Source organism: Streptosporangium sp. NPDC000396, from assembly GCF_042898655.1.
Classification (GTDB): domain Bacteria; phylum Actinomycetota; class Actinomycetes; order Streptosporangiales; family Streptosporangiaceae; genus Streptosporangium.
On record NZ_JBIAZA010000044.1, the window covers coordinates 1 to 56866 of the forward strand.

Genomic DNA, 56866 nt, shown 5'->3' on the forward strand with positions numbered 1-56866 from the left:
CCCAGCAGAATCGGCGACATCGCCCGCGCAGCGCTTGTCCTCACCCATTTCGAGCACAACTACCTACCGGCAATTCGCTGAGATCACGTCAGTGAGCGAAGCCGGAGCGAAAGGTCGCCATCATGGAGTCGAAGCTCCTCGGAGAGGCTCGGTTATCCAGATCCTGTGAATCGGTGTCACTGGCGCGATCTGAAGTGCGCAAGTGGCTCGGCTGGGACCATCCCGCTGTCGAAGATGTGACTCTGGCGGTTTCAGAGCTGGTGACAAATGCCATTATTCACTCGGATCGGGGTCGTACGGGTGGCCTGATAGGGCTCACCCTGACCACCACGGAGAATCTCCTTCGCGTGGAGGTCTCCGACCCCGGTTCGGCTTTCACGGCTCCTCACCTCGCGGCGGAGATGAACGTCCAGCCGAGCGCGAACATGGACAGTGGTCGTGGGCTGTTCATCGTCAACGAGCTTTCCGAAGGGCGCTGGGGAACGCGCAAGCACGGCCACGGCCGGACCGTGTGGTGTGCCATCGCCGTGAGTCCGTCCACCTCCGACCCGTCATCGGCCTCCATCTCGTCCGCTCTTCCGGCACTCCACGCCTGAGGTGATGGACTCTCATCGGCGAGTGCCACCGCTCGCCGAGAACTTTCCGAAGACCGCCCCCGGCAGGGGAGTGACATGCGGAACTTCCCCGTCAGCCGCGTGTCCCCTTCCGCACCCCCAGGAAACCCCTGCCGGGGGCCGCAGCACGGTCAGACCTGTGGCCCCGGAACCGGATCGCCGGCAACGCCGGCCGCCGGTATGAGCAGCCTGGCCCGGACGATCGCGAGGTCATCACCACTGAGGCCTGCCTTACGCAGGTAGGCATCGGCGTCGAATGACTCCAGTACGGTGAGCACGGCGGCGCGGGCGGAGGTGTTCTCTCTCGCGAGGAGTCTCTGGATGGCGAGGTCTTGGTCATCCTGCCTCAACGAGGCGAACAGCGGTCGCAGGCGGCCGGTGCTCAGCTCGGTACCGGGGCTTCGGGGAGCGATACTTCCCGCATGACCAGCGTCCTTCCTTGCGGCGATGGCCGACGGAAGTGCCGGAAAGTCGGGACGACGCTGTCGCCTTATCTCCTCACGGGTTACATTTATTGCAGATAACATCGTGATGTTGGAGGTGATCATGTCTCGTACTGGAGTTCTGGCCCATGCGACCCGCGTCGAGCCGGTCAGCGCCGATCGCGAGGTGCTCGCCGAATTACAGGCCGCTGACCGTCCCCAGGTGCAGCTAGTGCTACGCGGGGCGAGTGGGCATGACATCGTGCTTCCCGAAGGACTCGCACGCTTGGTGCTGGCGGCTGCTCAGGATCTCGCGGCGGGGAATGCCGTTCTGGCTTTGCCTGTGGAGACCCGGCTGACGCCGAACGAGGTCGCGCAACTGCTGGGGGTGTCGCGGCCCTTCGTCGCCCGGCTGCTGGACGAAGGCGAGATTCCCTCTCAGCATCTGCCTGACAGCCGTCATCGTCTGGTTCGCCTTTCGGACGTCGTGGAGTTCCAGGCTCGTCGCGAGCGCCGGGCCGAAGGGCGCCGCAGGATCATGGAAGTCGCAGAAGAAGCGGATTTGCCCTACTGACCTGCGGGAGTGCTGGCCGATGGCGCGCGTCTTCGTTGACACCAACGTGTTGTTCCCGTTCTCGCTGATGGATCTGATGCTCGCCCTGACCGAGGACGCGGTGCACACCGTGGTCTGGAGCGATCATCTGCTGGTGGAGTGGGAACGGGTCATCGTACGCGAGCAGCATCGCTCCGCATCGGCGGCGGCACGTATCAGTGCGGCGATTCGAGAGTTCTTCGCCGACACCCGCGTGTCCGAGGATGACTACAAGCACCTGCTCGGGCAGTTGGACGGTCCTGATCACGATGATCGTCACCACATGGCCGCCGCCATCGCCGGTCGCGCCCAGACCGTGGTGACCTGGAACCTCGCCGACTTTCCCACCGCGACCCTGAGCCGATACGGGCTGACCGTCACCGACCCCGACACCTACCTATGCTCGCTGCTGGCGCAGAGTCCCCACGAGGTGGTCGCTGTCCTGGCCCGGATGGCAAGGGGCAAACGCCGCCCGCCCATGACCGGGTTGGACATCACCCACTCCCTGGAGCGCGCGGGGGTACCCGTCTTCGCCGGGCGGGTGCGCGACCGCCTCGCCGTACCCGATGAGCTTTGATCGGCCGTGCCTGGTCGTCTGTGTTGCTCGGGCGGAGTCGCTGGTCGTCAGGTGAGGGTGACGGGCAGGGTTTTGATGCCGTTGATGAAGTTGGAGCGGAGTCGGTGGGCGGGGCCGGCCTGGGTGAGGTTCGGCAGGCGTTCGGCCAGGACTTCGAAGAGCACGCGGAGTTCGAGCTTGGCGAGGTGGTTGCCGAGGCAGAAGTGGGCTCCGCCGCCGCGCTGGCCGACGGCGCGCATCAGGCGCTCGGCAGTGGCTCGGACGGTCAGAGTGTGCGGGCGCTGTGGTGCCAGGTGCGGCCGGTCATCACAGAGGACCGAGTGCTCTACGTCCAGGACCGTCCGCCGTTCTCTGGCTTGAGCCTGATCCGAGGCAGCGACCGCCCCGAACCTGTGCGCGCCCCGGACGGCCACGATGGATGAGGCCCTCATGCGGTTCGGCGCGTCCGACGCCCCGACCCTGAGCAGTCGCCGAAGGAGTCGCAGACGGTGCGCCGTACCCGGCGGCAGGCCGCCATGCTCGCCGTGGGCATTCACCCGCTATCTGCGGTGCTCAGCTCGATACTTCGCCCGCACGAGCAGGCCGCGCCGTACGGTGACCACCGGGCACCTGATCGTCGCTGCGGCACCTGCTCCATCCGGCGAAAGAACGCCTGGGGCTACCCGAAGTGTGTCTTCGGCGACGGTGTCCGGGCCAGCCACGGCCTCGCGACCGAGTGCCGCGCCTGGTGGCCGGCCTGCTCCAACCATGAATGGGTGAACGATGACTGATGAGCCGACCTCCTACACCGAGCTGGCCGAGGTGCTCACCGCGTTGCCGCTGCTGATGCGCGAAGCCCGCCGCGCTCGCCACCTGAGTCAGAAGCAGGCGGCCGAGCAGATCGGGGTGGCTATAGCCACAATCCGCCGGATCGAGTCCGGCGAGGGGCTTCACGTCGGAAGCGCGCTGGCCGTCCTGCGTTGGATGGACACGGGAGAAAGCGGAAGTGGCTGACACTGGCCCCGCCGCCGAGATCACAGTTCTGGTCGCCGAACTGGCTGATCTGCTGGCCCGGCTGGAGGCGCTGCTGGCCGAGCCGGTTGCCGACCCCACCACGGGCACCATGAGCCACCACAAGGTGACCGGCTCGCCCGCGCCCTGGCACGCCGAGGCCGGGCCGCTGCTTATGGACATTCACGAGGGCATCCGCCGCCTGGAGGCGTCCCTACGGCGCGAGGTCGCCGGACACCTCGGCGAGCGCCGAGGCGGGTCCGACGGCAACACTGCGGCGGCTCTGGCCTCGATCGCCCGCCTTACCCACGGCGTGCCCGAGGACAGCGCTCGGCGTACGGCCCGGATACTGTCCAGCTGGATCCGGCGGGCCTGGGAGGTCCGGGACATCGGTGAGGCGGAGAAATGGGAGCCGCTGCGTGCTCCGGCCGGGCAGCTTCCGCCAGCCTGCCCGTACTGCCGCACCTTCTCCCTGCGGGTTGGCCGCCGGGAGGGCCGGGTTCGGTGTGCGAACCGCAGATGCGTGGACGGCGACGGCAAACTGCCGGTCGCGACGATCGACAAGAACAGGCTGAACGGGGACGCCATGCTCGTCTGGGGGATGGCCGGACGATTTATTATGGGTAGACATTATAAAGTTGTTTTTGAAATCCCTCACGCTTTTGCTGTCTGTCTATTCTTCGATAAATTCGGAATCACTGACATTCCCCTGCCCGATCTAGGTTGAACATTATTTTGCCTAGACGACATGGTCGGTCACTGAGGAAGAGCCAGAATTTCATCGCGGAGACTCTCCCACTCGCTGTGAAGAGCATTGCGGGCAGAGAGCAAGGCTTCGACATTTTCCGCACCGGTGTCTAGAGAGCGCAACGCGTGGCGGATTGCGATTGCGGCCTGCCAGCGGAGCCACGCCGGCTCAGCATCCGCAGGGCTGCCGAACCAATGGTCCTGAGCAAGGTACATCGTTTCGCTGGCGAGATCGCGCCATTCGGCGGGCGTAGGACGCTGCCCGCTGCACATCTGATCAAGGACGGCTGTCACCTCTGGGATACGCAGGTCGTAACGATCAGCTAGTCGTTCGGTCAGGTGGATCAGGAATGATCGCCGGGCGGTGGGGGATGCTTGTCGAAGATGAGTCGCCAGTTTTGGTTCGGCCGACGCGAAGGCACTTGGTGGGGTGGCTCCGGCGGGTATCGGCTGGTCGACGGCGATTACCGGTCCGGGAGAATCCAGCCATTCAAGGTTCAGCCGAAATCCGCCATGCAATTCCATGATTGCCAAGGCGGCGGCCTTACTCTCGGAGAGACTGGGTTGGCGCATTATCTCCAATTCACGTTGCGCTGCGGTGATGCTGGTGCCGAAAGGCATGTGCACGTTGAAGTATTCGCCTATTCGGAAGAGGACTTCCCCGTTCTCGACGTATATTAGCTGCTCCCCTCCTTTGGTATGCCAAGAGGCAGACCAGAGGCGACGTCCCGCACTCATCCATTGGATGAATTCTGAGTAGTTGGTGTGTGGCAATCCCGGCTCGATGAGGTTGATGCGATATTCAGATTTTACAGGAATGAAGTAATTTATACTGTTGATGCGGTCGGTCGCCATCCTAGGAGTGTCTTCCCATACCTCAGGAGGGGCCCCTCCGGATAGAGAGGTTGCGATTTCATGGAGCTCGATCGGTTTATCATCCGCGATGATCACTGTCCACGCCATACCCTCTCCCATCCATGTCTGGTCGAGTAGATTCCGGTAATGCCTGATTGCTTCATCGATTTGCATCGGCAACTCCTTCGACTATTTATATGAAAAGTCTATAGGTGGAGTGCGGTGTTCGCTCACTGCCGCACCCCACCTATAAGAAGTTTCGTCCAATTACCTTATCTGTGCTAGTTATGCCCAGGAAGAGGTGTGGTACATGCTGGCGGGTTTTCTATCTCTGTCTCGAACCGAATGTAGAAAGGTTCGGCGATAAGGATTCGATCTTTCGCAAGAAAGCTACCGAACAGAGTTCCCGCCTTTCCGTTATCAGCTCCTGGTATAGGGCATAGCGAGTACCCGGCTCTGGTTAGGTTGGCTCCAAGATATGGATTATTCCACCTCTCCCACGCCTTGGCGAACGGAAATTCGTCGCACTCCCTGTGGTCGTCGGAATAGTTACCCCAGAGCCATTCACATTCAGGACGAGTTATGCTGTTTCGATTATTGTCACCCGTTGTACTATCGATTCGATGAAGGTAATTATATTTCATATTCCTTTGCGAATCGTAGCAGCCCGGTATAGACTTCTCTTTGACTGCAGGGAAGTCGCCGAGTTTCAGCAGGCGGGGATATGTGATGTTTGGCTGATAGCATGCGTTCCAATAGTGCTTATAAGCTTCATCGTACCCATGTTGGAGCTGGTGTTCCAACGAAGGAACAGCGTCGTCGAATACGCATCCGCCATTGCCTTTACCGAGGTAACTGGCAGTATCGCAGCGAACAGTGGTTCCCGGTTCGTGGTCGTTCCGGTTCGTCGTCCAATAGTACTGAAGCCCGGGGAAGTTAGGATAGCTGGCGTATAGCTTAAACCTGCCTTTGGTGACTTTCTCCGTGTTTTTGACTGAATCTGTATGCCCCTGACTCTCATTCCAAGTGTGGATGCGTTCTGCTTTTGCCTTTGTTTCCGGGCAGCGTAGACGGAATCTGTAGGAGCCGCCCGCCCACTGACTTAGCGACTGAACTATGCTATTATTATTCGAGCCGCCATTCCATTGGGTGACATGCTCGCATTCGCTTGGGTTCTCTGCCGGCATAGCGCCCACCTGAAGGTACATTCCAGCCACCTCGGGGTTGAGTATGCTGGGAGTTCCCATGTGAACATCGATGAGGATGTCGCGAGTAGTTTCTCCACGATCCGGCCTGATACTACTACTACCACTGAAGGTATATGCGATGAACATCGCCTCAACTTCAAGAAAGGTTTTGACGCCCGGAGGCCTCGCTTTTTTGACAGTGAATGTCCCTATGGTGCACCACGAGTGACGATTCATGATCCAGCCAGAGGGCCGCTTGGCCTTATTTCTGTTAGCCTCGCAATCACTCTTGGTCATACGGCGGTACTCATTGTTCGCAGGAGGAGGCGGTAATGTGGCAGTCGCAGCAGATCGCAGTGGCTGTGCCGAATTCGACGTCGCGGTGGAGGGAACGACGGACGGCTTGACTTCACCTGTGGTGGAAGTGGGCTGCGGTTCCGCCTGGGCCTGCGCCGAGACGCTGGCGGGCGTGCCGCTGCAGGCGCCCAGGTCTCGCCAATCTCCGCTGGATCCGCTTGATCCGGGTTCTGTCCCGGTCGGCCACCCAGCCGTGGCTTCCCAGGAGTGCCCCTTCCAGGTGAGTCGAGTGCCCTTCGAATAGAACTTTCCGGCAACCCATGTCGGATAGGTGCATGCAGGGGTCGGCGTTGGCGTCGGCGTGGGTGTTGGGGTCGGGGTGGTGCCTCCGCAGGCTCCGAGGTCTGTCCATCCCGAATACACCCCTGGCTCTTGGCCGGGTTCGGCCCCATCCTCGTCGATCTTCCACACGTGTCCCTTCCAGGACACCTTGCTGAGATACTCATAGCCCTGGGTCGACACCCACGTAGGTTCCGCACAAGCAGTCGGCGTGGGCGTCGGAGTGGGGGTGGGGGTCGGGACTGGATTGGAGGTGGTGAACCGCCATGTATACGCAGCCGCCATTACGTTTCCTGCGGCATCTTTGGCCCCGCTGACCTGCGCCGAGTAATAGGTCCCGGTCAAAGGCCGCGCGAGAGTGAAGGTCAGCGTCTTGTTGTCGGTGGACATCACCGTGCTGCCTGCGGCCTGTCCTTCGTTGAGGCGATCCGTCAGTGAGAGATGCGCGTCGGTGACCGGCTCGCTGAAGGTCACCTTCACCTGCGTGTCGACCGGTACGTTGGCGGCCTCGTTGGTCGGGCTGACACTCACCACTGTTGGCGCCGTCGTGTCCACCCCCGGAGTGGGCGTCGGTGTCGGAGGTTCCTCAGGCGGTGGCCCATTTAGGAGAACATCTGCGGGTGTTGTCAGCGTTTCGGTCGAGTTGATCTTCTGCTCGTAGGCGGCTTCCCAGCTAAGGGGGGCATCGGTGGTGAGCTGGGTGGAGGCGCGTGCCCGCTGTGGGTCGTTGGCTAGCGCAACAGCCTCCTCGTAGGTGTCCACCTTCGCTTCATCCCCGTAGCTCCACGAGGCAATGGTTATCTCCGGTGCTGGCTCCTCGTACTTCACGAACAGGACGGGACCGTGGCCGTTGGCGTCGGTAACGTAGTTGGCCGAGCGGAACTCGCGCCAGTTGATGACCGGACCCTCATACAGGGCGCCCACTTGCAGGCCATAGTTGGGGGCGCCGCCGGCCCAGGCCCGGACGATGTCCTCGATGGTGTAGAACACGTCCTGGGAGCCCAGGCTGCCCGAGCAGTGATCGCCCACGGCGCTGCCCTTGGTGCCCTGCCCGCTGGTGGTCACCGCCGGCTGGTTGCTCCAGCTCAGCGTGTTGACCGACCAGTCGCTGGTGATCCGGCGGACGACGATGTCGCCCTTCTGGTCCCCGCAGGCGTGCGAGCGGTAGTTCCACGGCCGCAGGTCGGCGTTGAGGATCGGCCGGCCCATGAACGGGGCGCCGGTCAGGTCGAAGCGCAGGTAGCTGCGCCAGGTGACGCTCGGGTCGTTGGTGGGGCCGTTGGCGATGGCGTTGCCGCCGACGCCGACCAGCAGCTTGTACATGTGCTGGTTGGGGCCGCCGGTGTTCCAGGTCTTGTTGTTGATGAACGTGTCATCGGGGTAGCCGGGGCCGTACCAGTCCGTACCATCCGCGGCCAGCGTCACCGGGTAGGTGACGGCCGGGTCGGCCAGGAAGCCCGCGTCCGGCGACAGCACCAGCACCGGCCCGTTCTTCTTCTGCTCCACGGCGGTCCTCGCCGCACCGACGCGGCCGGATCCGGGGGCCTCGGCCGCCGTGGCGTCCAGCATCCGCGCCGTGGCCAGCTCGGTGACCGGCTTGTCGTCGGCCAGCACGGCCGCCTTGCCCGCGGAGGTGGTGCCGTAGCGCATCCCGGACGGCAGATCGGCGGAGATCGGCAGTTTCAACTGCTTGCCGGGGCGTTCCCGGATCACGATCTCCCGGTGGAACCCGGCCGGGGTGACGGTGACGACCAGGTCGATGCCGCGGCCGTAGGCGGACTCGTACACCGCCCTGTTACCCGACAGCTTCGGGGTGGGCAGCATGCCCGGCGCGGCGATCTCCACCTTGCCAGCCGTGCCCTTCTTCACCCCGAGGGAGTCGCCCTTGGCGGTCAGCAGCGTGGTGGTGCCGCCGTTGGACAGGCTGATGTCCAGCTTGGCCACCCGGGGCTTGACGACCCCGTTCTCCACGACCAGGGTCGTGTCGACCTCTTTCCAGGCGCCGTCCTGTTGGATCCGGACGGGCTGGCTGTAGACGTAGGTGCCCACCGTCTTGCCGTCCGGATTGGCGACCGTGGTGGAGTTCTCCGTGTGCAGGCTGGCGATCTCGACCGGCTTGTTCTGTCGCTCGGCCTCCTGCTTGGCGGTTGCTACCAGGTCGGGGGCGGCGGTCGCCTTCGCTGCGGGAATAGTGGGCGTAGGTGTGGGAGTGGGATCGGCGATGGCGGGTGCCGCCATCAGGGAGGTGGATAGCCCCAGCGCGGCTATCAGGGAGGTGCGGCGGTAGCTGCGGGCTAACACGCCGGACCTCGGGGGATGTGTGTTCACTCCGGCCTTTCATGATTGATCCAATCAAGCCGGATGATCTTTGCATGAATTCAACGTAAAGACAAAGTTTTTTCTAGTGCATGAGTGGCTACTAAACGTGTTATTTGGGAGTGAGAAAGCTGTGTCTGACAAGCTTATTGAAAACTGATCGACGCATATGATCGCAGCTTCTCGGTGGCCGCAGCTGACATCGCCGACTGCTTTGGTGTGACGCCCCGCAGCGTCCATGCTTATCGGCTGTGTGGCAAGAACGGCGAACCTGACGGCCTGTCTGAGGAGGACAAAGCGCTCGGTCGGACCCCGGCGTGGAAGCCGTACCGCTCATCCTCTGGGACAAGCAGGAGCGATACGGGCAGGGTGTTGGTGGTGGTCGGTCGCGCAAGGCGTCTCGGGTTGAGAGTGACCGGCTTGGCGGAGAGGCATCGTAAACAAGGAGAAAGCCAAAATGTAGGCGCGCCTGGCTAACTGGAGTCCACCGCCGTGGATTTCGGTTCGGACATTAGTCCCTTGACTCGTTCGCGGGTGGATAGATCCGGCTTCCACTTGCGGAGTGACCTAGTCCATTCCAGTGAGGTGTGCTCAATAACTCTCAGATCCGTCGAGATCTCTGAGAGCTGCGCCTGAACCTGCCTTACTTCATCTGTAAGTTTTACAGGGTGCCGGGCGGTGGAGTTCAAGAAGTTCCTGGCCATGACAGATAAGCCGGCGTCCGCCGAACTGGATGTCCACCTGGTGTGTGACAACTATGCCACGCACAACACTCCGGAGATCAAGGCGTGGCTGAGGACCCGAGATGATCTCGTTGAGGGCGCCGGCATTTTCGCCGATCTGCCCGCCGTACCCGATGAGCCTTGATCAGTCGCTCCCGGCCGCTGTGTTTCGTCAGGTGAGGGTGATCGGCAGGGCTTTGATGCCGTTGATGAAGTTGGAGCGGAGCCGGTGGGCGGGGCCGGCCTGGGTGAGGTTCGGCAGGCGTTCGGCCAGGACTTCGAAGAGCACGCGGAGTTCGAGCTTGGCGAGGTGGTTGCCGAGGCAGAAGTGGGCTCCGCCGCCGCCGAAGCCGATGTGCGGGTTGGGGTCGCGGCCGATGTCGAAGACGTCGGGTGAGGCGAACACGTCCTTGTCCCGGTTGGCGGAGCTGTAGAACACCACGACTTTGTCGCCCTCGCGCACCTCCTGCTTTCCGATCATCGTGTCGGCGGTCGCCGTACGGCGAAAGAGGTTGACCGGGGAGACCCAGCGGACGATCTCGTCGGCCGCGGTGCGGGCGAGGGAGGGGTCGGCGACCAGCCGGGCCCATTCCGAAGGGTGCTCGAAGAAGGTGAGCATGCCGCCGGAGGCCGCGTTGCGGGTGGTCTCGTTGCCCGCGACGACCAGCAGTAGCACGAACAGGTCGAACTCGTTCTCGTCGAGGGACTCGCCGTTCTCGCCGGGCTGCAGGAGCTTGGTGATGATGTCCTCGCGTGGCTCCGCGCGCCGCTCGGCCGCCAGCGTGTTGGCGTAGGTGTAGACCTCCACGGCCGCGTTCCGCCCCTCGGCGGGATCGGCCGCGTAGTCGGGGTCCTCGGCGCCGATCATCTGGTTGGACCAGGTGAAGAGCTTGTCCCGGTCTTCGACGGGGGCGCCGAGCAGCTCGCAGATCACGTAGAGCGGCAGGGGGGCGGCGATGTCCCGGACGAAGTCGACCGAGCCGTGGCCCCGGGCCTCGTCCACCAGCTCGTGGCAGATGTCGCGGATGTGCTGTTCGAGCTGGCCGATGATCCGCGGGGTGAAGCCCCGGTTGACCAGGGAACGCCGCCGGGTGTGCTCCGGCGGGTCCTGGTTGAGCATCATCATCCGCTGCAGCTGGAGCTGCTCGTCGGACACCTCGTTGAACAGGGCGAGTCTCCTGCTGGAGGAGAACAGGTCCGAGCGTCGGGAGACACGGACGACGTCCTCATACCTGGTGACGGCCCAGAAGTCGGGCCATCCGCGATCACCTTCGTGCCGGTGGACGGGGGCGTTGGCGCGCAACCATTTCAGCTGGTCGTGCGGTACGCCGTGCCGCGCGTAGAAGTCCTGGTCGACGAGGTTGACGTGGATGGCCATGGAACACCTCGGATCAGTCGAAAAGCACCACCTGGCGGATCATGTCTCCGCCCTTGTCCAGGGAGAGGACCGCGTCGTTGAGATCCTCGAATCGGATGCGGCGGGTGACCAGGCTCTCCAGGTCGAGCCGGCCGGCGCGCCACAGGCTCACGAAGCGGTTGACGTCACGCCGCAGGTCGGAGCTGCCGTAGACCGAGCTGAGGATGCTCTTGCCCTCGAACAGCAGAGAGAAGGCGTCGACCTGGAACATGTCGTCCGCGGCGCCTGCGCCCACGACGACGACGTTCCCGCCTCGGCGGGTCGCACCCCAGGCGGTCTTGATGGTGGCGGAGCGGCCCACGGCCTCGAAGGCGTAGTCGAAGCCCCTGCCCGCCGTGAGCAGGCCCTTGACCATGTCCAGGTCGTCGGGTGTCGCGGTGTGCGTGGCGCCGAAACGCTTGGCGGTCGCGTGCTTGGCCTCCACCGGGTCGACGGCGAGGATCGTGGCGGCGCCGGCCAGTCGCAGGCCCTGGATCACCGACAGGCCGATGCCGCCGGCGCCGATGACGACGGCCGAGGCCCCCTCCTCGACGCGGGCCGTGTTGATCACGGCGCCGACGCCGGTGGCCACGGCGCAGCTCAGCAGGGCCGCCAGCTCGAAGGGAACGTCATTGTCGATCTTGACGGTCGCCGCCGCGGGCACGACCAGTTCCTCCGCCCACGCGCCCAGGCCCGCGAGCGCGAAGCAGGGGCTGCCGTCCCCAAGGCGGAAACGCGGCTTGGTGAAGGCCTCGATGGTGTACGGCAGGCACAGGTACGGCTGACCGCCCAGGCAGTCGGCGCAGGTGCCGCAGGGCGCGACGAACGACAGGACGACATGGTCGCCCGGCTGGACGGAGGTGACGAGGTCGCCGACGGCCACGACCTCGCCCGCGGCCTCGTGTCCCAGCACGGCGGGGATCGAAGCCGGAAGGATGCCTTTCAGCGCGGAGACGTCGGAGTGGCAGACGCCGGTCGCCCTGACCCGGATCTTCACCTCGCCGGGATCCGGGCCGACCGTGGTGACGTCGTCGCGCAGGTCGAGCGCGGAGTCGCCGGGGGAATGCATCAGTGCTGCTCGCACGGGTCGATACCTCCCTGGACGGCCTGAAGCGGTCCGCCCGTTGTCGGTCGTGACTTAATAGAACATGTTTCAAGCATGGAGTGCTAGGCCTTGTGAAGCTTGGGTTTTGAGATGAAATCCGTTACGGCTGATGCCGTTTGGTGGGGGTGAAGCCGACCGGTATCTCCTTCACCCCGTTGATGAAGTTGGAGCGCAGGCGGCGGACGCCGCCGGTGGGCCGGATGTCGGGCATGCGGTCGAGCAGGGTGTCGAAAAGGATGCTGAGCTCCATGCGTGCCAGGTGGGTGCCGAGGCAGAAGTGGGCTCCGCCGCCGCCGAAGCCGATGTGCGGGTTGGGGTCGCGGCCGATGTCGAAGACGTCGGGTGAGGCGAACACGTCCTCGTCCCGGTTGGCGGAGGGGTAGAAGACGACGACTTTGTCGCCCTGCTTGATCTCCTGGCCGCGGATGACGGTGTCGCGGGTGGCCGTACGGCGGAAGAGGTTGACCGGGCTGGCCCAGCGGACGATCTCGTCGGCCGCGGTGGGCAGCAGCCGGCGGTCCTGCCGGAGCCGTTGCCACTGGTCGGGGTTGTCGAAGAAGGCGAGCATGCCGCCCGAGGAGGCGTTGCGGGTGGTCTCGTTGCCCGCGATCGTGAGGAGCAGGATGAACAGGTTGAACTCGGTGTCGGAGAGGGTTCTGCCCTTCTCGTCCGGCTGGAGGAGCTTGCTCGCGATGTCGTCACGCGGGTCGGCGCGCCGCAGGTCGGCCAGCTTCTGCGCGTATTCGTAGATCTCGGCGGCGGCCCTGGTGGCGTCCTCGGGGGTCGTGGTGAACTCCGGGTCGTCGAATCCGATGAGCCGGTTCGACAGCTCGAAGACGAGCTTGCGGTCCTCGGGCGGGGCTCCCATGAGCTCGCAGATCACGTAGGCGGGCAGGGGGGCGGCGATGTCCGCCACGAAGTCGGCGCTGCCCCGGCCGGCGACCTCGTCGATGAGGTCATGGCAGATGTCGCTGATGTGCTTCTCAAGCTTCTTGACCATCCGCGGGGTGAAGGCGCGGTTGACGAGGCTGCGCAGCCGCGTGTGGTCGGGCGGGTCCATGAACAGCATCATTTCCCGCTGCATGGTCAGGTCCTCGTCGCCGTACTCCTCGAACATCGCCGTGCGTTGCCAGGAGGAGAAGAGCTCGGAGTTCCGGGAGATCTGGACGATGTCCTCGTGTCTCGTCACCGCCCAGAAGCCGGGCACGCCTTCGTGGGGGTCCGGGTGCCAGTAGACGGGCGCGTTCTCCCGTAGCCAGCGGAGTTGTTCGTGGGGGATCCCGCCCGCCTCGTAGACGTCGGGGCTGATGACATCGATCTCAGGGGGCATGGGGCTCCTCCGTGACACAAGGAATTGAAACAGGTTCTATTCCGTCTGAGTGGACACGTCAATATCTAGGTAGCCCCCGGAGAAGAATGAAGAACTTGTTCTTGCATGTCGCGCCGCTCGGGGGCTTCGCGAGGTCGCAGGTCGTCGTGCCCAGTGCTATCGTCCAAGCAAGCGTTCGGTCAACAGCTGGCATCCAGGGAATGCGGCGCGACGTTCCCCACGGCTCCGTGAGTCAGGAGAGGTGGAATGCACGTACAGGATCGGCTCTACATCGACGGCGGCTGGGTGGCGTCCCGTGGGACCGATGTCATCGAGGTGGTCTCTCCGCACACGGAGGAAGTGATCGGCCGGGTGCCCGACGGCACGCCCGCCGACATGGACGCGGCGGTGGCCGCGGCGCGCGGGGCGTTCGACACCGGGCCCTGGCCGCGGATGGAGCCTGGCGAGCGGGCGGCGCTGATGGGCCGCCTCTCCGAGCTCTACGCGGCCCGGCAGCCGGAGATGGCGGAGATCATCACCGCCGAGATGGGGTCGTCCATCACCTTCTCCCAGATCGGGCAGGTGCCGATCGCGCATGCGGTACTGGACTTCTACGCCCGCCTGGCGGACTCCGTCGCCTGGGAGACCGAACGGCCGGGCATGCTCGGGCCGGTCACCGTCAGGCGGGAGCCGGTCGGCGTGACGGCCGCGATCGTGCCCTGGAACACGCCCCAGTTCCTGATCATGACGAAGCTGGCGCCGGCGCTGCTCGCCGGATGCACGGCGGTCGTCAAGCCCGCCCCCGAGACACCCCTCGACGCGCATCTGTTCGCCCAGCTCGTGGACGAGGCGGGGTTCCCGCCCGGTGTCGTCAACATCGTGCCCGCGGGACGGGAGACCGGGGAGCATCTCGTCCGGCATCCGGACGTCGACAAGGTGGCGTTCACCGGCTCGACCGCGGTGGGCCGCCGCATCGGTGCGATCTGCGCCGAGCAGATGAAGAGGTGCAGCCTTGAGCTGGGCGGCAAGTCCGCCGCCGTCATCCTGGAGGACGCGGACCTCGACACCTACGTCGGCTGGCTGCCGATGGCGGCCTTCCTGATCAGCGGGCAGGCGTGCGGGGCGCAGACCAGGGTGCTCGCGCCCCGCGGCCGGTTCGACGAGGTGGTCGAACGCGTGGCGGCCTACGCCCGCTCCGCCAGGCTCGGCGACCCGTTCGACCCGGCCACCGAGATCGGGCCGCTGGTGACGAGCCGGCAGCGTGACCGGGTGGAGGGCTACATCCGCCTCGGCCAGGAGGAGGGAGCCAAGCTGGTCGCCGGCGGGGGCCGGGGCGGGTTCGACCGCGGCTGGTACGTCGAGCCGACCGTCTTCGCCGGTGACAACTCGATGCGGATCGCGCGCGAGGAGATCTTCGGGCCGGTCCTGGTGGTGATCCCCTACGAGGACGAGGACGAGGCGATCCGGATCGCCAACGACAGCGAGTACGGCCTGTGCGGATCGGTCTGGACAGCCGACGAGCGGCACGGGATGGAGGTCGCCCGCCGGATCAGGACCGGTGTGTGCGGCGTGAACATGTTCATACTCGACCCGGCCTCCCCGTTCGGAGGGGTCAAGGCCAGCGGCGTCGGCCGCGAGCTGGGACCCGAGGGGCTGGACGGCTACCTCGAGTACAAGTCGATCCCCCGAACCGGTTGACCGGACGGAAACACCGTAGGAAGACACGTGACCTCTGTTTGTGGTCCCGCCGACTCGGTGACGCTGAAGGCGATCGCCCAGTTCACCGAGGAACGGCGAGCCAACATGATCCTTACCAACGCGTTCATCAGCGCCGAGGGAGCGAAACTGGGCTACATGCTCAGCCGCCTCCTCGGCGGAACCGAGCGCTTCTACACCTTTTTCGCCAACTCCACCCTCGAAGGCCTGTCCGGTGCCGTCAAACTCGCCCGGCACACCTCGGTACGCAGGAAGAGGGCGGATTCGGGACGCGTCCTGCTCGTCGACCCCGAAGACCGGTACGCGCCGTTCTTCGATCCGGTCGGTGCCGGAACCGAGGGGGCGCTGGCCCCCTGCGTCCATTCCACGCCGGACATCCCGGCCGCCCTGGACCTCCTGCGTGACGGGCAGTGGTCCGCGGTCGTGCTGGTCCGGACATCCACGGGCGGACGGGAAGACGGGCGAGAACTGTTCGACCTGGCGGCCGAGCGGGGCAGCCTGCGCGTGCTCTGCAACACCGAGCTCGACCTGTGGGAGCCCGAGTTCTTCACCGGGGGCCCGGAGGCGGACGTTCACGTGTTCGGCGAGAACCTGACCGGCAGGCAGGTCCCCTTCGGATGCTTCACCATGTCCGCCGAGGCGTATTCGGTGTGGAACAACGCGCGCGACAGCCTCGCCCACACCTCCACCTTCGGCGGCAACGGCCTGTGCCTGTCACTCGTGCTGGACGCGCTCCACAGGCACGGCCACGTCAACGAGGCGGACGAGGAACGGCTGCGCCTGATCGACACCGACATGCGGGCGCGGATCGACACCTTCCGGGACCACGTGAACCCGATCACCGCCCAGGGCATGGAGATGTCCGGCTTCGCGCTGGACATCACGGAGGCGTCGGGGGCGCGGCTGCGGCTCGCCGACGGCAGCGAGGTCATCGACTGCGCGGGCTGCGGCGGCGTCAACCTCCGCGGCCACAACCCGCAGGACATCGTGGCGGAGGTGCTCGCCGAGCACGATCCGGACCACGACTACTTCGCCGACCTGGAGAGTCACCTCGGGGGTCTCACCAGATTCGAGCACGCCTTTCCGGCGGTCAGCGGAGCCACCGCCGTGGACGTCGCGGTGAGCCTCGCCCTGATGGCCGGCTCGCCCAGGACCAAGGTGCTGACGTTCGACGGCAACTTCTCCGGCAAGACGCTGATCTCGATGAACCTCAGCAAGTACGGCCAGCAGCACATCGAGTCGGATCGCGAGGCGTTCCGGCCCTACTACTTCGACCTGGTCTACGTCGACCCGTTCGCGGCCGACGCCAGGAAGCGGCTGGAGCGGGAACTCCGGAAGAACGACATCGCCCTGGTCTGGCTGGAGGTCACCCGCGGGCTGCTGTGCGAGGCGCTCCCCGAGGACCTGCTGGTCCTGATCTCCGAACTCAAGGACGAGTGCGGATACCTGATCGGGGTCGACGAGGTGGTCACCGGCGTCTGGCGGACCGGGGACGCCTTCCTGGCGCACGACCGCGTGCTGCCGAACTCCGACATCGCCACACTGGCCAAACCGCTCAGCGACACGACGCTCCCCATGGGGGCGGCGCTGGTCACGCGAGAGGTTCACGACCGGGCGCTGAAGGCGAACCCGGACCACCTTGAGCGGCTGCGGCGGCACTACCGCAACGGGCTGACGGCCCACATCGCGCTCCACGCGCTGGAACGCGTGGAGGACCCGGAGGTCCAGGCGGAGCGGGAGCGGAGCCAGGCGCTGCTCAACGAGGGGCTGGCCGAGATCGCGGCGCAGTCGAAGCTCTTCGACTTCGCCGCGGGCCGGGGCAGCCACATGCGGCTCATGCTCAGACGGCGCTGGTTTCCCTTCAACCGGCGCTCGCAGCTGGGCCAGCTGCTCGAAGCGGCCCTGTCAGCGATGATCATGAGGGACTGCGGGGTCCTGGTCCTGCAACTCAGGTTCTTCCCGCGCATCTTCTCCCGCGAAGAGGACGTCCGCGCGATCGTCGCGCGGCTCAAGAGCGGCACGCGGGGCTACACCCCGCTGAGCGTCTACCGCTTCGCGGCCTGGCAGGTTCTCACCTACGCGCTCGCTCAGATCAAGGAGGGCAGGCGTGAGAAGTCTCGACGTCGCCAGACAGGCCTGTGACCGTCACCTGCCGGGCCTGCGCGCCGCCCTCGCGGAGGTCCCGCTGCTCGACCTGGAGAGGCCGCGCAATCCCGGAATCGGGATCTTCCGTTCGCACGGTGGCCCGGGTCTGCTCGTCCCGGCCGAGCACGGCGGTGCGGGCGCGTCCCCGGTGGAGGCCATGCGAACCATCGCCGCGGTCGCGGCGGCCTCACCGTCGCTCGCCGTCGGCACCGCCATGCACCACTTCTCCGTGGCCACCCTGTACGTCGTGGTGGAGGCCAACGGTCCCGACGCGCTGGAGACCGTGCTGCTCCAGGAGGTCGCGGCCAAGGGGCTGCTGATCTCCTCGGCGGGCGCGGAGGGCCGCTCCGGGCAGAGCATCGTGAAACCCGCCATGACCGCGGTTCCGGTGGAGGGCGGCTATCTCGTCAACGGCAGCAAGAAGCCGTGCAGCCTCGCGCGCTCCATGGACCTGCTGACCGCCACGGTGGCGCTGCCGGACGGCGCCCTCGGCCTGATGTTCGCCCCCGCCGATCTCCCCGGCATATCCGTGCACGACTTCTGGGCGAGCGACATCCTGGCCGGGGCGGAGAGCGACGAGGTCCGGTTCACCGACGTGCTGGTGGGCGAGGACTTCGTCGTCCGGCCGGATCTCGACGATCCGAGCGGGGTGGACAGGCTCCAGGCGATCGGCTTCGTCTGGTTCGAGTGCATCATGGCCTCGGTCTATCTCGGGGTGGCCGCCGCCCTGGCCGAACGGGTGTTCCTCGCGGGCAGAGGGAGCGCCGCCGAGCGCGCGGCCCTCGGCGTCCGGCTGGACACGGCCACCTTTCTCGTGGAGGGGCTGGCCCGGCTGATCAGCCAGCGGGACTACGACGAGGACTCGCTGGCCAAATCCGTCATCACCCGCTTCGCCGTACAGGACGCCATCGGTGACGCGGCGCGGCAGGCGGTCGAGCTGCTCGGCGGGATGACCTTCCTGGGGTCACCGGAGATCGCCTACCTGTCGGCGGCGACCCAGCCGCTGGCCTTCCATCCGCCCTCACGCGTGAGCAGCGCGCAGGGCCTGGCGGACTACTTCGCCGGCGGATCGTTCCGCATCGCATAGAGATCGCACAGGGAGCTTTGACATGAAACAGATCACTCCGAGACGGGAGGGCGATCCACCGGTCGATCTCACCGTCGGGCTCGTCGAGCACCGCGCCATCCGGGCGGATCTGCTCCGGCTGGTCAACCTGCTCGGCGATCCGACAGCCGGTGAGATGCCCGGGCGGCGGGCGCAGGCGGTGCGCACCTACATCGATCGTCTGATCTTCGCCACGATCCGCCACCACAGCATCGAGGACAACGGGCTCTGGCCGCTGCTCGAAGCCTCCTCGAAGGAGGCGGGTGAGCCGATGGACCTCGACTCGTTCACCGAGGACCACGTCGAGCTCGACGCCCTGCTGGAGCGGACGGGGGAGGCCGCGGCGCGGTTCGCCGCCGATCCCGGGTCGGGTGCGGGGGAGCTGGCCTCGGTGGTCACGAAGCTGCGTGACCTGCTCGAAAGGCACCTGACCAGGGAAGAGGAGATCGTCTTCCCCGGGATCACCCGATACGTCTCGAACCAGGACTACCAGCGCTTCGAGCTTGACGCGCGCAAGCAGTTCTCGCCTCGGGACCTCACGTTCCTGGGGCCCTGGCTGGCACGCTACGCCACCGCAGAGGAGCGGGACCGCGTGCTCGCGCCCAACCTGTTCTACAAGATCGTCCTTTCGCTGGGCGGGCGCGGCTACCGTGCCCTCGAACGCAGGGTCTTTCAGGGATGACGGATCGTTTCCCCTTTCCAGCGGGTCCGGCGGGCAGGCCGCCGGCCGAGTTCGCCCGCAGGCAGAGTTCGTGCCCGCTTGATCACGCCGTCATGCCGAGCGGGCAGCCCGCCAGGGTCGCCGTACGGCACGCCGACGTCAAGGAGGTGCTCTCCGACCTCCGGTTCAGCCGGGAGCTGTGCTTCGAGGGCGCGCCACGGCTCGTCGACGGGGTGGACCTCGCGGGGATGGACCCGGACCTTCTGCTCAACATGGATCCGCCCCGGCACACCCGGATCCGCAGGATCGTCTCCGGCGCCTTCACCCCGCGCAGGATCGAATCCTGGCGGCCCCGCGTATGCGAGATCGCCGACCAGCTGATCGACCGGTTCCCCGAGGGGCCGGTCGACCTGGCCTCCCGCTACTCCTTCCCGCTGCCCATCCAGATCATCTGCGAGCTTCTCGGCGTGCCCGGCGCCGACCGGGAGCGATTCCGCGTCTGGTCCTCCATCGCCCTGTCCGACTCGGCGTTGAACGAGGAGGAGCGGCTCACCATGGGCGCCGAGTTCTACTCCTACATCGCGGACTTCCTCGCGGAACGGCGCCGGGAGCCGGGAGACGACCTGGTCGACGTCCTCATCGGCGCGAGGGACGAGGACGACTCGCTGAGCGAGTCGGAGCTCGCCAGGCTCACGCTCCTGCTGATCGTCGCCGGTCACGAGACCACCGCGACGGTGCTCAACAAGGGCGTCTTCATGCTGCTCACCGAGCCGGACGCCTACGCCGCCCTGGTCGCCGACCCGTCGCTGGTGCCCGTGGCGGTCGAGGAGATCCTGCGTTACTGCCAGCCGTCGGACTCCGCGTTGCTCAGGCTCGCCACGGAGGACGTCTCCCTTCCCTCGGGCCAGGTGAGGAAGGGCGAGGTCGTCCTGCCGTCGGTGGCGGCGGCGAACCTGGACCCCGAGCTCTTCTCCGATCCCGGCCGTTTCGACATCCTCAGGCAGCCCAACCCGCACATCGGCTTCGGCCACGGCCACCACTACTGCCTGGGAGCCGGGCTCGCCCGGCTGGAGCTTCAGGCCGCGATCGGAACGCTGGTCAGAAGGCTCCCCACGCTGAGGCTGGCGGGCGCCCCGGAGGATGTCCCGTGGCGCACGGCGGCCATCGTGCGCGGCCCGGCCGAGCTGATGGTGGTCACGTAGGCGCCAGCCGTCCCGCCGCGGCGTGGTCGAGATGACCCGCCGCGGCCAGCCACCGCAGGGAGTCTTCCACCGACTGGCGGACGGGGAGCAGCCCGATGCCCAGGGCCCGCAGGGTCGGCTCGTCGTCGGTGCGGACCATCGTGGTCATGATGTCCGCCGCGTCGCGGGACAGCGGGTAGTCGAAGTGGCGCACCCGCTTGGCGAGGTCCAGGAGGGAGCCGATGCCCCGGAGCGCCCAGGCGGGCACGCTGATCGCCTTGCACGGCCTTCCCGTCAGCTCGTCGCAGAGGGCCACCATCTCGGGCCAGGTGAGGAAATGGCCCCCCAGGAGGAACCTGCGGGCGCCCCGATCCGGACTCAGGGCCGCCACCAGCGCGGTCGCGACGTCACGCACGTCCACCAGGGCGACGCCGCCGCTGGACACGCCCCACCCCTGCTGGAGCCCGCTGACCAGTCCCTGCATCATGGCGTCGAGGTTCGGCTGGTGAGGGCCGATGACCCCGCCGGGGTAGAGGACGGTGATCGGGGCTCCCTCGTCCTGGAGCCGCCGCACGAGCCGCTCGGCCTGGGCCTTGGACCGGCCGTAGGCCGTCCTGGGGCTGGCCAGGGGAGCATCGGGGGTGATGACGGGGGCCGAGGGCGGGACGAACACCGCCACCGTGGAGACGTGGATCACCGGATCGAGCCCGTGGCGCACGGAGCCGCCGACGATGTTCTCCGTGCCCGTGACGTTCGCCTCGACGAGGGCCGCGCCTGATCCGGCGATCGCCGCGGCGGCGTGGATCGTGGCGTCGCACCCGGCGAGCGCCCGCTCCACGGCGTCCGCGTCGCGGATGTCTCCGACGGTGAAGTCCACCTGGGCGCTGTCGACGCCGACCGTCTCCAGGACACGGGCCGCCCTGCCGGGATCCCGGACGAGCAGCCGGGGCTTGTGGCCGGCGGCCAGGAGCTTCGCGACCGTGTGAGATCCGATGTATCCCGAGCCGCCGCTGATGAGAACCCGCACGTCATGCCTTCCCGAGATGGGCGGCCTCGGCCGCGAGCTTGAGGCGATCCAGGGTCAGGGCCATGTTGCGGCGGTTGGCGACCCGCCGGTCGCGGACGCCGGACATCAGGGGGGCCAGGACATGCTTCAGCGCGAATCCGCGCAGGTCCCAGGTGCTCTCCGTGACCGTGCAACCGCCTGGTGCGGGCGTGATGACGTATTCCCAGTAGGCGATGCCGCCGAGCACCTCCCAGGAGAACCTCCGCCCGGGGTCGGCGTGCCTGATCTCGCTGACCGTGGGCCAGACGAAGAACTTGTTCCGGTTGACGCCGAGGAACCGCACGCCCTCAGCGGGACCGGCCGCCTTGCCGAGCCAGCGGCACCGCACGCATTCCGCCGCCCATGAGGGGAGGTTGGGAACGTCGCTGACCAGGGCGTAGACGAGTTCGGGCGGAGCGGCGATCTCGATGCTCACCGACACGTCCGGCTCCCCGCGCGTGGTGATCGCGGACATCTCCAGACCTCCCTGACTTTACCAAGCGCTTGCTCAAAAGCATAGCGTGGCACATGAGCCGAAAGCCATGTCACCCGCTAAGCGAGCGGCGCGGCGGCGGCGTGGTGACGCGGCGGCGTGGTGGTGTGGTGGTGATGGCGCGGTGGCGACGTTGCGGCGGCGCGGGCCGGGTTCCACGTGACGGTGTAGGGCGGGGTTCTACCTGGCGGCGCGGGGCGGGGCCTATGTGACGGTGTGGGCCGGGTTCCACGTGACGACGTGGGCCGGGGTCTACCCGGTGGCCTCGCGTGCCGGGACGTGCGGGCCTGCCCAGCGGTGCACCCGGCCGTCTCGTTTGATCATGAAGCCGCGCTTGAGCGGGCGGAGCATCATGGTCGTCTCGACCGCCCGCACACCGGGCAGCCCGCCGATCTCGCGGAGGGATTCATACAGCTCGAACCGGCCGGGCACGGCCACGTGCGCGACGAGCTGGTGGTCACCGGCCACCGCGACGACATATCTGACCTGCGCCAGGCCGGCCAGCGCGTGTCCCGCCGCCTCCACCTCGCCCCCGGCCGCCCGGAGCCAGAGGACGGCCTCCACCGGCAGCCCGAGGTAGGCGGGCTCGATCTCGGCGCGGATGCGCAGGACGCCCTGGCGGAGCAGGGAGTCCAGGCGGCGGCGGGCCGTGGACTCGCTGATCCCGGCGGCCGCCGCGACCTCCGCGTGGGTGGCGCGGCCGTCGGTGACCACGGCCGCGATGATCCGCTCGTCCTCGGCAGAGGGCTTCCCGCCCGTGCGGTGGAACCGCTCCGGCGGTGGCGCCCACCGCTCACGCAAGCCCTCGACCTCCTGCGGGGTGAGGAGGTCGAGGTGCCACTGCTGGGGCGTCTTGAAGTAGTGCAACGCGGGATAGGCGACGCTCTCCACCACTCCGTCGATCGCCGGGACGTCCCGGAGGAGCAGGTCCGCCAGCGCGTCGTCGGCCACGGAGAGCTCCGCCGTACAGTCCGCCGAACCCGAGACCAGCGTGGCGAACCGGGTCTCCGGCAACTCGGCGAGGGCCAGGCCCACGTCGATCGCCGATCCGGGACGGCAGCGCGTCCGGAGTACGACCGAGCCCAGCCGCCGGTCGTCGACCACCCCGATCACCGAGAGCACGCCGGACTCCATCAGCCGGGTCGCCCGCCGGGCCACGTTGCGGATCGGCTCGCCCAGCGCCCGGCCGATCCTGTCCCAGGTGGCGCGCCCGTTCACCTGCAGGGCGGCCACCACCCGTAAGTCGGCTTCGCCGAGTGGCTGCATGGGGTCATCCTCGTGGTCGCAGGACCGGTCCGCCCCAAGCGTACGGCTTTGTGATCTTTCTTGACGGGCGATTGGCGGGCGATCGGGTCAGCCGAGGGCGTTGCGGAGCCACTCCTCCACGCCGGCGATGTGGACCGTCGCCCAGGCGTGGGCCACCTCGGGCTGCCGGGAGGCGATGGCGTCGCAGATCGCGATGTGCTGCTCGCGGGTCTTCTCCAGGGCGTTCTCCTGGGTGAGGCCACGCCAGATCCGGGCCCTGGTGGTGGGGCCCGACAGGCTCTCGATGAGGGAGCACAGCACCGTGTTGCCCGAGCCCGCCGCGATGCGCTGGTGGAACTCCAGGTCGTTGGCGACGAGCTGCTCGACACTCGGGTCTGCGGGCAGCTCGTCAAGGATCTTGCGCAGCTCGCCGATCTCGGCCTCGGTCATCCGCGTCGTGGCCATCGCGGTCGCGGCCGGTTCCAGGATCCGCCGGACCTGGAAGAACTGCAACACCGTGTCGTCCTGGTGGAAGTCGACCACGAACGACATCGCGTCCAGCAGGAGCCGTGGCTCCAGGCTGGTCACGTAGGTGCCGTCACCCTGGCGCACGTCCAGCACGTTGATCAGGGCCAGGGCGCGGACGGCCTCGCGCAGGGAGTTGCGCGACAGGCCGAGCCGGTCGGCCAGGTCGGCCTCCTTCGGCAGCCTGCTGCCCGGGGACAACTCGCCTGAGAGGATCATCTGCTTGATCTTGTCGATAGCGGCGTCGGTGACCGCCACGCTTCACCGTCCTCAGGTTCCCGCAGACATCGGATGTCTACGAGTGTAGGGCGAAGCGAACGGGATCCGGCCCCGCGATCCGGCGGACCACCTCCCGGACCTCCAGGGCGCGCAGGTGGGCCGCGGCCTCTCCGGCGGCCATGCCGCGCAGCATCGCCGGGAGCTCTTCCCAGGGGCGGTTCCAGGTCATCCGGCCGGCCGTCTCCCAGATGGTGAGGGGCTCGCCGGCCTCGGCCAGCAGGGCGACCAGCCGTACGAGCTTGTCCTCGTGGTGCGCGCGGATCGCCGCCGCGCGGGCCGCCGCGTCGGGGAACGTCCACTCGTGGGCGGGCAGGGCCTCCAGCTCGCCCAGGGCGACCACCTTCTCCAGAGAGTCCAGGAAGTCGCCGAGAGGGTTCACGTCGGTGCGGTCGTAGGGATAGACGCCGATGTGGGGGGTGATGCCCGGCAGCACGTGGTCGCCGGTGAACAATCGATCCGCGTCCCGCAGGTGCAGGCAGACGTGGCCCGGCGTGTGCCCGGGGGTCCAGACCGTGCGGAGCGTGCGTCCAGGCAGGTCGATCAGGTCGCCGTCGTGGAGCGTCCGGTCGGGCAGCGCGGGCGGCTGGGGCCGGTGCGCCGTCACCTCCTCCACCTCCACCGCGCCCGCCCCGGCCCGGCGCAGCATGTCGGCCTGGAAGTCGCGGTGCGCGCCGTCCTCGAAATTTCTCATGAGCCTGACCAGCGCGATGTCGGCCTCGTGCATGGCGATCCAGGCCCCGGACTCCTCCCGGACCCGCCCGGCCAGCCCGGCGTGGTCCGGATGGAAGTGGGTGACCACCACCCCCCGGACCTCGCCGATGTTCATGCCGGCCGCGGCCAGCCCGTCCCGCAACGCCAGCCAGGCCTCCGGGTGGTTCCAGCCCGCGTCGATCAGCACCGGCCCGGCGGGCGACTCGATCGCGTAGACCAGCGTGTAGCCGAGCGGGTTGCCCGGGATCGGGACAGGTACGCTCCACACCCCGCCGCCGGCGTCTGTCGTGCGCTGCTCGCTGTACGGCCTGCGGAGGGATTTCACCTGTGGTGCTCCTTACTGGCGCCTCTCAGAGGCGCTCGATGACGGTGGCGGTGGCGAGCGCTCCGCCCGCGCACATCGACACCAGCGCGGTCGACGAGTCGGACCTCTCCAGCTCGTGCAGGGCGGTGGTGATCAGCCGCGAACCGGTCGCGCCGACCGGGTGCCCGAGCGCGATGGCACCGCCGTTCCTGTTGACCCGCTCCATGTCCGGCTGGTGCACCGACGCCCAGGAGAGGACGACCGAGGCGAACGCCTCGTTTACCTCGAACAGGTCGATGTCTTCGACGGTCATGCCCGTGGCGGCCAGGACCTTGGCGGTCGCGTCCACCGGCCCGTCCAGGTGGTAGTACGGCTCGGCGCCGACGAGCGCCTGGGCGAGGATGCGGGCCCGGGGGCGCAGGCCGTACCGGGCGGCGGCCTCCTCGCTCATCAGCAGCACCGCCGCCGCGCCGTCGGAGATCTGCGACGCGGTGCCGGCGGTGTGCAGGCCCTCGTCGCCCATCACCGGCTTGAGCTTGGCCAGCCCCTCGACCGTCGTCTCGCGCAGCCCCTGGTCTCTGTCCACGGTGCGGTTCTCGCCGGTCGGCTGCCCGTCCTCGTCGAGGACCGGCGCGGTCACCTTGACGATCTCCCGGTCGAACCGGCCCTCGGCCCACGCCTCGGCGGCCAGCCGCTGGGACCGGACGCCGAACCGGTCCAGCCGCTCGCGGGTCAGCCCGCGCCGCTGCGCGATCCGCTCGGCGGCGGTGAACTGGTCGGGCAGGTCGATGGCCCAGTCGTCCGGCCGGGGCTTGGCCGGGAGCACGTTGCTGCCCAGCGGCGCGCGGCTCATCACCTCGACGCCGCAGGCGATGCCGACGTCGATGACACCCGACTGGATGAGCGCCGCGACCAGGTGCACGGCCTGCTGGGAGGAGCCGCACTGCGCGTCGATCGTGGTCACGCCCGCCTGGTACGGCAGGCCGGCGTAGAGCCAGGCGTACCGCCCGACGTGGCCACCCTGCTCGCCCGCCTGGGTGACGCATCCGGCGAAGACCTGGCCCACGATCGCCGGGTCGATCCCCGACCTGTCCACCAGGCCGGTCAGTGCCGCGGCGAGCACCGCCTGCGGCTTCAGTCCCGCCAGCCAGCCGTTACGCCTGCCGATGGGGGTTCTCACGGCTTCGACGATCACTGCACCCATACGATCTCCTCGCCTGACGGCTCGGAGCTACGGATCCGCGAGCGGCCTCGTGCTCGCCGGCCTGTTCGCGCGCGTCGCTCCAGAACGTTGCTCTAGTCACCTTTCGATTGTGACTGTAACGCGTTCTACTTTCAGGTGGAAGAAGGGATCTGGAAATCGGAGAGAAGACGGGTGGCGGCGATCTCGATTCGGCGCTGGATCTGCTCGTACGTGCGGCGGCCGCGGAGCATCTCCAGGAGCTCGTGCACCCAGACGCTCGCCAGCGAGCCGGCGAGGGCGAACTGCTCCTCGGTGGCGGTCTCCACGGTGAGGTCGTCTCCGGAGACGCGTAGCAGCAGGCCGGCCATGCGATCCCCGAACGGGGTGTCCACCTCGGCCATGATCAGCGAGCGGATGAGCGCGTCGGCGAGCTCGGGCTCGCGCATCAGGCCGCGGGTGGCGCGCATCAGGACGTCGACCGCGCGTCCGGAGGGCGTGGCGGCGCTGGGCGGGCGGCGCTCGATGCTGTTCTCAAGGAGGTCGATCTCCTCGCCGACGACCGCGACCACCAGATCCATCTTGGAGGGGAAGTAGCGGTAGAGGGTGCCGAGGGCGACCCCGGCGCGCTCGGCGACCGTGCGCATCTGCATGGCTTCGACGCCGCCGCGCGAGGCGAGGGCGGCGGCGGCCTGGACGATGCGCTTGCGCCGCTGGTGCTGGCTCCGCGTGCGGACGCCGGTGGAGGCCGATTCGCTCTGCACGCCGGGTGCCCCCTTGGTCTTGGCCGGTCCGGCCTCGCCCGGGGCGGGCCGGTTGGGGAGGCGCGAGACGACCGGCGCCTCGGCGGTCACATGCGGGGTACGCATGAGAACACGTTATCTGATTTCCGGATACTTCGATGGGTTACTCGCCGGTCACAAGGATGCCCAGCCCTTGCGCGGAATTATGTGTTACGGCGGCATGTCATGCCTTGTTGCGAATAGTTGCCTCTGGACAAATAGTAGAATCTGTTCTAGTTTGCGGACGGCTGGCCTGAGCATCATTGCTGGGAGGCGTAATGTCCGGGAAGACGCTGGCGGAGTTGCTGGAGCAGCGCGCCGGGGACGACAGGCCCGGGCTGCTCTTCGAGGACCGGGTGTGGAGCTGGCGCGAGTACGTCGAGGAATGCCGCGCCAAGGCGGCGTGGATGGACGCGCGGACGGACGTCCGGGGCCGGGCCGTGCACGTCGGGACGCTCCTCGACAACGTTCCCGAGATGGTGTTCCTGGTGGGCGGTGCGGCCCTGTCGGGCCACGTGGTCGTCGCGCTGAACACGACCAGGAGCGCCGGGGAGCTGGCCCGGGACGCGGACGCGACCGATGTGGACCTCATCGTCCACGAACCCGCCTACGCGGAGCTCGCGGAGGAGGTCGCCCGGCTCCGGAGCGGGACGCCGCCTCTCGCGCGGCCCGGCTCCGAGGGGCTCGGCTCCGCGCAGTCCGGTTCCACGTGGGAGGACTCCACGCGGGCTGGTTTCGCGCGGCCCGGTGCCGTGCGGCCCGGTTCCACCGGGGCTGACGAGGACGAACTGGTCATGCTGATCTTCACGTCGGGGACGTCGGGCCGGCCCCGGGCGGTGAGGGTCACGCAACGGAAGATCGCGGTGCCGGGGACGAACCTGGCGGCGATGCTGTCACCGCGGGACGTCGTCTACTGCTCGATGCCGCTGTTCCACTCGGGGGCGATCATGGCGGCGTACGCGCCGGCGGTGGCGTCCGGCGCCGCGCTGGTGATCCGGCGGAAGTTCTCCGCGTCGGGGCTGATGCCCGACGTCAGGCGCTACGGCGTCACGTATCTGCACTACGTCGGCAAGGCGCTCTCCTACGTCCTGGCCACCCCCGAGTCTCCCGATGACAAGGACAACACGCTCAGGATCGCCTTCGGCAACGAGGGCAGCTCCACCGCGACCGGGCGGTTCGGGGAGCGGTTCGGATGCCATGTCATCGACGCGTTCGGATCCACCGAGACCGCGATCGCGATCAGCCCCGATCCCGCGGGACCGCCGGGCTGCCTGGGCAGGCTGCCCGACGGAATCGAGATCCGCGACCCGGTCAGCGGCGAGATGTGCCCGGCCGCGGTCATCGAGGACGGGCGGCTGCTCAACGGGGACGAGGCGATCGGGGAACTGGTCAACACCCGGGGGCAGGGCCTGTTCGACGGCTACTACAACGACCCCGAGGCCGACCGGGAGCGCGTCAGGGAGGGGGCGTTCTGGTCGGGCGACCTGGCCTACGCCGACTCCCGGGGTTACGTGTTCTTCGCGGGGCGGGGCACCGAGCGGCTCCGCGTGGACGGGGAGAACCTGGCGGTCGCGCCGATCGAGACGATCGTCCGGGAGTTTCCCGGCGTGGTCGAGGCGGCCGTCTACCCGGTGCCCGACGCGGTGGCGGGGGATCAGGTCATGGCGGCCCTGGTGCTCGACGACGGCTTCGACCAGGAGGCCTTCGCGGAGTTCCTGGCCGGCAGGAAGGACGTCGGGGCGAAAGCCGTACCCCGATATATCCGCATAAGCAAGGAACTACCGCAGACCCCCTCGAACAAGGTCATCAAGCGGATCCTCGCCGAGGAGGCCTGGCACACCGGCGACCCCGTCTGGTGGCGGGCACCCGGGCAGCGGGGATGGCGACCGCTGACCCCCGGCGACATCGCCGGGATCGACGACGAGTTCACCCGGCACGGCCGGCGGCATCTCCTGGAGCGCTAGTGGATTTCAACCTTGATGAGACACAAAGTGACCTGCGTAAACTCGCCGCCGAGCTGCTCGGCCGGGAGGTGACCGCAAGCAGTCTCGACGCCCACGAGGCGAGCGGCGCGCCGTACGACGCCGGCCTCTGGGGGTGCCTCGCCCAGGCCGGGATGCTGGGGGTCTGCCTCCCCGAGGAGGCGGGCGGCGCGGGGTTCGGGCCGGTCGAGCTCGCGGTCGTCCTGCGGGAGATCGGCGGCCATGTGGCCCCGGTTCCCGTCCAGCAGAGCCTGGTCACGGCGATGACCATCGCCCGGTACGGCTCCCGCGAGCAGCGCGAGGCGCTGGCCCCGCTGGCCGAGGGCGAGCTCGTGCTGACCTCCGCGCTGCACGAGCCCGGCCGCGACCTCGGCGCCACCCCCACCACGACCGCCCGCAGGGACGCCGGCGGATGGAGGCTGGACGGGCGCAAGAGCACGGTGCTCTACGCGGCCGAGGCGTCGAAGATCCTCGTTCCCGCCGCCACGGACGACGGCGTCGGCCTGTTTCTGGTCGCCCCCGGCGCGGCGGCCCTGCGAGCGGCCTCCGTCTCCACCGGCGAGCCCGCCGCCACGCTCACGCTGGAGGACACCCCGGGCGAGCCGGTGGGCGAGCAGGACGGCGAGGCGTTCCGCGGGCTGCTGCGGCTGGCGCTGGCCGGAATGATCGCCGTCTCCTCCGGGGTGCTGGCCGGGGCGTTGGCGCTGACCACGGACTACATCAGGACCCGCAGGCAGTTCGACCGGGCGCTGGCCGAGTTCCAGGCGGTGACCATGCAGATCGCCGACGTCTACGTCGCCGGCCGGGCGCTGGACGTGGCCGTCTGGTCCGGGGCCTGGCGGCTGGCCGAGGGAGCGGTGGAGGAGGCCGAGATGGACCTGGCCATCGGGGCCTTCACCGCGACGGACTCGGCGCTCAAGGCGCTCTACACCTGCCAGCACCTGCACGGCGGGATCGGACTGGACGTGACCTACCCGCTGCACCGCTACTTCGCCTGGGGCAAGCACCACGCCCACCTGCTGGGCGGGGTGGAAGCCCGGCTCGACACGATCGGAGCGCTTGTTTGATGCTGATCGATCTGACCCCCGAACAGAAGCGGCTCCGGGATGAGCTGCGCGAATACTTCCAAGGCTGTCTGACCGAGGAAGAGCGCAAGAAGATCTCCACCGACCCGTTCGGCCACGCCTACATGGAGCACTGCCGCAGGCTCGGCCGCGACGGCAAGCTCGGGCTGGGCTGGCCGAAGGAGTACGGCGGCGGCGGATACGGCCCGCTGGAGCAGCAGATCTTCGCCAACGAGATCGCCCGCGCCGAGGTGCCCTACCCGATCATCACGCTGCAGACCGTCGGTCCCACCCTCATGCAGTACGGCACGGCGGCGCAGAAGGAGTTCTTCCTGCCGCGCATCCTCGCGGGAGAGTGCCACTTCGCGATCGGCTACAGCGAGCCCGAGGCGGGCACCGACCTGGCGTCCCTGCGCACCACCGCGGTGCGTGACGGCGACCACTACGTCGTCAACGGCCAGAAGATCTTCACCTCGGGGGCGCACTACGCCCAGTACGTCTGGCTGGCCGCCCGCACCGACCCGGACGCCAAGAAGCACCGGGGCATCACGATGATGATCGTCGACTGCGCCGACCCCGGCTTCTCGTGGACGCCCATCGTGACCATGGACGGGCGGCACCACACCAACTCCACCTACTACGCCGACGTGCGTGTGCCGGTGGACATGGTGGTGGGGGAGGAGAACAAGGGCTGGGACCTGATCGTCAACCAGCTCAACCACGAGCGGGTCACGCTCGGCCCGGCGGGCAACATCGCCCACACCTACGACCGGTTCCTGCGCTGGGCCCGCAACACCGGGCTCATCGAGGAGCCCGCCGTGCGGCGGGCGCTCGGCCAGGTCTACGCCTACTTCCGGACCAACGAGCTGCTGAACTGGCAGGTCGCGGCGAACATGGACCTGGGCTGGCTGGGCGCTCCCGACGCCTCGGCCACCAAGATCTACGGATCGGAGCGGATGCAGGACGTCGGCAGGATCGTCGGCGACGTCCTGGCCCGCTTCGGCGACCCGGCCGACCCGGAGACGGCCGACTTCCTCGACCGCCTCGACCACGGCGTCAAGGGCGCGATCGTGCTCACCTTCGGCGGTGGTGTCAACGAGGTCCAGCGCGAGCTCATCGCCATGCTCGGCCTGAACCTGCCGAGGCCGCCCCGATGACGGCGACGGCGGAGTCCACCCTTCACGGCCGACTCACGGCACTGGCCAAACGGCAGATCGAGATGGGCGAGGTCCGGGGGGTCGCCGCGGCGGACCCGGTGAACATCCCCATGATCCGGCACTGGGTCGAGGCCATGGGGGACGCCAACCCGCTCTACACAGATGCGGAGGCCGCGGCCGGCAGCGTGCACGGGGAGATCGTGGCGCCCCCGGCGATGATCCAGGTCTGGACCATGCCCGGCATGAGCAGGAACGGCAAGCAGGTGGTCACCCCGGTCGACGACGTGCTCAAGGCGCTGAACGCGGGCGGCTACACCGGTGTGGTCGCGACCAACTGCGAGCAGACCTATCACCGCTACCTGAAACTGGGCGAGCGGCCGGTTCCGGCCACCCGGCTCTCCGGGTTCTCCGGGCCGAAGCAGACGGCACTCGGCGAGGGCTACTTCGTGACCTGGAACGTCACGTGGTACTCGCGGGACGAGGCCGTGGCCGAGATGCTGTTCCGGGTATTGAAGTTTCGCCCGCGGGAGCGGAAAACCAAGCCCGAGACGCGCGAGCCGTACCCGCTGAAGCCCGCGATCAACAAGGACACCGCGTTCTTCTGGGAAGGTGTTGTCAAGGGCGAGCTCCGAATTCAGAGATGCGCCGACTGCGGCGAGCTCCGGCATCCTCCCGGACCGGTCTGCCCGTCGTGCCGTTCGGTCAACCGGACGCACGTCGTGGCGAGCGGCGAGGGCGAGGTCTACAGCTACGTCGTGCACCACAACCCCCCGGTGCCGGGACGGAAGACGCCTTTCGTGGTTGCCGTGGTGGAACTGCCGGAAGGTGTGCGGATCGTGGGGAATGTCGTGGACTGTCCACCTGAAGAAGTGGGTATCGGTATGCCGTTGCATGTGACGTATCGCCAGATGGACGACGAGCTGATCCTGCCGATGTGGGTCCCCCGGGAGTCGTGATGCGGACACTGACCGAAGACCAGATCGAGGTCGGAGCCGTCCTCCCCGACCTCAAGATCGAGCTGACTCCCACCGCGGTCGTCTCGACGGCCCTGGCGACGATGGACTTCACCCCGGTCCACCACGACGTCGAAGGAGCCAGGGCCCAGGGGTCGAAGGACATCTTTCTCAACATCCTGACCACGATGGGCCTCGTCGAACGTTACGTCACCGACTGGGCCGGCCCCGAGGCACTGATCCGCGGCATCAACGTCAAGCTCGGCGTGCCCGCCTACGCGGGCGACACGCTGATCTTCACCGGCACCGTCGTCGCGTGCGACGACGACGAGTTCACGGTCCAGGTCCGGGGTGCGGTCAGCCTCGGCGACCACGCCTCCGGCACCGTCCGCTTCGCCCTCCCCGATCGCTGACCGCGATCCCGCAGGCTCCCCGCTCGATCTCCGCAGGCAGAAAGGTCTCATCAGCGTGGTCTCCTTTTCGGGGAGTACGGCTGTCGCCGGCATCGGCGCGACCGAGTTCTCCAAGCAGTCAGGCCGGTCCGAGCTCCAGCTCGCCGCCGAGGCGGTGTTCGCGGCGCTGGACGACGCCGGTCTGAGCCCCGCGGACGTGGACGGCCTGGTGACCTACACCCAGGACACCAACCAGGAGATCGCCGTGGCCCGCGAGGTGGGCATCGGCGACCTGTCCTTCTTCTCCCGCGTGCACTACGGCGGCGGCGCGGCGTGCGGCACGGTGCTGCAGGCCGCCATGGCGGTCGCCACCGGTGTCGCCCGCACCGTGGTCTGCTACCGCGCGTTCAACGAGCGCTCGGGGCGCAGGTTCGGCCAGCCCGACGCCCGGATCGGCGGCGAACCCTCGTCCCAGGGCCTTGAGATGAGCTGGCACGTGCCGTACGGGCTGATGACCCCGGCGGCGTGGGTCGCCATGTTCGCCCGGCGATACATGCACGTCTACGGCGTGAAGTCCGAGGACTTCGGCCGGGTGGCGGTGGCCATGCGCCGGCACGCGGCCACCAACCCGGCCGCCTGGTTCCACGGGCGTCCGATCACGCTCCAGGAGCACCAGGCCTCCAAGTGGATCGCCGAGCCGCTGCACCTGCTCGACTGCTGCCAGGAGAGCGACGGCGCGGTGGCGCTGGTGATCACCTCCGCCGAGCGGGCCAGGGATCTGCGCAGGTCGCCCGCCCTGATCACCGCCGCCGCCCAAGGGGCCGGGGCCGGTCAGATGATGATGACCAGCTACTACCGCGATGACATGACCGGTCTGCCGGAGATGGGCGTGGTCGGCCGTCAGCTCTGGGAGCAGGCCGGGCTCGGCCCCGCCGACATCCAGACGGCCATCCTCTACGACCACTTCACCCCGTTCGTGCTCACCCAGCTGGAGGAGCTCGGCTTCTGCGGGCGCGGTGAGGCACGCGACTTCGTGGCCGACGGCGGCATCGAGATCGACGGCCACCTGCCGGTCAACCCGCACGGAGGGCAGCTCGGCGAGGCCTACATCCACGGAATGAACGGCATCGCCGAAGCCGTCAGGCAGATCCGGGGCACCTCGGCCAACCAGCTCGCCAACGTCGGCAACGTCCTCGTCACCGCCGGAACCGGCGTCCCGACCAGCGGGCTGATCCTGTCGGCGGACTGAGCGGACTGAGCGGATCGGCCCGGATCCGCTCGGCCCGGGTCATCGCGAACGCAGGAAGGTCAGCGCGGCCAGGACGCGGCGATGGTCCTCGGCGTCCGGCCCGAGGTTGAGCTTGGTGTAAACGCTGGTGACGTGCTTGGCGACGGCTGCCTCGGACAGGAACAGCCGCTGGGCTATCGCGCCGTTGGACCTGCCCTCCGCGACCAGGGCGAGCACCTCGCGTTCGCGGGGGGACAGCGCGTCCAGCGGATCGTGGGCGCGCTGGTGGACGAGCAACTGGTGGATCACGTCCGGATCGATGACCGTGCCCCCGTCGGCCACCCGGCGGACGTCCTCCACGAACTGCGTGACCGCGCCGATCCGGTCCTTGAGCAGATAGCCGACTCCGCGCATGCCGGCCTCCAGCAGCTCTCCTGCGGCGGCTTCCTCGACATACTGCGACAGCACGAGAATGCCGAGCTCGGGGTGGTCGCCTCGCAACCGGATGGCGGCACGCAGCCCCTCGTCGCGGAAGGACGGGGGCATGCGGACATCCACCACGACGACGTCGGGCACCTCGCGGGCGACGGCGTGCAGCAGCTCCTCCGCGCTCCCGACGGCGGCGACGACCTCGCAGCCGAACCGGGTGAAAATCCCGGACAGGCCCTCCCGCAGCAGCACCGAGTCTTCGGCGATCATCAATCGCATGGGATCTCCACCCGTATCATCGTCGGCCCTCCCGCCGGGCTGCTGAGCGACAAGACGCCGTCAAGGACGCCGATCCGGTCGGCCAGGCCGGTGATCCCGCTTCCGGCGGCGGGATCGGCGCCCCCGATTCCGTCGTCGCCGACCTCCAGGACGAGACGGCCGTCCACCCGCCGGGCTTTGAGGGTGGCATGACCTGCCCGGCTGTGCTTGACCACGTTGGTGAGGCATTCCGAGACGCAGAAGTAGGCCGCCGCCTCCACCCCGGGCGGGGGCCGCTCGGGAAGGTCGATGTCCGTTCTCACCGGGATCTGGCAGTGGCGGGCGAGCTCGGCGACGGCGACGGCCAGGCCCCGATCGGTGAGCGTGGCGGGATGGATGCCTCGGATCACCCCGCGCAGCTCGTGTACCGCCGCCTGAGCGTGATCATAGGCGGCGTCGATGGCTCTCGCCGTACGCTCGGGATCATCGTGGACGTCCAGCCGTGCGAGGCCGAGCTGCATGAGGACGGCGGTGAGCCGGAGCTGGGCGCCGTCGTGCAGATCCCGCTCGATGCGCCGCCGCTCGGCCTCGAACGCGTCGACCAGCCGCGCCCGCGACCGGGTCAGCTCGGTCATGCGCTCCTCGGGGGGCACGGTGAGCAGGCTTCGCGCGAGCGCTCCCTGGGCGGCGGCGAGGAGGGTGAGAAGGTACGCGCCACCGATGAGGCCGACCAGCAGGAGCGCGCTCGTCAACATGATCACGGACGGCGCGTCCGCGACACGGACCGTCCCGATGATTCTCAACGGCCGGTCGGCGATGAGCCACAGGATGAAGCCATAGCCGCCGGTGATGACCAGCGTCGTCGAGAACAGCACGGCGAGGAAGTCGACCACGGGCAGGACCGTGGCCCACAGCAGCGTGTACCCGGCCTCGCGCCAGGTGGCGGGCGTCGTGAGGCGAGCCTTCAGGCGGGCCCGCCGGGAGGCGTACGGCGAGGGCCGATGCGGTGAAGGGGCGGCGACCGGATCGATCAGCCGCAGCCGCCGTCGTTCGAAGAACGCGACCGGCACGCTGATCACGATGATGACGAGCACGATGATCACCCCGGTCACCAGCTCCGCGCGCTCGATCACGGTGTTGACCAACAGCACGAAGATCCCGCTGGGAAGGGTCGTCAGCAGGTAGGCGAGCGCTCGCCACGGCCATGGCGACACGAGGAACCGCAGCGGGTTCCCCGTGATCACCTGCCAGGGGGTTCGAGTGTCGGCCATCATCCCTTGATCGTCCGCGTTACCTTTCCCTTGGAGTCGAGGAACTGGATCTGGGGATCGCCGTCCTCGCCCACGCGCAGCATGATGCGCGGCGCCCCCTTGCCGTCGGCGAGCATCAGGGCGGACGCCTTCTCGAAGGTCTTGCCCAGGAAGACCCGCTGCGGGGCCGGGTACTTCTTCTCAAGTGCCGCCCTCGCCTTGTCGCGCTCCGGACCGGGCGGCATCTGCTGGACCTTCTTGAACTCCTCGAAGTAGTCCGTCATGGGCACGTCGGGCCGGTCCTGAACCCGCAGCCCCACGCCCCGCTTCCCCTGCTCCTCCACATACTGGAGCATCAGGGTCTGGTCCTGCTTGTACTGGTCGAACGAGAGGTGTCCGTACGCCAGAGACTTGCCGTCGGCGTCGGTGGTGTCGGTGGTGAGCCCTCCGGACTCGTCCCCCTCACCGTTGTAGAAGATCATCCCTGGCCGTGTCCCGGCGTTGCCCAACTCGACCCCGTTGACGACGGCGGACGGTGACTTCTTCTTGTTGGTCAGGACCATGCGCGGCTTGCCGTTCTCCTCTATCACGCTGAGCCGCTTGACCTCGATCTCGTCGAACTTGGCCGTGCCCCCGCCTTCCGCGACGGCCGCCCGGCTTCCTCCGATCGCCGCTCCGCACACCACCACCGTGGCCGCCGACACGATGAGGGTGTAAGCCCGCATCCGCCGAAGCTGCCGCTTGACATCGATCATTTCCGCTGATTCGCTCATGCCTTCCATGATCGTGACCGCTCCGATGGGGCGGCGATGGGGTTGTTGACCGGTTCGAGGTAGAAGAACTTCTACCGTTACCTGAAGTGTGATCGAATGTGAGCACACATCAGGCAGCCCGCGACTTACGCCGCGAACGTTCTCCCGGAGGGAGTTCCCGCTTCTCCGCCGACCGCCCACCATCGGCGGGTCTCACACCGGCTCCACGGGCGTTTACCGTCTCCCCGCAACTCTGGGCGACGTCGTGCTCATACCCGGCCGCCAGCGCGGCCAGGTTGCGCGCGGCGTTCTCATCCCGATCGAGGACGAGTCCGCACGCGGTACATGCGTAGGTGCGCTCCGACAGGGCGAGCTTGGCTTTCACCGCGCCACAGCCGGAACACGTCTTGCTGGAGGGGTACCAGCGGTCGGCCACAACAAGCCTGCCGCCGCGCCAGACGGTCTTGTAGGCGAGCTGCCGCCGCACCTCGGCCATGCCGGCATCGGCGACCGCGCGGGCCAGGCGGCGGTTGGCCAGCATCCCGGCCACGTCCAGGTCTTCGACCACGACCGTGCCATAGGTCGCCGCCAGGCGGGTGGTGAGCTGGTGCAGGCCGTCGCGTCGCCGGCCGGCCACCCGGGCATGGGTCTTGCCCAGGTGAACCTTGGTTTTGTGCCAGCGCTTCGACGCCTCGCGGCTGCTCCCGTCCGGGGTGCGCGGCCCGGCGCGGCGGGCGAGCTCCTTACTCAACCGGCGCAACCGGCGTAGCGCCGCGCGGTGGTGGTTGGGGTTGTCGATCGTCTCGCCGGTGGACAGCACCGCCAGTGCCTTGACGCCGAGGTCCACCCCGGCCACCGCGTCCGGGCGGGTCGGGGCGCGGTCGGTGCGGTCGATCTGGCAGGTGAACGCCACGAACCAGCGCCCCCCTCGGCGCGGATGGTGGCCGAGAGGATCCGGCCGGTGCCGCGTTCCAGGTGGCGGGCGAGCTTGCGGGTGGACTCGGCCGTGCGGATGGTGCCCAGCCGGGGCAGCGTGACGTGGCGGCGGTCGGCCTCGACCCGGATGGTGCCGGTGGTGAACCGGCACGACAGCGCGGCGCGGTGCTTGGACTTGAACCGGGGAAACCCGACCGGGTTTCCTTTCCGGTTGCCGTTGCGGGAGGCGGCCCAGTTCTTCAACGCCCGGGCCAGCCCGTCCAGGCCGGTGTTGTAGGCCTCCTTGGAGTTGTCCGCCCACCACGGCGCGATGCGGCCCTTGGTGGCGTTCCACGCCCGGCGCAGGGCGTACAGCGACCACGGCACCTCGGTCAGCAGCGCGTCCGGCACCTCGGAGGACTGCTCGGCCGCCCGTTGGTCGAGCGCGTCCTTGACCAGGGCAAGCCCCCAGTTGAACGCGAACCGCGCCGCGCCGCAGTGTGACGCCAGCGCGGCGGCCTGCGCGGGGGTGGGGTCGAGCGCGAACCGGTAGGCCTGGGCAACCTTCACGAGGGCACCCGGGCATACAGCGCGGCCCCGCGAGAGTCGGCCGGGCCGGGGTCGTCCACGATGATCGTGCCGGTGGGCAGACGGCGCGTCGGGACGGGCATCTTGCCCTCCCGGAACCATCGGTAAGCGGTTTGCGGGTGAATGCCCTGCGACCGCGCCCACTGGGCAAGCTTCACCCCCTCATCGAAACATGCGTTCACTCACGTTCGCCCGCGTTTTCTCAAACAGTTCTGAACCCCGAACCGGGAAGTCGTTCTGCGGCAACGGCTCGATCATGGCACCAGGATGAGGCCCCGCAGCGGCTCCCGCTCCATCTCGATCGGCCGCGAAGCGCAGCTCGTCGACCTGGTTTCAGGGGGTCACTATGGTCGGCACCGCGAAGAAGACGGTTATCGCGATCGCCACGCAGATGAGGAAGGCGATCAGCTCCCACACCCAGTCGTGATGGCGCTCGACGCGCTTGACCAGCTTGTTCCGGTGGCTGGTCAGCTTGTGCCTGCGACGCGCTCGCCCGCCGGTCCGCTCCGGGTGGAGGGTTTCCACCGCTTCCGGAGTTTCCTCCGCCGCAGTTTCCTCCGCCGCCTTCGGAGTTTCCGTGGTCTTCACGGTCTTCGCGGTCTCTGCGGTCTTCGCGGTCTCTGTGGTCTCTGTCTCGCCGGTCGTGGCGTGGTCCGGCGCGTTCGTCTCCGCCTCGGGGCCGTCCGGCCGCGGGCTGTCAGGCCGTACGGTCTCCGGACGCTCCGTGAGGGCGGGCCAGTTCTGGAACGCGACGGGCACCGGCTCCTCACGGGGCGCGGCGGCGACCAGCCGGTCGGTGTGGACCAGGGCCGCCCGAGCCTCGGGGGTGAGGGGGCGGAACAGGTCTTCCTCGGAGGAGAAGGGTGAGGGGAATTCGGACGTCGGGACGTCGTCGAGGATGTCGCCGGGGATCGGAGCCGGCAGGGGCTTCGCCCGGCGGGGCTTCGGCCGCTGCAACCGCAGGCGGCGAGGCGGGGCGACCCCTGGGTCCAGGGGAGCCGGGGCGGTGGTTCCCGAGTCCAGGGGAGTCAGAGAGGTGGTTCGCGAGTCCGGGGGAGTCTGGGAGTTGGTTCCCGAGTCCTGAGGAGTCAGGAGGGCGGTCGCTGGGTCCGGGGGAGTCAGAGAGGTGGTTCCCGAGTCCGGGGGAGTCAGGGGAGCGGTTCCTGCGTTCAGGGAGGTCAGAGGAGCGATTCCCGCGTCGAGGGCGGTCAGGATCGAGTCCTTGAGCTTGGGCATCGGCTCGGTGACGGCCTCGTGCGCGGAGACCACGTCGGGGTCCGGCGGGGAGAAGGGGGCCAGGAGGGACGACGGTGCCGGTGGGGAGAACAGGCTGGTGTTGGTCAGCGGGTCGGTCTCGGCCAGCGGCAGTGGCCACGCCGGAGTCGTCGGCCAGAGCTGCTTGATCTGCAGGATGGGAGAGGCCGGGGCGGGAGCCGTACCGGACGGCGACCCGAGCACGACGGTGCGCAGTGCCACGGGTGGGACGGCCCAGGGGGCGCGGACGAGCACGTCGCGGATCGGCGCGGTGGCCAGGGCGCCGAACACGTCGGTCATGTCGTCCGGCACCTTGACCGAGGCGAGGCTCAGGGTCAGCGACTGGGCGAAGCGACGGCAGGCACTGACGGTCAGCTCGTCGGCGGTGTCGGCGGCCACGTCGAGCACCCAGGCGAGTTCGGTGACGGTCATCTCGCACACGCCGGACAGGAACAGCACCTCGCGCTGGTGCGGGCGCAGGTCGCGCAGCACCCGTTCGACGAAGGCGGACGCCGGGTCGCCGTAGGCGCGGGGTGGCGTGTAGAGGACGTCCCGCCGGTAGATCTCGCGGCGGGCGAGCGCGTAGAGCGCGGCACGCGGTGGCTCCACGTCCGGGACGGCGGTGAGGACGGCCACCAGCACGTCGGCGGCGGAGCCTGGGTCGCCGAGCTGATCGTGGCAGTACGCGAACAGCCCGGCGGCGTGACGGTCGTAGAGCTCGGCGATCAGTTCGCCGCGTGAGCGCTGACCGATGAGCGGTTGTGTCACGGGACCGGTTCCTCTGAGGGTTCGGGAGGGCAGGGGACCGCGGGGCCCCTGCTGCCTGTGGTGCGAGAGGGACGATCCCCACGATATGGGTAATCATGCCGATCCGTTGAGGTTCTCCGCACTATTGAGTGCCCATTTGATAGGCAATGCGCCGTCTAGGGTGGCTTCGGATCTAGGGCAGGGAGACAGAGCGGAAAGGGTCACCGTAGGCTGTTCGGCGTTAGATCATGGGGCGGTTGTGGCAGGGGAGCTGCAACCCTGCTGAGGGCAGGAGGTTGCGCATGATCACGTTTGACCATGTCACGAAGCGATACCCCGATGGAACCGTCGCGGTCGACGAACTGAGCCTGGAGGTGCCCACGGGGGGGATAACCGTGTTCGTCGGCCCCTCGGGGTGCGGCAAGACGACGTCCCTTCGCATGATCAACAGAATGATCGACGCGACCGAAGGCCGGATCCTCCTCGACGGCGTGGACGTCAAGACCATCGACCCCCCGAAACTGCGCCGGGGCATCGGCTACGTCATCCAGCAGGCGGGGCTCTTCCCGCACCGCAAGATCATTGACAACGTGGCGACGGTTCCCTACCTGCTCGGCTGGGACAAGCGGAAGGCCCGCGAGCGGGCTTTGGAACTGCTGGAACGAGTCGGGCTGGACCTCAAGCTCGGCGACCGCTACCCCTTCCAGCTCTCCGGCGGCCAGCAGCAGCGCGTCGGGGTGGCCCGTGCGCTGGCGGCCGACCCTCCGGTGCTGCTGATGGACGAGCCCTTCAGCGCGGTGGACCCGATCGTGCGCGCGAGCCTGCAGGAGGAGCTCCTGCGGCTGCAGGCCGAGCTCAACAAGACCATCGTGTTCGTCACCCACGACATCGACGAGGCCATCAAGCTCGGCGACCGCGTGGCCGTGTTCCGCGTCGGCGGCCACCTGGCCCAGCTCGCCGACCCCTCGACGCTGCTGGCCCAGCCCGCCGACGACTTCGTCCGCGAGTTCCTCGGCCGGGACAGAGGCATCCGGCGGTTGTCGTTCGTCTCCGACGAGGGGCTGCGGCTGCGAACCGACCTGGTCGTGCCCGTCTCCGCCGATGTCTCCTCGGTGCGGGACACGGCCGAGGGCTGGCTCGTCGTGGTGGACGAGAACAACCGGCCCCTGGGGTGGGTCGCGGTCAAGGACCTGCCGGAGTCCGGCACGCCGGCGGACGTACGGCTCGCGCCGTACGGGACGTTCGTCCGGGGCCGTGACTCGCTGCGCGGCGCGCTGGACGCGGCCCTGCTGTCCCCCTCGGGGAACGCGATCGCGGTCAACGGCGAGGGACAGGTGGAGGGCGTGGCCACTCGCGAGGCGCTGGACGAGGCGCTGGGCAAGGTCGCCGGAGGCGTCGGTGCATGAGGAACCGCTGATCCGCTGGGACTGGATCGGGCGCAACTGGCCCTCCATCCAGGTCCTGCTGGGAGACCACGTGGTCATGGCGCTGGTGCCGGTCATCCTCGGGCTGCTCATCGCGCTTCCGCTCGGGCTGGCCGGTGCCCGCTGGCGCTGGCTCTACCAGCCGGCCGTCGGCGTCATGAACGTGGTCTACTCCCTGCCCTCGCTTGCCATCTTCATCGTGCTCATCCCGATGACCGGCCTCGCCACGCGGACGACCGTCATGGTTCCGCTCACGTTCTACGCCATGGCGGTGCTGCTCCCGGCGGTGGTGGACGGGCTGACCTCGGTCCCCGACCACGTGCGCCAGTCGGCGGTGGCCATGGGCTTCACCCCGCTGCGCAGGCTGCTCCAGGTGGAGCTGCCGATCGCGGTGCCGGTCGTGCTGGCCGGGCTCAGAGTGGCCGCGGTCTCCAGCATCAGCCTGGTCAGTGTGGGCGCGCTGGTGGGCAGAGGGGGGCTGGGCTACCTGTTCATCGACGGCTGGCAGCGGCAGTTCTACACCCCGATCATCGTGGGCATCGTTCTGGTCGTGATCCTGGCCGGGATCGCCGACATGCTGCTGGTGCTGGCGCAGCGCCTGCTCACCCCGTGGTCGAGGGCGAGGGGGGCGGCGTGAACTGGCTGATCGAGTTCTTCGGCAACCCGGACAACTGGTCCGGTCCGGACGGCATCCCCGTACGGCTGCTGGAGCATCTGGAGTTCTCCGCGCTCTCGCTGCTGCTGGCCATGCTGATCGCGGTGCCGCTGGGGTTGTGGATCGGTCACACTGGCAAGGGCGCGCTGCTGGCGATACTGAGCGTCAATGCGGCCCGCGCGCTTCCCACGCTGGGCCTGCTGGTGCTCATCGTGCTGCTGATGGGCGTCGGCACCATCGTGCCGGTGTTGATCCCTCTGGTGGCGCTCGCCGTGCCGCCCATCCTGGTCAACACCTACGAGGGCATCCGCGGTGTGGATCCCGAACTGCGCGACGCCGCGTACGGCATGGGCCTGCGCGGCGGCCAGGTCCTCGGCCGGGTGCTGGTGCCGGTCGCGCTGCCGCTCATCCTGCTCGGCCTGCGGATCGCCGCCATCCAGGTGGTGTCGACCGCGACCGTGGCCGCCTACGTGGGCCTGGGCGGCCTGGGCCGCTTCATCGTCGACGGCCTGGCGACCAAGGACTTCCCGCGCACGATCGGGGGAGCCGTCCTCGTGGCGCTGCTCGCTCTGGTCGTCCAGCTGGGGTTCACCCTGGTCCAGCGCGTTTCGGTCTCTCCGGGGGTGAGCGAGCGCCAGACCGTAGGATAGTCTCTTTTACCCCCCGTTTTAGAAGGGAAAGCACGATGAAGCGCCTGTTCGGCATCGCGGCGGTCGTCCTGTCCGCGGCGCTCACACTTACCGCGTGCGGCGGCGGCGGAGACCCGCTGACCAGCGCCTCCGCGAGCCCGGCGGGCTCCGGGTCCGCCGCGGCCGGAGGGAAGGTCGTCATCGGCTCGGCCAACTTCCCGGAGAACGTCCTGCTCGGCGAGATCTACGCCCAGGCACTGGAGGCCAAGGGCGTGACGGTCGAGAAGAAGCTCAACATCGGCAGCCGTGAGGTCCTCTACGACCAGATCAAGAGCGGCGGCCTGACGATCCTGCCGGAATACATCGGCTCGCTTCTCGCCTTCGTCGACAAGTCGGCCACGGCGAAGAGCAAGGACGACGTCGTCGCCGCGCTCAAGGCGAAGCTCCCGGCGGAGCTGGAGGTCCTGGAGCCCGCCGCGGCAGAGGACAACAACTCCCTGACCGTCACCAAGGCGACCGCCACGAAGGACGGCCTCACCACGATCGAGGACCTGGCCAAGGTCTCCAAGAACTACGCCGTGGGTGGCCCGCCGGAGTTCCAGTCGCGCCAGGAGAAGAACTTCAAGGACACCTACGGCCTGGAGTTCAAGGAGTGGAAGAAGACCGGTGACGCCACCGCCGACGCCATCAAGGACGGCACCGTCCAGGTCGGCAACGTCTTCACCACCGACCCCAAGATCGTGCTCAACGACCTGGTCTCGCTGAAGGACACCAAGAACGCCTTCTCCTCGGAGAACATCGCGCCCCTGGTCAACAAGGCCGGCGTGAACGACACCGTGAAGACCACGCTGAACGCGATCTCCGCCAAGCTCGACACCGCCGGCCTCGCCACGCTGATGAAGCGTGTCGCGGTCGACAAGGACGACGCCGCCACGGTCGCCAAGGACTGGCTGACCCAGAACGGCCTTGCCTAGGACTTGGACATCGCTGACCCGGTACGGCCTGGCTCGGACATCGTTGACCCAGAACGGCCTTGTCCAGGGCCTGGCACAACTGACCTGGCACAACTGACCTGGCACAGCCTGGCTTAGAGCTTGGACACCGATGACCCGGCACGGCCCGTGCGACATGTCGCACGGGCCGTGCCGCGTTCGCCGGCGATTCGCCGCCCAAGGCGCCCAGCACGGTGATCTTTCGGGAAGATGTCGGTATGAACGAGTTCATCGAGGCCATGGCGCAGGTGGCGACCGCGGTGACGGTTCTCACCGTGAAAGACGGCCGCGACGACGTGGGAGCCACGATCGGCACCTTCACCTCGATCTCGCTCGACCCGCAGCTGGTCATGGTGAGCCTGGAGAACACCGGCTACCTCAACGAGCTGCTGCTGCGCCGCGACCGCTGGGCCGTCAGCGTGCTGTCCGCCGAGCAGAAGGCGATCGCCAGCCGCTTCGCCACCTCCGGCCGCCCCGGTGCCCGCCTCCTCCTCGCCGAAACACCGCATCACCGGGGCGAGCTGAGCGACGCGCTGATCGTGGAGGGCGGTGTGGCCGCTCTGGAGGCCGAGACGACCCAGGTCGTCCCGGCCGGTGACCATACCCTCTACATCGCCCGCGTTCTGAGCGTGAACTACGTCACCTCCGGGCTTTCCCCACTCGTGCGACTCCGCGGCCGGTACCGGCCTGTCGGCTGACGGGCCGGCGTTACAGGGCTCGGCCCGTCGGCTGGTGGGTTGGTGTCACCTTCTGGGCTCAGCGGTTCCGTGGCCGGTACCGGCCTGTCGGCTGACGGATCGGCGTTACGGCGACCGGCCCCGCGCACCGGCGGAGCGGCCGTCACCGGACACCCGCCGGGTGCGGCGAGTGGCGCCAGGTGGGCTGGGCCGTACGGCGAGGCCGACCGCAGGGCCGTATGGCGAGGCCGACCGCAGGGCCCTGCGGCGAGATTGACCGCAGGGCCGTATGGCGGGGACGTATCGGGGCGGAACCTAGCGGATCGTCCACCCGCCCGGGAGCATGAGCGGGCCGTACGACGGCAGGCCCAGCTCGGCGGCGAGATGGGCGACCGGGCCCCAGGCCTCCAGGCGGACCTGGGCCAGGGCGGCGGCCTTGTCCTCGCTGGAGTCCGGCGGGCGCAGACGCTCCAGCGGGTGGAGCTTGGGATAGGCGCGCACCGGGGCGTCGACGGCGAGACCGGCCTTCTTGCGAGCCAGGGCGAGCGCGTCCTCAAGCCCGCCGAGCTCGTCGACGAGCCCGCCGGCGTGGGCGTCGGCGCCGGTCCAGACCCGGCCCCTGGCCAGCTCGTGGGCGCGTTCCCGAGACAGGCCGCGACCCTCGGCCACCTTGTTGACGAAGTCGTCGTAGACCCGGTCGAGCCAGGCGTTGACCCGCGCCCACTGAGCCTCGGAGAAAGCGTTCGTGGGGGAGAACATCCCGGCGTTGGCGCCCTCGCCGACCGTCTCGGAGGAGACGCCGATCTTCTCCAGCAGGCCGCCGATGACCGCCTTGCCGCCGAACACGCCGATGGAACCGGTGAGCGTGCCCGGCTGGGCCACGATCGCGTCCGCGGCCATGGAGACCATGTAGCCGCCGGAGGCGGCCACGTCGCCCATCGAGACCACGACCGGCTTGCCCGCCTTGCGGGTGAGCACGACCTCGCGCCAGATGGCGTCGGAGGCGACATAGGAGCCGCCGGGGCTGTCCACCCGGAAGACGACGGCCTTCACGTGGTCGTCACGGCGGGCCGCGCGCAGGGCGGCGCAGACGGTGTCGGAGCCCATCGCGCCGCCGCCGCCCAGGGGGCTGCGGCCGCTGCGCCCGAGCCGGATGGCGCCGGTGCCGTGGACCAGCGCGACGACCTGCTCGCCGGGGTGCGGGAGCTTCTTGGCGATCGGTCCCTTGGCGTAACGGGCGACGTAGAGCAGCAGCGCATCCTCGCCGACGATCCGCTTGATCTCGTCGTAGACCTCGTCGCGGTAGGCCATCTGATCGACGAGCCCCGCCTCGACGGCCTCGGCGCCGATGAACGGTCCCCGGTCGATGAGCTCGCGGACCTTGGCGGGGTCCATCCTGCGCCCGTCGGCGATGCCCGCGACGATCTGCTCGGTGACCGACTCGGTGATCCGGCTCATCGACTCGCGGTGGGCCTCGGTCATGCGGTCCTGGGTGAAGGTGTTGGCCGCGGTCTTGTACTCGTGCCGCTGGCCGACCTGGTACTCGACGCCGAGCTTGCCGAGCGCGCCGCGCAGGAAGCGCTGTTCCAGCGAGACGCCGGTCAGCCCGACGTCACCCGACGGCTGCAGATACACCCGCTCGAAGCCGGTGGACAGGTAGTAGGGCACGGTGCCGGCGCCGAACTCGCCGAACGTCTCGGCGAACACGACCGCCAGTTTGCCCGCCGCCCGGAACTGGATCACGGCCTGGCGCAGCTCCTGCACCATTGCCAGCCCCAGCGGCTGGGTGCCGACCTTGACGATCAGCGCCTTGACGCGGGAGTCCTTTCTGGCTCGCTTCAGACCGGACAGCACATCGGCCAGGCGCGTCTTGCGCATGGACAGGAGCGCACTCAGCGGGTCGGCCGGGGGACCGTCGGTCAGCCCTTCCGTGAGGTCGAGCTCAAGGACCAGCGGGGCAGTGCGCCGCTGGCGGAGCCGGTCGACGGTGTCGATGATCACCTTGGTCGCGTCCATGGCTATCACCCTAAGCGAGCTATCGCGGACTTATGCGATATAGCGTCTGTTCACGTGTTTTCTCAGCATTGAGGTCAGTGGTGAGAGGGATGTGCCTTTCATCCGCTGCTTCTCCGCCGAGGTGAGAACGGCCCTGACGGTGGTCGTCCCGTTGACCTTCGAGGTGAAACCGACCGAACCGTGCGCCCAGTTCAGCCAGGCGGCCAGCAGCTCGCTCTCAAGCTGAGCCTTCCTGGTCTTCTTCGCGGGCTTGAGCACCCGGTAGGCCGTTTCCAGCGTGGAGGCTCGCGTGATCTCGGGGAAGACCGCGCTGGCCTTGCCCGCCAGGCGCAGGTAGCAGCCGAGCGTCTCGTCCGGCAGCTCCCCCTTGCCTCTGGTGACCTCCGCGGCCCACTGGGCGGCGGTCAGCGTCTTTTTGGACGTTCCTCGGGTGCAGACCGCGGGCGCGGCGGCGGCGGGGGCGGGAGTGGCGGTCACGGTCACCGTGACGGTCACCGTCGGCAGGGGAACCGGCGTCGGGTCGGTCCGGGAATCCTCCGGATCGGGAGCCGGCGACGGGCCGGAGCTCGGATCGGGGTCCGGATCGGGATTCGGGTCCTCCGGGTCGGAGCCGTCGCCGGGAGCGGGCTCCTGAGTGGCGGGGGGTGAGGGAGCGCGGCCGGTGAGCGCGCCGTACACATCGAGACGGGGGGTGGTCACCCCGCCGTAGACGATGGGACGGCCCGCCGCCGTGAGCCGGCCGATCAGCGCGTCCGGGGTGACATCCGGTGACTTCTGGGCCAGCAGCGCCAGAGCGGCCGTGACATGCGGGGTCGACATCGAGGTCCCGCTGTAGACCGCGGTGCCGCCGCCCGGCACCGCGGAGTCGATCTCCACGCCGGGGGCGAAGAGGTCGAGCACGGAACCGTGGTTGGACCAGTAAGGAACCCGGTCGTCGTCACCCGTCGCACCCACCGTCACCGCGCTGGAGATGCATCCCGGGGCCCCGGCGCCGGTCTCTCCCTCGTTTCCGGCGGCGGCGACGGTCACTATGCCCTTGGCGCGCAGCGCTTCGATCTTCCCCTTCATCTCCTGAAGCCCGGGCTCGCCGTCGCACGCTCCCTCGAAGAGGCCGCCGCCGAGGCTGAGATTCACCGAGACGAGGCCGGGACGGGTGTCCTTCAGCTTGGCGACGTGGTCGAGAGCGCGCAGGATCGAGGACTCGTAGGCGGTCAGGCAGGCCTGCCCGTCCTCCGTGCAGTCGTCCACGCGGCTGAAGACCTGGATCGCCACGATCTCCGCGCCGGGCGCGACGGCATGGGCGATACCCGCCACGTGGGTGCCGTGGTCGCACATGTTGCCGGAGCCGCCGACGCACATGGCGGTCTTCGCGTCGGCGGAGCCCGCACCGGTCTGCTCGGTCCGGCCATTGGGGCACAGTGACTTCACGCCGTCGTCCGCCGCGGAGAAGCAGGCCTCCTCCACGACCTTGCCGTTCAGCGAGGGATGTCCACGGTCGATTCCGGTGTCGATGATCGCGATCGTCCTGCCCTCACCGGTGGTCCCCTCCGCTTGGGCCTGGTCCGCTCCGATGAGCTTCAGGCCGGAGGCCAGCGAGGTGGGGGAGTAGGCGCGGTCGCGGCGGACCGACACCACCCGAGGGTCCTTCGCCAGCGCGGCCAGGGACTCACCCGTGCCCTCGACCACGATGAACGGGGTGTCCGGCGGCTGGAGGACGACCTCGGCGCCGGGCAGCGCCCCCACCTCGCCGGCCACCGGGGCGGCCTCGGCCGGGGCGGTCAGCTCGACGATGACCCGGGCCCCGTCCTCGTCGGCGGTGAGCCCGGCTTCCAGCTTCGGCACGGACGGCGGTTCCCCGGGAACCGCCGGAACCGTGCCTTCGGCGGTCATCGGGGGCGGGGAGGGAGAACCCTCGGCGAGCGCGGGCGCGACCGGGACGATGGTGAACATGATCGCCAGGGCCGCGAGGGCTCGAAGTCGCACACGTCCTCCGGGGGGTGAAACGGGCGATTCGGAGTCTAAAGAGCGATCCCTCGTTGGTGAATACCTTCGCCCTGGATTGGGGGATCTTTGCGGGTGATGTTCACCAAGGCGGTTCGGCGACAAGGTTCGGCGACAGGGTTCGGCGACAGGGTTCACATTGGGGAGGAACGAGCCCGGGCATGGCTCGACCCCCCGCGGCGTGACGCACACGGAGGGCCGAGTACTCGAAATATTACTTGAGCCCGCTGGAGATCGCGCTAATGAGTTCGCCGTTTGCGGTGTCGCCGCTGGTCTCCCAGAAGAACGCGCCGCCAAGACCCTGGTTCTTCGCGTAGGTCATCTTGCCGGCGATGGTGGCCGGGGTGTCGTAGCTCCACCACTGGCCGCCGCAGAGGCCGTAGGCGGTCCCGGCGACGGTGCCGGTGACCGGACACCTGCTCTTGAGGACCTTGTAGTCTTCGATGCCCGCCTCGTAGGTGCCCGGCGCCGCACCGGTGGCGGTGCCGCCCGGAGCGGCTTGGGCCACGCCGGTCCAGCCGCGCCCGTAGAAGCCGATGCCGAGCAGGAGCTTGGCGGCGGGCACGCCCTTGCCCTTCAGCTTCTGGATCGCGGCGTCGGAGTAGAAACCGGCCCTCGGGAGACCGGCATAGGAGGTCAGGGGCGAGTGCGGAGCCGTCGGGCCCTGCGCGTCCCAGGCGCCGAAGTAGTCGTAGGTCATCGGCATGAGCCAGTTGAGGGAGGAGACCGCGCCGGCATAGTCGGTGACGTCGAGCTTGCCGCCGCTGGAGCCGTCGGCGGTGATCGCCGAGGTGATCAGGGCGTTGGCGCCGAACCTGGCCCGCAGCGCGGAGATCAGGTTCTTGTAGGCGTTCGGGCCGCTGGTGTCACAGGTGAGACCACAGGCGTTGGGGTATTCCCAGTCGATGTCGATGCCGTCGAAGACATCGGCCCAGCGCGGATCCTCCACCAGGTTGTAGCAGGATTCGGCGAACGCGGCCGGGTTGGCGGCGGCCTGGGTGAACCCGCCGGACCAGGTCCAGCCGCCGAACGACCAGATGACCTTGATGTGCGGGTAGGCCCTCTTCAGCTTGCGGAGCTGCCCGAAGTTGCCGCGCAGCGCGCCGGGGTCCCAGGTGTCGGCCACGCCGTCGACGCTGTCGGCCGCGGTGTAGGCCTTGTCGTAGTCGGCGTAGGAGTCGCCGATCGTGCACCTGCCTCCCGTGGTGTTGCCGAAGGCGTACAGGATGTGCGTCAACTTCGCCGCCGAGCCGCTCGTGACCAGGTTCTTCACGTGGTAGTTGCGGGCGTAGACGCCCCAGTTGGTGAAGTAGCCGACGACCTTCCTGCCCGAGGGGTCGACGGTCGGGGTGGGCGTCGGAGTGGGTGTCGGAGTGGGTGTCGGTGTCGGTGTCGGTGTCGGGCTGATCGTGGGAGTGACCGTCGGTGTCGGGGTGGGGGTAGGGGTGGGAGTGCCGCTGCCGTCACAGGCGGCCCCGTTGATCCGGCAGTTCAGCACACCGGAAACCCCGCCGGGCGAGCCGTTGAATCCGAAGCTCACGGACGCTCCCGCCGCCAGAGATCCGTTCCACGACTTGTTGACGAAGGTGTAGTGGTCGCCGTTCCTGGTCACGTCGGCGTCCCACGCCGACGGGATCGACTTGCCCGGAAGATCGAACTCGACCTTCCAGCTCGTCAGGGGACTCGTTCCGGCTCTCACGGTCACCTTGCCCTCGAAGCCCGAGCCCCAGTCGGAGACGGTGGTGTAGGCGGCGGTGGCAGGGGTGGCGGCGGTCGCGGTGCCGATCCCGAGGGGAACGAGTAGCGCCGTCGCTGCGATCAGGGAGCTGATGATGATTCGTCGCAAGGGTCGCTCCAGGTCAGAGAGTTCCTAGCCCCCGAATTCATAGGAAAGTTTCCTGTTTGTTTTCAGAGCGTAGGTTCTCCTTTCCAGACGGTCAATGCCTCGCGGCGGTCATAAGGCTGATTGAGGTTCGCCGAACGCTCAGGCGCCCGCGGGCATGAGCCGGAAGAGCCGGAAACGACACGGGCCGGCCACGCCTCGCGTGACCGGCCCGGATCCGGGTCTCAGGGGAAGAGAACTTACTTCGCCTTGTTGACGTACTTGTTCAGGTAGTTGGCGGCGCCGTTGATCTGGGCGGCGGTCGCCTTGGGGTTCAGGCGGTGCTTCTCGGCGATCGTCACGGCGGTCTTGAGCGTGGTGGTGCCGTGGACCTTGGAGGAGCCGTTGTAGGCGCCGTGGGCCCAGTTCAGCCAGGCGGCCAGCAGCTCACGGTCGAGCATGGCCTTGCCGCTCTTGCCCTTGAGGACCTTGTAGGCCTTGGCGAGCGAACCGGCGTTCGCGACCTCGGGGAAGACCTTGCTGCCGTCCTGGGTCAGGCTCAGGTAGCAGAGCAGGACCTCGTCCTTCAGGCTTCCCGTGCCGCGGGCCATCTCCTTGGCCCAACCGGCCGCGTTCATGGCCTTGCCGCCCTTGCCACGCTCGCACACGTCCGGAACCGGAATCGGATCGAGGCCGCTGCCGTCACCCGGCTGCGTGACCGTCGGGGTGGGGGTCGGGGTCGGCTTGGAAGTGGTGGTCGGCGTCGCCGTCGGAGTGGCGGTCGGGGTCGCCGTGGGCGTGGCGGTGGGGGTGGGCGTCGGGGTCGGAGAAGTCGGCTTACCGAGGGCGTCGAAGAGGTTGATCCGTGGCGTCGTGACCTCGGCTTCGCCGCTGGTGTACTCGATTGCCTTACCGGTTTCCTTCAGCCTGGCCAGAATCGCGGCGGGGGTCAGACCGGGGTTCTTCGCGTGCAGCAGCGCGAAGGCGCCGGCGACGTGCGGGGCGGCCATCGAGGTGCCGCTGTAGACGGCATAGGTGTTGTTGGGGATCGAGGACTCGATCTGCACGCCGGGCGCGAACAGGTCGAGGAGCGCGCCCCGGTTGGAGAAGGCCGCCACGGCGTCGGAGTCGTCGGTGGCGCCGACGGTCACGGTCGAGGAGACACAGGCGGGCCAGCTGACTTCGGCGCCGAAGGACTCGTTGCCCGCCGCGACCACCGTCGCCACACCCCTGTTCGCGAGCTGGTCGATGACCGGCTTGATGTATTCGCCTTCTTCGGTGGTGTCACACGCGGTGGCGTACTTCCCGCCGCCGAGGCTGAGGTTGGCTGCGGCGATCTTGTGGGTGGAAGCCAGCTTGCCCACGTGGAGGAGCGCCTCGCGGATCGCGCCTTCGAAGGCCAGGACACAGGGAGCCCGGCCTACGCCGCAGTAGTTCTCCGTGTTGGCGCGGCTGAAGACCTGGATGGCGGCGATCGTCGCATCCGGGGCCACACCGCTGCCCTTGTCATCATCGGTGCTCTTGCCTGCCGCGATGCCGGCAACGTGGGAGCCGTGGGTGCAGAGGTTCGCGGTCCCCTTCATGCAGCGGATGGTCTCGGCGTCGGCAGAGCCGGGGCCGACCTGGATCGTCTTTCCGTTCGGGCAGAGCGACTGGACGTCGTCACCCTCCGGGTTGGCGGCGGAAAAGCAGGCCTCGGCGGCGATCCGGCCCGCGAAGAACGGGTGGTCGCGGTCGATGCCGGTGTCCAGGATCGCGACGGTCTCCCCGGCGCCGGTGATGCCCGCGAGGTGGACCTTGTCGGCGCCGATCACCTTGAGGCTGCTGAGCAGCGAGGGCGGAACGGCCTTCTCCTTGCGGATGGACAGGACGTTCGTGTCGGCGGACAGCTTCTTGAGGTCGTTGCCATCGGCGTTCACGACGATGAAGGGGCTGGCCGCGGGCTTCTGGACGACCTCGGTGTCAGGAAGCTTCTCGGCCTTGGCGGCGACAGCGTTGACACTTCCCACGCTCTTGAGGTCGACGATGGCGCGGACCTCCTTGGTGGAAGCCGCCAAGGCGGGGGTGATCTTGTTGTTGACGGGGTCGGTCGCGGCGGCTGCGGGCATGGCCGCGAGCGTGACCGAGGTGGCGGCGAGCGCGATGGCTCCCGCCATGAGACGTCGAAGTCTCACAGATCCTCCGGGGGAAAGGCCGCGTCAGCGCGGCCGTTGTGCGAGATAAGCGAACCCGGCGGACATCAGCCGGGTGAGCGCAGGTCGTCGTGGTCTATGGGCATGACGGACGACAGCCACGAACCCGTTGCGAAACTCATCGCGCTACCCCGCCCCCGCCCATCGACCAGCCGACAAAGGGCATGGGTCGATGCCTGATGTGCACCCTGATGAGGGAGTGTAAAGAGATCTTAAAGAGGCCGATGGGGGTTTTAGGGGGTTTGTGATCTATCTGACACTTCCCGCCCGTCTGACGGACACGTATCAGGGCCGGTCACGTCTCGCGTGACCGGCCCTGATACGCGGTAAGGGGTCTCTTTTCCTCGTCGGTGTGATCCTCCGGGTACCTGGCGGCACCGCCGATCCGGGTGGTGGCACGACTTGTCACCCCTGTCAGGTCAAGCCGGTTTCCTCTCGGACTCCCGGGCGGCTTCCTCCAGGGATTCCCCGGCCGGTTTCTCCACGTCTTCCCCGGCGGTCTCCCCCGAGGTCTCCTCCAGGGCCTCCACCGCGGGTTCCTCGTCGCTGCTCGCACCGGCGTGGCGGAGCCAGAGGGCGCCGAGAGGCGGGACGCGCAGGCGGGCGGAGTAGGGCAGGCCGTGGTGGGGCTCCTCGAAGGCCCGCACGACGCCGAAGTTGCCCACGCCGCTGCCCGCGTAGTCGTAGGCGTCGGTGTTGAGCACCTCGTCCCACGCGCCCTTCAGAGGCAGGCCGAGACGGTAGTCGTCGTGCGGCGCGCCCGAGAAGTTGACCACGCAGGCCAGGGCCGAGCCGTCCGGGGCCCTGCGGAGGAACGAGAACACGTTGCCCACCGCGTCGTCGGCGTCGATCCAGCTGAAGCCCTCGGGGGAGACGTCAAGACGCCACAGGGCCGATGTCTCCTTGTAGATCCGGTTGAGGTCGCTGACCAGCCGCTGGACCCCCCTGTGCCCGTCGAAGTCGAGCACCCACCAGTCGAGTCCGCGCGCCTCCGACCACTCCGAGCCCTGGCCGAACTCCCCGCCCATGAACAGCAGTTGCTTGCCGGGGTGGGCCCACATGAAGGCGAACAGCGCACGCAGGTTCGCGAATCGCTGCCACTCGTCGCCGGGCATCTTGCCCAGCAGCGACCCCTTGCCGTGCACCATCTCGTCGTGCGACAGCGGCAGCACGAAGTTCTCCGAGTAGGCGTACATCAGCGAGAACGTCATCTGATGGTGGTGGTACTGCCGGAAGACCGGCTCGTGTCTGAGGTAGGCCAGGGTGTCGTGCATCCAGCCCATGTTCCACTTGAACCCGAACCCGAGCCCGCCCAGATGCACCGGCCGGGAGACTCCGGGCCAGGAGGTGGACTCCTCGGCGATGGTGACGATCCCCGGCTGGTCGCGGTAGCAGACGGCGTTCATCTCCTTGAGGAACTCCACCGCGTCGAGGTTCTCCCGCCCGCCGTATATGTTGGGCGTCCATTCGCCCTCGCGCCGCGAGTAGTCGAGATAGAGCATCGAGGCGACCGCGTCCACCCGCAACCCGTCGATGTGGAACTCGCGCAGCCAGTAGAGCGCGTTGGCGACCAGGAAGTTGCGCACCTCGCTGCGGCCGAAGTCGAAGACGTAGGTTCCCCAGTCGGGGTGCTCGCCCCGTGCCGGGTCGGCGTGTTCGTACAGCGGCGTCCCGTCGAATCTGGCCAGGGCCCAGTCGTCCATCGGGAAGTGTGCGGGCACCCAGTCGACCAGCACCCCGATGCCCGCCTCGTGCAGGCGGTCCACCAGGTGGCGGAACTCGTCGGGGGTGCCGAAGCGAGCCGTCGGCGCGTAGTAGGACGTCACCTGGTAACCCCAGGAGCCGCCGAACGGGTGCTCGGCCACCGGCATGAACTCCACGTGAGTGAACCCCATGTCCGACACGTAGGCGACCAGCTCATCGGCCAGCTCCTGGTAGGACAGCCCCGGTCGCCACGAGCCGAGATGCACCTCGTAGATGCTCATCGGTTCTTCCGTCGCGGTACGGCTCGCGCGCTTGCGCATCCACTCGCCGTCCTGCCAGGTGTACTCCGACCTGTCGATCACCGAGGCGGTCGCGGGCGGGCACTCGGTGCGCCGGGCCATCGGGTCGGCCTTGGCCCGCCAGACGCCGTCCACGCCGAGGACGCCGAACTTGTAGCGTTCGCCCTCGCGAAGTCCCGGGATGAAGAGCTCCCAGACTCCGGACCTGCCGAGCGAGCGCATGGGATAGGCGGTGCCGTCCCAGTGGTTGAAGTCGCCGATCACCCGGATCCCGCGTGCGTTCGGCGCCCACACGGCGAAGGCCGTACCCTCCTCGTCCTCGTGCCGTATGACCCGCGCGCCGAGCACCTCCCACAGCCGCTCGTGGCGCCCCTCACTGATCAGGTGCAGGTCCACCTCGCCCAACGTGGGCCAGTGCCGGTAGGGATCGGCCGTCTCGTACGGCTCGGCCCCGGCGTAGGTCACCCGGAGCCGGTAGTCGGGGACCTTGTCCAGCCCCGGGATCGTCACCGCGAACACCCCGTGGGCCACGTGCTCCATGGTGTAGGCCTGGCTGTCCGCCACGACCTCGACTTTCTCGGCGAGGGGCCGCAGCGCTCTGACGGTCAGGCCGCCAGGTCCCAGATGTGCCCCAAGGATCGAGTGCGGATCGTGGTGTGCCCCGCCCGCCAGGCGTTCCAGGTCCAAGTCCGCGTTCATGGATCACTCCCGTAGATCGGTATCCCCTAACCCTGCCCTATCCGGGCGCTCCAACCCATGCCCTTGTCCGCTATCACCATGCGTGTCGTGAAAATGTGCGGATGCACGGGCGGGGGACAATCCTGATTGTCAGCCCTTATGGCTTATGGGAATACTGTCCACCGATCTGGCTGATCACGCGTCCTCGGGAAAGGATCAGCCTGAGGAGACGCCCTCGGAGGTGGCGTCGATCCGGGCGAGCACCTGGGTCGACAGCCGCTCCAGCATGGCGACCTGGTCGCGGGTGAGTCCCTCGAAGAACAGGCGCTGGACGGTCTCCACGTGCCCGGGTGCGGCGTCGGTGATGGCCTGACGGCCGGTATCGGTGAGCACGACGAACGCTCCCCGGCCGTCGTCGGGGCACTCCTCGCGGTCGATCAGGCTGCGGCGTTGCATCCGGCTCAGGTGGTGCGACAGACGGCTCTGCTCCCACTGTATTTCCCGCTGGAGCTCGAAGGGGCGCAGGCGTCCGTCCGGGGTGTCGGTGAGCTGCACCAATACCTCGTAGTCGGCCAGGGACAGGCCGGAGTCGGCCTGCAGCTGCCGGTTGAGCCGAGCGGTCAGCTGCCCTTGGAGCCGCAGGTAGGCCCGCCAGGCCCGCTGCTCGTCGTCGTCGAGCCATCGAGGGCTGTTCATGCCCCCACTCTACCCAAGATAGATGACACGTCATGGAGATTGCGGAATAGATGACGTGTCATGTAGGTTGAGGCGCATAGATGACACGTCATCCACTGGATGGCCGAACTCAGGAGGAACCGCTATGACGACCGCCACCGGCACCGACTTCGCCAAGCTCACCGGCACCTACACCATCGACCCGGCTCACACCCGCATCGGATTCGTCGCCCGGCACGCGATGGTGACGAAGGTCCGCGGCGCGTTCAACGAGTTCGAGGGCACCGCCGTGCTCGACGGCGACAACCCCGCCAACTCGACCGCCACGGTCACGATCAAGGCCGCGAGCATCGACACCCGCAACGCACAGCGCGACGAGCACCTGCGCAGCAACGACTTCCTGGCGATGGAGTCCTACCCGGAGATCACCTTCGTCTCCACCGCCGTCCGCCAGACCGGTGAGGCCGACTTCGAACTGACCGGTGACCTGACCATCAAGGGCGTCACCAACACGGTGACGATCCCCTTCACCTACGAAGGTGTGGCGACCGACCCGTTCGGCAACGTGCGCGTCGGCTTCGAGGGCACTGTGACGATCAACCGCAAGGACTACGGCGTCACCTGGAACGCCGCGCTCGAGACCGGCGGCGTCCTGGTCGGCGAGAAGATCGTCCTGGAGTTCGAGGTCTCCGCCGTCAAGAACGCCTGACGCGACCGCCGCCGATCACGTCAGACCGCCACACCACCCGCGCCCACATCGACCACGCCAACGTGCGCCCTCCCGAAAGGGGATCCATCTCATGACCGAGTTCCTGCCGACCCCGACCGTGGACATCCGTCGCGCCGACGAGCGGTTCGTCACCGACATCGCCTGGCTGGACTCCAAGCATTCCTTCTCGTTCGGAGGTCACTACGACGCGGACAACACCCACCACGGGGTGCTGCTGGTCAACAACGACGACATCGTGCGCCCCGGCAGCGGGTTCGACACCCATCCGCACCGCGACATGGAGATCGTCACCTGGGTGCTTCAGGGCTCCCTGGTGCACCAGGACTCCGAGGGCCACAGCGGCGTCATCTATCCGGGACTGGCCCAGCGCATGAGCGCCGGCACCGGCATCCTGCACTCGGAGAAGAACGACTCCTGGAGGCTGCAGGGTGGCACCGCCCACGACGAGCCGGTGCACTTCGTGCAGATGTGGGTGGTACCGGACGAGCCCGGAATCGTTCCCGGCTACGAGCAGCTGGAGATCGAGGACGAACTGCTGGCCGGCGGCCTGGTGCCGGTCGCGT

At 68.2% G+C, this 56866-nt stretch carries 50 protein-coding genes and 1 pseudogene (1 of these 51 cut by a window edge); 25 read left to right on the top strand and 26 right to left on the bottom strand.

What is annotated here, in order from left to right; translation table 11 throughout:
- Positions 1 to 122: 122 nt before the first annotated feature.
- Positions 123 to 596 carry an ATP-binding protein gene (locus ACFY2X_RS42945; RefSeq protein ID WP_389949820.1) on the top strand — a complete coding sequence of 158 codons (474 nt, stop codon included), beginning with the start codon at positions 123 to 125 and terminating at the stop codon, positions 594 to 596.
- Positions 597 to 745: 149 nt separating this feature from the next.
- Here the strand turns inward: ACFY2X_RS42945 and ACFY2X_RS42950 are convergent, their stop codons facing one another.
- Positions 746 to 1162, bottom strand: coding sequence for a hypothetical protein (locus tag ACFY2X_RS42950; protein ID WP_389949822.1), 417 nt, complete (start codon positions 1160 to 1162; stop codon positions 746 to 748).
- Between ACFY2X_RS42950 and ACFY2X_RS42955 the strand changes: the two genes are divergently transcribed.
- Both ACFY2X_RS42955 and ACFY2X_RS42960 read left to right on the top strand, forming a co-directional pair.
- The gene (locus tag ACFY2X_RS42955; RefSeq protein WP_389949967.1) at positions 1155 to 1610 is read left to right on the top strand and encodes a helix-turn-helix domain-containing protein; all 456 of its coding nucleotides are present in this window, start codon (positions 1155 to 1157) and stop codon (positions 1608 to 1610) included. The two genes, ACFY2X_RS42950 and ACFY2X_RS42955, sit on opposite strands and share 8 nt — an antisense overlap.
- 19 nt (positions 1611 to 1629) lie before the next feature.
- Positions 1630 to 2205 (top strand): PIN domain-containing protein, encoded by a 576-nt coding sequence (locus tag ACFY2X_RS42960; protein ID WP_389949824.1) that lies wholly within the window; start codon positions 1630 to 1632, stop codon positions 2203 to 2205.
- 47 nt (positions 2206 to 2252) lie between these two features.
- Here ACFY2X_RS42960 and ACFY2X_RS42965 read toward each other — a convergent pair whose 3' ends face one another.
- Positions 2253 to 2444 (bottom strand): hypothetical protein, encoded by a 192-nt coding sequence (locus tag ACFY2X_RS42965; protein WP_389949827.1) that lies wholly within the window; start codon positions 2442 to 2444, stop codon positions 2253 to 2255.
- A 249-nt stretch (positions 2445 to 2693) separates the two neighbouring features.
- Here ACFY2X_RS42965 and ACFY2X_RS42970 point away from each other — a divergent pair, with 249 nt between their 5' ends.
- Genes ACFY2X_RS42970 through ACFY2X_RS42980 form a run of 3 tightly spaced genes read left to right on the top strand, consistent with a single transcriptional unit; the run spans position 2694 to position 3922 of the window.
- Positions 2694 to 2975 carry a hypothetical protein gene (locus ACFY2X_RS42970; RefSeq protein ID WP_389949829.1) on the top strand — a complete coding sequence of 94 codons (282 nt, stop codon included), beginning with the start codon at positions 2694 to 2696 and terminating at the stop codon, positions 2973 to 2975.
- Positions 2968 to 3198, top strand: coding sequence for a multiprotein-bridging factor 1 family protein (locus tag ACFY2X_RS42975; protein WP_389949831.1), 231 nt, complete (start codon positions 2968 to 2970; stop codon positions 3196 to 3198). Before ACFY2X_RS42970 ends, ACFY2X_RS42975 begins: the two co-directional genes overlap by 8 nt.
- The gene (locus tag ACFY2X_RS42980; protein ID WP_389949833.1) at positions 3191 to 3922 is read left to right on the top strand and encodes a hypothetical protein; all 732 of its coding nucleotides are present in this window, start codon (positions 3191 to 3193) and stop codon (positions 3920 to 3922) included. Before ACFY2X_RS42975 ends, ACFY2X_RS42980 begins: the two co-directional genes overlap by 8 nt.
- A 29-nt stretch (positions 3923 to 3951) precedes the next feature.
- Here the strand turns inward: ACFY2X_RS42980 and ACFY2X_RS42985 are convergent, their stop codons facing one another.
- The gene (locus tag ACFY2X_RS42985; RefSeq protein WP_389949836.1) at positions 3952 to 4971 is read right to left on the bottom strand and encodes a hypothetical protein; all 1020 of its coding nucleotides are present in this window, start codon (positions 4969 to 4971) and stop codon (positions 3952 to 3954) included.
- A 107-nt stretch (positions 4972 to 5078) separates the two neighbouring features.
- Positions 5079 to 8921, bottom strand: a complete 3843-nt coding sequence (locus ACFY2X_RS42990; protein ID WP_389949837.1) for an Ig-like domain-containing protein — start codon at positions 8919 to 8921, stop codon at positions 5079 to 5081.
- A gap of 693 nt (positions 8922 to 9614) precedes the next feature.
- Here ACFY2X_RS42990 and ACFY2X_RS42995 point away from each other — a divergent pair.
- Complete coding sequence (locus tag ACFY2X_RS42995; protein WP_389949840.1) at positions 9615 to 9803, top strand: hypothetical protein; 189 nt, start codon at positions 9615 to 9617, stop codon at positions 9801 to 9803.
- A gap of 27 nt (positions 9804 to 9830) precedes the next feature.
- Here ACFY2X_RS42995 and ACFY2X_RS43000 read toward each other — a convergent pair whose 3' ends face one another.
- The 3 genes from ACFY2X_RS43000 to ACFY2X_RS43010 all read right to left on the bottom strand — a co-directional run bounded on the left by ACFY2X_RS43000 (position 9831) and on the right by ACFY2X_RS43010 (position 13489).
- Positions 9831 to 11036, bottom strand: a complete 1206-nt coding sequence (locus ACFY2X_RS43000; protein WP_389949843.1) for a cytochrome P450 — start codon at positions 11034 to 11036, stop codon at positions 9831 to 9833.
- Positions 11037 to 11049: 13 nt separating this feature from the next.
- Positions 11050 to 12138 (bottom strand): alcohol dehydrogenase catalytic domain-containing protein, encoded by a 1089-nt coding sequence (locus tag ACFY2X_RS43005; RefSeq protein ID WP_389949846.1) that lies wholly within the window; start codon positions 12136 to 12138, stop codon positions 11050 to 11052.
- A gap of 121 nt (positions 12139 to 12259) precedes the next feature.
- Entirely contained in the window at positions 12260 to 13489 is a 1230-nt protein-coding gene (locus tag ACFY2X_RS43010) for a cytochrome P450 (RefSeq protein WP_389949848.1), read from the bottom strand.
- 246 nt (positions 13490 to 13735) lie between these two features.
- Between ACFY2X_RS43010 and ACFY2X_RS43015 the strand changes: the two genes are divergently transcribed.
- From ACFY2X_RS43015 to ACFY2X_RS43035, 5 genes are all read left to right on the top strand, one after another.
- Positions 13736 to 15166: an aldehyde dehydrogenase gene (locus ACFY2X_RS43015; protein WP_389949851.1), complete on the top strand. Its 1431-nt coding sequence runs from the start codon at positions 13736 to 13738 to the stop codon at positions 15164 to 15166.
- A gap of 27 nt (positions 15167 to 15193) precedes the next feature.
- Positions 15194 to 17326 (top strand): aminotransferase class III-fold pyridoxal phosphate-dependent enzyme, encoded by a 2133-nt coding sequence (locus tag ACFY2X_RS43020; protein ID WP_389949854.1) that lies wholly within the window; start codon positions 15194 to 15196, stop codon positions 17324 to 17326.
- Positions 17292 to 18416 carry a hypothetical protein gene (locus ACFY2X_RS43025; RefSeq protein WP_389949857.1) on the top strand — a complete coding sequence of 375 codons (1125 nt, stop codon included), beginning with the start codon at positions 17292 to 17294 and terminating at the stop codon, positions 18414 to 18416. The genes ACFY2X_RS43020 and ACFY2X_RS43025 overlap by 35 nt, the downstream gene beginning before the upstream one ends.
- 22 nt (positions 18417 to 18438) lie before the next feature.
- Positions 18439 to 19116 (top strand): hemerythrin domain-containing protein, encoded by a 678-nt coding sequence (locus ACFY2X_RS43030; RefSeq protein WP_389949860.1) that lies wholly within the window; start codon positions 18439 to 18441, stop codon positions 19114 to 19116.
- Positions 19117 to 19208: 92 nt separating this feature from the next.
- Positions 19209 to 20297, top strand: a complete 1089-nt coding sequence (locus ACFY2X_RS43035) for a cytochrome P450 (protein ID WP_389949863.1) — start codon at positions 19209 to 19211, stop codon at positions 20295 to 20297.
- Here the strand turns inward: ACFY2X_RS43035 and ACFY2X_RS43040 are convergent.
- The 7 genes from ACFY2X_RS43040 to ACFY2X_RS43070 form a co-directional block, all read right to left on the bottom strand.
- A complete protein-coding gene (locus ACFY2X_RS43040; RefSeq protein ID WP_389949865.1) occupies positions 20290 to 21303 on the bottom strand; it encodes an NAD-dependent epimerase/dehydratase family protein in 1014 nt (337 codons plus the stop codon). The genes ACFY2X_RS43035 and ACFY2X_RS43040 overlap by 8 nt on opposite strands.
- 1 nt (position 21304) lies before the next feature.
- Entirely contained in the window at positions 21305 to 21796 is a 492-nt protein-coding gene (locus ACFY2X_RS43045) for an SRPBCC family protein (RefSeq protein ID WP_389949868.1), read from the bottom strand.
- Between the two features lie 270 nt (positions 21797 to 22066).
- Positions 22067 to 23080, bottom strand: a complete 1014-nt coding sequence (locus ACFY2X_RS43050; protein WP_389949870.1) for an Lrp/AsnC family transcriptional regulator — start codon at positions 23078 to 23080, stop codon at positions 22067 to 22069.
- A gap of 87 nt (positions 23081 to 23167) precedes the next feature.
- On the bottom strand, positions 23168 to 23842 hold the full coding sequence (locus tag ACFY2X_RS43055; protein ID WP_389949873.1) for a FadR/GntR family transcriptional regulator: 675 nt from the start codon (positions 23840 to 23842) through the stop codon (positions 23168 to 23170).
- A gap of 37 nt (positions 23843 to 23879) precedes the next feature.
- Positions 23880 to 24899: an MBL fold metallo-hydrolase gene (locus ACFY2X_RS43060; RefSeq protein ID WP_389949876.1), complete on the bottom strand. Its 1020-nt coding sequence runs from the start codon at positions 24897 to 24899 to the stop codon at positions 23880 to 23882.
- A 25-nt stretch (positions 24900 to 24924) separates the two neighbouring features.
- A complete protein-coding gene (locus ACFY2X_RS43065; RefSeq protein WP_389949878.1) occupies positions 24925 to 26082 on the bottom strand; it encodes a steroid 3-ketoacyl-CoA thiolase in 1158 nt (385 codons plus the stop codon).
- 131 nt (positions 26083 to 26213) lie between these two features.
- Positions 26214 to 26927 (bottom strand): TetR family transcriptional regulator, encoded by a 714-nt coding sequence (locus tag ACFY2X_RS43070; RefSeq protein ID WP_389949881.1) that lies wholly within the window; start codon positions 26925 to 26927, stop codon positions 26214 to 26216.
- Positions 26928 to 27118: 191 nt separating this feature from the next.
- Between ACFY2X_RS43070 and ACFY2X_RS43075 the strand changes: the two genes are divergently transcribed.
- From ACFY2X_RS43075 to ACFY2X_RS43100, 6 genes are read left to right on the top strand one after another with little or no spacing between them, the layout of a single operon-like run.
- Positions 27119 to 28804, top strand: coding sequence for a long-chain-fatty-acid--CoA ligase (locus ACFY2X_RS43075; protein ID WP_389949884.1), 1686 nt, complete (start codon positions 27119 to 27121; stop codon positions 28802 to 28804).
- A complete protein-coding gene (locus ACFY2X_RS43080; RefSeq protein WP_389949886.1) occupies positions 28804 to 29889 on the top strand; it encodes an acyl-CoA dehydrogenase family protein in 1086 nt (361 codons plus the stop codon). Before ACFY2X_RS43075 ends, ACFY2X_RS43080 begins: the two co-directional genes overlap by 1 nt.
- On the top strand, positions 29889 to 31043 hold the full coding sequence (locus ACFY2X_RS43085; RefSeq protein ID WP_389949889.1) for an acyl-CoA dehydrogenase family protein: 1155 nt from the start codon (positions 29889 to 29891) through the stop codon (positions 31041 to 31043). Before ACFY2X_RS43080 ends, ACFY2X_RS43085 begins: the two co-directional genes overlap by 1 nt.
- A complete protein-coding gene (locus ACFY2X_RS43090) occupies positions 31040 to 31999 on the top strand; it encodes a bifunctional MaoC family dehydratase N-terminal/OB-fold nucleic acid binding domain-containing protein (RefSeq protein ID WP_389949892.1) in 960 nt (319 codons plus the stop codon). Before ACFY2X_RS43085 ends, ACFY2X_RS43090 begins: the two co-directional genes overlap by 4 nt.
- Positions 31999 to 32409, top strand: coding sequence for a MaoC/PaaZ C-terminal domain-containing protein (locus tag ACFY2X_RS43095; protein ID WP_389949895.1), 411 nt, complete (start codon positions 31999 to 32001; stop codon positions 32407 to 32409). The genes ACFY2X_RS43090 and ACFY2X_RS43095 overlap by 1 nt, the downstream gene beginning before the upstream one ends.
- A 55-nt stretch (positions 32410 to 32464) precedes the next feature.
- Complete coding sequence (locus tag ACFY2X_RS43100; RefSeq protein WP_389949898.1) at positions 32465 to 33637, top strand: lipid-transfer protein; 1173 nt, start codon at positions 32465 to 32467, stop codon at positions 33635 to 33637.
- A gap of 39 nt (positions 33638 to 33676) precedes the next feature.
- On the opposite strand, the gene ACFY2X_RS43105 is transcribed toward ACFY2X_RS43100, so the two are convergent.
- The 6 genes and pseudogenes from ACFY2X_RS43105 to ACFY2X_RS43130 all read right to left on the bottom strand — a co-directional run bounded on the left by ACFY2X_RS43105 (position 33677) and on the right by ACFY2X_RS43130 (position 39830).
- Positions 33677 to 34324 carry a response regulator gene (locus ACFY2X_RS43105; RefSeq protein WP_389949901.1) on the bottom strand — a complete coding sequence of 216 codons (648 nt, stop codon included), beginning with the start codon at positions 34322 to 34324 and terminating at the stop codon, positions 33677 to 33679.
- Positions 34315 to 35574 carry a sensor domain-containing protein gene (locus tag ACFY2X_RS43110; protein ID WP_389949904.1) on the bottom strand — a complete coding sequence of 420 codons (1260 nt, stop codon included), beginning with the start codon at positions 35572 to 35574 and terminating at the stop codon, positions 34315 to 34317. Before ACFY2X_RS43110 ends, ACFY2X_RS43105 begins: the two co-directional genes overlap by 10 nt.
- Positions 35574 to 36326, bottom strand: a complete 753-nt coding sequence (locus ACFY2X_RS43115; protein WP_389949906.1) for a hypothetical protein — start codon at positions 36324 to 36326, stop codon at positions 35574 to 35576. Before ACFY2X_RS43115 ends, ACFY2X_RS43110 begins: the two co-directional genes overlap by 1 nt.
- A gap of 109 nt (positions 36327 to 36435) precedes the next feature.
- The gene (locus tag ACFY2X_RS43120) at positions 36436 to 37602 is read right to left on the bottom strand and encodes an RNA-guided endonuclease TnpB family protein (RefSeq protein ID WP_389949909.1); all 1167 of its coding nucleotides are present in this window, start codon (positions 37600 to 37602) and stop codon (positions 36436 to 36438) included.
- Positions 37603 to 37664: 62 nt separating this feature from the next.
- A pseudogene (locus ACFY2X_RS43125) lies at positions 37665 to 37790 on the bottom strand (helix-turn-helix domain-containing protein); the annotation flags it as partial.
- Between the two features lie 351 nt (positions 37791 to 38141).
- Complete coding sequence (locus tag ACFY2X_RS43130) at positions 38142 to 39830, bottom strand: hypothetical protein (RefSeq protein ID WP_389949912.1); 1689 nt, start codon at positions 39828 to 39830, stop codon at positions 38142 to 38144.
- Positions 39831 to 40111: 281 nt separating this feature from the next.
- On the opposite strand from ACFY2X_RS43130, the gene ACFY2X_RS43135 reads away from it, so the two are divergent.
- The 5 genes from ACFY2X_RS43135 (at position 40112) to ACFY2X_RS43155 (ending at position 44207) form a co-directional block, all read left to right on the top strand.
- Entirely contained in the window at positions 40112 to 41215 is a 1104-nt protein-coding gene (locus tag ACFY2X_RS43135) for an ABC transporter ATP-binding protein (protein WP_389949914.1), read from the top strand.
- A complete protein-coding gene (locus ACFY2X_RS43140; protein ID WP_389949917.1) occupies positions 41208 to 41870 on the top strand; it encodes an ABC transporter permease in 663 nt (220 codons plus the stop codon). The genes ACFY2X_RS43135 and ACFY2X_RS43140 overlap by 8 nt, the downstream gene beginning before the upstream one ends.
- Positions 41867 to 42538, top strand: coding sequence for an ABC transporter permease (locus ACFY2X_RS43145; RefSeq protein ID WP_389949920.1), 672 nt, complete (start codon positions 41867 to 41869; stop codon positions 42536 to 42538). Before ACFY2X_RS43140 ends, ACFY2X_RS43145 begins: the two co-directional genes overlap by 4 nt.
- Positions 42539 to 42573: 35 nt before the next feature.
- On the top strand, positions 42574 to 43491 hold the full coding sequence (locus ACFY2X_RS43150; protein ID WP_389949922.1) for an ABC transporter substrate-binding protein: 918 nt from the start codon (positions 42574 to 42576) through the stop codon (positions 43489 to 43491).
- 236 nt (positions 43492 to 43727) lie between these two features.
- Positions 43728 to 44207, top strand: a complete 480-nt coding sequence (locus ACFY2X_RS43155; RefSeq protein ID WP_389949925.1) for a flavin reductase family protein — start codon at positions 43728 to 43730, stop codon at positions 44205 to 44207.
- Positions 44208 to 44501: 294 nt separating this feature from the next.
- Here the strand turns inward: ACFY2X_RS43155 and sppA are convergent, their stop codons facing one another.
- The 6 genes from sppA to ACFY2X_RS43185 form a co-directional block, all read right to left on the bottom strand.
- Positions 44502 to 46202, bottom strand: coding sequence for a signal peptide peptidase SppA (gene sppA, locus ACFY2X_RS43160; RefSeq protein ID WP_389949928.1), 1701 nt, complete (start codon positions 46200 to 46202; stop codon positions 44502 to 44504).
- 30 nt (positions 46203 to 46232) lie between these two features.
- Positions 46233 to 48185 carry a S8 family serine peptidase gene (locus tag ACFY2X_RS43165; protein WP_389949930.1) on the bottom strand — a complete coding sequence of 651 codons (1953 nt, stop codon included), beginning with the start codon at positions 48183 to 48185 and terminating at the stop codon, positions 46233 to 46235.
- Positions 48186 to 48417: 232 nt separating this feature from the next.
- Positions 48418 to 50049 carry a glycosyl hydrolase family 18 protein gene (locus tag ACFY2X_RS43170; protein ID WP_389949932.1) on the bottom strand — a complete coding sequence of 544 codons (1632 nt, stop codon included), beginning with the start codon at positions 50047 to 50049 and terminating at the stop codon, positions 48418 to 48420.
- Between the two features lie 236 nt (positions 50050 to 50285).
- On the bottom strand, positions 50286 to 52199 hold the full coding sequence (locus tag ACFY2X_RS43175) for a S8 family serine peptidase (protein ID WP_389949936.1): 1914 nt from the start codon (positions 52197 to 52199) through the stop codon (positions 50286 to 50288).
- 437 nt (positions 52200 to 52636) lie between these two features.
- Positions 52637 to 54919, bottom strand: coding sequence for a 1,4-alpha-glucan branching protein GlgB (gene glgB / locus ACFY2X_RS43180; protein ID WP_389949939.1), 2283 nt, complete (start codon positions 54917 to 54919; stop codon positions 52637 to 52639).
- A 195-nt stretch (positions 54920 to 55114) separates the two neighbouring features.
- Positions 55115 to 55594: a MarR family winged helix-turn-helix transcriptional regulator gene (locus tag ACFY2X_RS43185; protein WP_389949941.1), complete on the bottom strand. Its 480-nt coding sequence runs from the start codon at positions 55592 to 55594 to the stop codon at positions 55115 to 55117.
- A 124-nt stretch (positions 55595 to 55718) separates the two neighbouring features.
- Between ACFY2X_RS43185 and ACFY2X_RS43190 the strand changes: the two genes are divergently transcribed.
- Together ACFY2X_RS43190 and ACFY2X_RS43195 are read left to right on the top strand one after the other, a co-directional pair.
- Positions 55719 to 56282, top strand: coding sequence for a YceI family protein (locus ACFY2X_RS43190; RefSeq protein ID WP_389949944.1), 564 nt, complete (start codon positions 55719 to 55721; stop codon positions 56280 to 56282).
- A gap of 91 nt (positions 56283 to 56373) precedes the next feature.
- Positions 56374 to 56866 carry the 5' portion of a pirin family protein gene (locus ACFY2X_RS43195; protein ID WP_389949947.1) on the top strand. The gene runs 278 nt beyond the window's last position, so 493 of the gene's 771 nt are visible here — the first part of the coding sequence; the start codon lies at positions 56374 to 56376; the stop codon falls past the right edge of the window.

Excerpts from the sequence above, each read along its gene's own strand:
- ACFY2X_RS42945 (WP_389949820.1), top strand. The coding sequence starts at position 123 with ATGGAGTCGAAGCTCCTCGGAGAGGCTCGGTTATCCAGATCCTGTGAA.
- ACFY2X_RS42950 (WP_389949822.1), bottom strand. The coding sequence starts at position 1,162 with ATGATCACCTCCAACATCACGATGTTATCTGCAATAAATGTAACCCGT.
- ACFY2X_RS42960 (WP_389949824.1), top strand. The coding sequence starts at position 1,630 with ATGGCGCGCGTCTTCGTTGACACCAACGTGTTGTTCCCGTTCTCGCTG.
- ACFY2X_RS42965 (WP_389949827.1), bottom strand. The coding sequence starts at position 2,444 with ATGCGCGCCGTCGGCCAGCGCGGCGGCGGAGCCCACTTCTGCCTCGGC.
- ACFY2X_RS42975 (WP_389949831.1), top strand. The coding sequence starts at position 2,968 with ATGACTGATGAGCCGACCTCCTACACCGAGCTGGCCGAGGTGCTCACC.
- ACFY2X_RS42985 (WP_389949836.1), bottom strand. The coding sequence starts at position 4,971 with ATGCAAATCGATGAAGCAATCAGGCATTACCGGAATCTACTCGACCAG.
- ACFY2X_RS43000 (WP_389949843.1), bottom strand. The coding sequence starts at position 11,036 with ATGGCCATCCACGTCAACCTCGTCGACCAGGACTTCTACGCGCGGCAC.
- ACFY2X_RS43010 (WP_389949848.1), bottom strand. The coding sequence starts at position 13,489 with ATGCCCCCTGAGATCGATGTCATCAGCCCCGACGTCTACGAGGCGGGC.
- ACFY2X_RS43015 (WP_389949851.1), top strand. The coding sequence starts at position 13,736 with ATGCACGTACAGGATCGGCTCTACATCGACGGCGGCTGGGTGGCGTCC.
- ACFY2X_RS43030 (WP_389949860.1), top strand. The coding sequence starts at position 18,439 with ATGAAACAGATCACTCCGAGACGGGAGGGCGATCCACCGGTCGATCTC.
- ACFY2X_RS43035 (WP_389949863.1), top strand. The coding sequence starts at position 19,209 with ATGCCGAGCGGGCAGCCCGCCAGGGTCGCCGTACGGCACGCCGACGTC.
- ACFY2X_RS43045 (WP_389949868.1), bottom strand. The coding sequence starts at position 21,796 with ATGTCCGCGATCACCACGCGCGGGGAGCCGGACGTGTCGGTGAGCATC.
- ACFY2X_RS43050 (WP_389949870.1), bottom strand. The coding sequence starts at position 23,080 with ATGCAGCCACTCGGCGAAGCCGACTTACGGGTGGTGGCCGCCCTGCAG.
- ACFY2X_RS43065 (WP_389949878.1), bottom strand. The coding sequence starts at position 26,082 with ATGGGTGCAGTGATCGTCGAAGCCGTGAGAACCCCCATCGGCAGGCGT.
- ACFY2X_RS43070 (WP_389949881.1), bottom strand. The coding sequence starts at position 26,927 with ATGCGTACCCCGCATGTGACCGCCGAGGCGCCGGTCGTCTCGCGCCTC.
- ACFY2X_RS43075 (WP_389949884.1), top strand. The coding sequence starts at position 27,119 with ATGTCCGGGAAGACGCTGGCGGAGTTGCTGGAGCAGCGCGCCGGGGAC.
- ACFY2X_RS43085 (WP_389949889.1), top strand. The coding sequence starts at position 29,889 with ATGCTGATCGATCTGACCCCCGAACAGAAGCGGCTCCGGGATGAGCTG.
- ACFY2X_RS43090 (WP_389949892.1), top strand. The coding sequence starts at position 31,040 with ATGACGGCGACGGCGGAGTCCACCCTTCACGGCCGACTCACGGCACTG.
- ACFY2X_RS43095 (WP_389949895.1), top strand. The coding sequence starts at position 31,999 with ATGCGGACACTGACCGAAGACCAGATCGAGGTCGGAGCCGTCCTCCCC.
- ACFY2X_RS43105 (WP_389949901.1), bottom strand. The coding sequence starts at position 34,324 with ATGCGATTGATGATCGCCGAAGACTCGGTGCTGCTGCGGGAGGGCCTG.
- ACFY2X_RS43110 (WP_389949904.1), bottom strand. The coding sequence starts at position 35,574 with ATGGCCGACACTCGAACCCCCTGGCAGGTGATCACGGGGAACCCGCTG.
- ACFY2X_RS43115 (WP_389949906.1), bottom strand. The coding sequence starts at position 36,326 with ATGAGCGAATCAGCGGAAATGATCGATGTCAAGCGGCAGCTTCGGCGG.
- ACFY2X_RS43135 (WP_389949914.1), top strand. The coding sequence starts at position 40,112 with ATGATCACGTTTGACCATGTCACGAAGCGATACCCCGATGGAACCGTC.
- ACFY2X_RS43150 (WP_389949922.1), top strand. The coding sequence starts at position 42,574 with ATGAAGCGCCTGTTCGGCATCGCGGCGGTCGTCCTGTCCGCGGCGCTC.
- ACFY2X_RS43155 (WP_389949925.1), top strand. The coding sequence starts at position 43,728 with ATGAACGAGTTCATCGAGGCCATGGCGCAGGTGGCGACCGCGGTGACG.
- sppA (WP_389949928.1), bottom strand. The coding sequence starts at position 46,202 with ATGGACGCGACCAAGGTGATCATCGACACCGTCGACCGGCTCCGCCAG.
- glgB (WP_389949939.1), bottom strand. The coding sequence starts at position 54,919 with ATGAACGCGGACTTGGACCTGGAACGCCTGGCGGGCGGGGCACACCAC.
- ACFY2X_RS43185 (WP_389949941.1), bottom strand. The coding sequence starts at position 55,594 with ATGAACAGCCCTCGATGGCTCGACGACGACGAGCAGCGGGCCTGGCGG.
- ACFY2X_RS43190 (WP_389949944.1), top strand. The coding sequence starts at position 55,719 with ATGACGACCGCCACCGGCACCGACTTCGCCAAGCTCACCGGCACCTAC.